Here is a 53042-nt window from a genome sequence, read left to right as displayed (position 1 = left end):
GGGCCGGCCCCGGGGCCCGGGCGCCGGACCGCCCGAGGTCTCGGTCCCGCATCGAATGGTGCGGGAAAGGGGCTCCCCCTAGCACACGACTACGCGCGTAGATATGCTGGTCTGGTGACTATGTCCACTCTTGCAGCCAATGCCCCAGGTGCTGCGGGCAGCGGTCTCGCAGACGTCGCGGCGTCCGAGGCCTCGCTCCGCCGCTTCCTGCACGGCCTGCCCGGCGTCGACCAGGTCGGCCTCGAAGCCCGCGCCGCCACCCTCGGCACCCGTTCGATCAAGACCACGGCGAAGGCCTACGCCATCGACCTGGCGATCTCGATGATCGACCTGACCACGCTGGAGGGCGCGGACACGGTCGGCAAGGTGCGCGCCCTGTGCACCAAGGGCCGCAACCCCGACCCGACCGACCCGGCCACCCCGCGGGTCGCCGCGATCTGCGTCTACCCGGACATGGTCGCCACCGCGAAGGCCGCCCTGCTGGGCACCGACATCCAGGTCGCCTCGGTCGCCACCGCCTTCCCCGCCGGGCGCGCCGCGCTCCCGGTGAAGCTCGCCGACGTCGCCGACGCGGTGGCCGCGGGCGCCGACGAGATCGACATGGTGATCGACCGGGGGGCGTTCCTCTCCGGGCACTACCTGTCGGTCTTCCACGAGATCACCGCCGTCAAGGAGGCGTGCAAGCGCCCCGACGGCAGCGCCGCCCACCTCAAGGTGATCTTCGAGACCGGTGAGCTGCAGACGTACGACAACGTGCGCCGCGCCTCCTGGCTGGCGATGCTGGCCGGCGCCGACTTCATCAAGACCTCCACCGGCAAGGTCGCGGTCAACGCGACGCCCCCGGTGACGCTGCTGATGCTCGAAGCCGTCCGCGACTTCAGGGAGCAGACTGGAGTCCAGGTCGGCGTGAAGCCCGCCGGCGGCATCAAGACCACCAAGGACGCCATGAAGTACCTGGTCATGGTCAACGAGACCCTCGGCGACGACTGGCTGAGCCCGCACTGGTTCCGCTTCGGCGCCTCCAGCCTGCTCAACGACCTGCTGATGCAGCGCCAGAAGCTGACCACCGGCCGGTACTCCGGTCCCGACTACGTGACGGTGGACTGAGAACCATGGCCAAGAACACCAAGAAGGCGGAAGAGCCCGTGCGCAAGAGCGGCCTCTTCGAGTACGCGCCCGCCCCCGAGTCCCCCGCCGCGGCCGGTGACATCGCCACCTCGTACGGCCACTTCATCGGCGGCAGGTTCGTCGACTCCAGCGGCAGCGAGGCGCTGAAGACGGTCAACCCGGCGACCGAGCAGGTGCTCGCCGAGTTCGCCCAGGGCACCGCGGAGGACGTCGACCGGGCGGTCGCCGCCGCCCGCAAGGCGTTCACCGACTGGTCGGCGCTGCCGGGCAGCGAGCGCGCCAAGTACCTGTTCCGGATCGCCCGGATCATCCAGGAGCGCTCGCGCGAGCTGGCGGTGCTGGAGTCGATCGACAACGGCAAGCCGATCCGCGAGACCCGCGACGTCGACCTGCCGCTGGTCGCCGCGCACTTCTTCTACTACGCGGGCTGGGCCGACAAGCTCGACTTCGCCGGCTACGGCGCCAACCCGCGCCCGCTGGGCGTGGCCGGCCAGGTCATCCCGTGGAACTTCCCGCTGCTGATGCTGGCGTGGAAGATCGCGCCCGCGCTCGCCACCGGCAACACCGTGGTGCTGAAGCCCGCCGAGACCACCCCGCTGACGGCCCTGCGGTTCGCCGAGATCTGCCGCCAGGCGGGCCTGCCGGACGGCGTCGTCAACATCGTCACCGGTGACGGCCGCACCGGCGCCGCGCTGACCTCCCACCCGGACGTCAACAAGGTGGCCTTCACCGGCTCCACCCCCGTCGGCCGGGCGATCGCCAAGCAGTTGGCGGGCAGCCGCACGAAGCTCTCGCTGGAGCTGGGCGGCAAGGCCGCCAACATCGTCTTCGACGACGCACCGATCGACCAGGCCGTCGAGGGCATCGTCAACGGCATCTTCTTCAACCAGGGCCACGTCTGCTGCGCGGGCTCGCGCCTGCTGGTCCAGGAGTCCGTCCACGACGAGGTGCTGGACGCGCTGAAGCGCCGGATGGACACCCTGCGGGTCGGCGACCCGCTGGACAAGAACACCGACATCGGCGCCATCAACTCGGCGTCCCAGCTGGCCCGGATCACCGAGCTGACCGCCGCCGGCGAGGCCGAGGGCGCCGAGCGCTGGTCGCCCGCCTGCGACCTGCCCGGTACCGGCTTCTGGTTCCGGCCGACGCTGTTCACCGGCGTCAGCCAGGCCCACCGGATCGCCCGCGAGGAGATCTTCGGCCCGGTGCTCTCGGTGCTGACCTTCCGCACGCCCACCGAGGCGGTCGAGAAGGCCAACAACACGCCGTACGGCCTGTCGGCCGGCATCTGGACGGAGAAGGGCTCGCGCATCCTGTGGATGGCGAACCAGCTCAAGGCCGGTGTGGTGTGGGCCAACACCTTCAACAAGTTCGACCCGACCTCGCCGTTCGGCGGCTACAAGGAGTCGGGCTACGGCCGCGAGGGTGGCCGGCACGGTCTGGAGGCCTACCTCGATGTCTGAGTCGCTGCGTCTTGACGTCCTCAAGACCTACAAGCTGTACGTCGGCGGGAAGTTCCCGCGCTCCGAGAGCGGGCGGGTGTACGAGGTGACCGACAGCAAGGGCCAGTGGCTGGCCAACGCCCCGCTCGGCACCCGCAAGGACACCCGCGACGCCGTGCTCGCCGCCCGCGCGGCGGTCAAGGGCTGGGCCGGCACCACCGCCTACAACCGCGGGCAGGTGCTGTACCGGGTCGCCGAGATGCTGCAGGGCCGGCGTGAGCAGTTCACCGCGGAGGTGGCCTCCTCCGAGCACATCGGCGCCAAGAAGGCCGCCGCACTGGTGGACGCCGCCATCGACCGCTGGGTCTGGTACGCGGGCTGGACGGACAAGGTCGCCCAGATCGCCGGCAACGGGAACCCCGTCGCCGGACCGTACTTCAACCTGTCGGTGCCCGAACCGACCGGCGTGGTCGGCATCGTCGCCCCGCAGGCCGGCTACGGGCACTCGTTCCTCGGCCTGGTCTCGGTGATCGCACCGGTCATCGCCACCGGCAACACCGTGGTGGTGGCGGCCCCGGCCGACGCCCCGCTGCCCGCCCTGTCGCTGGGCGAGGTGCTGGCGACCTCCGACCTCCCGGGCGGCGTCGTCAACATCATCTCGGGCCGCACGGCGGACATCGCCCCGACCCTCGCCTCCCACCAGGACGTCAACGCCCTGGACCTCACCGGCGCGATCGCGGCGGACGGTCCCGGCGCGGCGGCCGCGCTGGAGGCATCCGCCGCGGATAGTCTGAAGCGAGTGGTCCGGCCGCAGGTCGACCCGTTCGCCCAGGACTGGACCACTGCGCCCGGCACCGACCGGCTACTCTCGTTCCTGGAGACCAAGACGGTCTGGCACCCGATCGGGATCTGACCGGCCCGACCGGAACAACTCCACAGACTGGCCGTCCCCAGTGCCCTACCCCCCCAGGGCCCGGACGTGCCATGACGGACCCGCGCCTCTCCCCCCCTGGCGCGGGTCCGTCGACTTTCCGGCCCGGAACCTGCCGGCCCACGGGCCCCCTGCTCAGCGCTCGTCGGCGGACCGGCGGCGGGCCGTGACGACCATGGCAGCACCGAGGCCGAGGGCAGCGGCGGCGCCGCCGACCTCCCACGGCAGGGCGGGGCCGGCGCCGGTCGCCGCGAGGGCGGAGCCGCTCGCGACCGTCGTGGCCACCGCGCTCGGGGCAGCCGTCGTCGGCGCGGCGGCAGCGGCCGCAGCGGCGACCGAGGCCGTCAGGCTCGCGGGCTGGACGCCACCGGCCGGCTGCACCTGGGCGGCTGCCTCGGCTGCCGCCTTCTCCTTGGCTGCGGACGCGGCCTCGGCGGCGGCCTTGTCCTTGGCGGCGGCCACGTACTGGCCGGTCGCCAGGAAGTCACGGATGTCCTGGATGGTGCCGTTGAACGCTGCCGCAGCGGCCTTCTTGACCTCGGGGCCGCCCCGGCTCTCGATCTGGGCGGCCCGGACGAGGTCGTCCGAGTCGCGCGCCGCGTACTGGCCGACCTCCAGGAACTTGCGGACGTCCTCGGCGGTGCCGTTGAACGCGGCCTTGCCCGCCTCCTGCACCGCAGGGCCCCCGGCCGAGATGATCTGGACGAGCCGGACCCGGTCGTCCGACTCACGGGCGACGTACTGGCCGACCTCCAGGAACTGCCGGACCTCCTCGATGGTGCCTTCCAACGCGGCCAGGCCGGCCGCCCGGACGCCGGGGCCGCCCGCCTCGACGAGCTGGGAGACGCGGAGCCGGTCGTCCGACTCACGGGCGACGTACTGGCCGACCGCCAGGAACTGCCGGACGTCCTCGATGGTGCCGTTCATGGCGGCCTGCCCGGCCTTCTGCACCGCCGGGCCGCCCTGGTGGATGATCTGGGAGACCCGGATCCGGTCGTCCGTGTCACGGGCCGAGTACTGGCCGGACTCCAGGAAGTGCCGCACGTCCTGTGCGGTGCCGGCCAGGGCCTTCCCGGCGGCCTCACGGAGGTGCGGGCCACTGGCCGGGTCGCTGAGGATCGCCTGCGCCGCGGCCCGGTCCTCCTGCTCCGTCGAGGCGGAGGCTGCCGGGGCGGGCTCGTCCTCCGGGGCCGCGTCGGGCGCCGAGACGCCCAGCGGCTGGTTGCCGTCCGTGGTTTCGGCCGCGGAGGCCGAGGAGGGGAGCAGCACGGCCGGGGCCAGAGCCACCGCGACGAGAACTGCCGAAACACGGGCCAACTTCATCCGTCGAACCTTCTTGGGGGTCTAGACAAGATCGCGAAACCCACAGGGTAGATCTTTTCAGACTGTCTGCTGACCGAATTTTCACGGTCCGCCGAGCCGAGTGGCCGAAGAAATCCCGTTCCGCCCGGTTTCGGCATCCCGGCCGGATACGTCAGACTGGTGTCTCGTGAGTGACTCCCCGCTGAACCCCGTGCCGACGGCCCCTGCCCGAGTGGTCCTGCTGTCCGGTCCGTCCGGATCGGGGAAGTCCTCGCTCGCCGAGCGCAGCGGTCTCCCCGTGCTCCAGCTCGACGACTTCTACAAGGACGGCGACGATCCCACCCTGCCGCTGCTCGCCGACGGCGCCGTCGACTGGGACTCCCCGCTCGCCTGGCACCGCGAGCAGGCCGTGGCGGCGATCCGCCGGCTCGCCGAGACCGGCCGCACCGACGTCCCCGTCTACTCCATCCCGGACAACGGCCGGGTGGGCACCCGGACGCTCGACCTGGCCGGGGCGAGCGCGTTCATCGCCGAGGGCATCTTCGCCGCCGAGATAGCCGGGCACTGCGCCGCCGAAGGCCTGCTCGGCGACGCGATCTGCCTGCGCAACCGACCGCTGACCACCGCCTGGCGGCGGCTGCGCCGGGACGTGCGCGAGGGCCGCAAGTCGCTGCCCGTCCTGCTGCGGCGCGGCTGGCGGCTGATGCGGGCGGAGCGGGGCATCGTCGCCCGCCAGGTCGGACTGGGCGCCTACGCCTGCGCCGGGCCCGAGGCCGGCCGCCGCGTGCGGCAGGTGGCCGCACCCGCCCGGCAGGAGCTCAAGGCCGCCGCGTAGCGGCACGCGGACAGCAGGAACGGCGGCCGGCCCGGTGCTTCTCCCCCGCACCGGGCCGGCCGCCGTTCCCGGCCGCGGGCTCCCCCTGCGGCCCCCGCTCCCCCGAGCAGGCGCCGCGCTCCCGCAGCCTTTCTCACCCCGTCCCCCGACGGGAGTCCTCCGTGGTCGAGCTCTGTGACCGAGCTCCGTGGTCAAGTCCTGTGACCGAGCTCCGTGGCGGGCGCCGCGGTCAGGCCACCAGCTCGCCGAAGGCGTGCGCGGTGTCGCCCGTCCGGTTCAGGTGCTCGTCGTCGCGCAGCCGGCGCAGGGCGCGCCAGATGCTGCTCTTGACGGTGCCGACGCTGATGCCGAGCACGTCGGCGATCTCCGGGTCGGTCTTGCCCTCGTAGTAGCGCAGCACCAGCATCGTCCGCTGGTTCTCCGGCAGCTTCGCCAGTGCCTGCCAGAGCACGGCGCGCAGTTCGGTGCCGCCCATGGCGTCCGCGTCGCCGACCGTCTCCGGCAGCTCCTCGGTCGGGTACTCGGCGAGCTTGCGGCGCCGCCAGGCGGAGATGTGCAGGTTGGTCATGGTGCGGCGGAGGTAGCCCCCGACCGCGGCCTTGTCGGTGATCCGGCCCCAGGCGCGGTAGGTGCTGAAGAGCGCGCTCTGCAGCAGGTCCTCGGCCTCGTAGCGGTCGCCGGTCAGGTGGTAGGCGGTCGCGTACAGGGAGGCGCGGCGCTCGCGCACGTATGCGGTGAACTCCGTGATGTGGTCCTCCGCGACGGCCGGGTGCTCCCCCTGCGCGCCTCCCTGTCCGCTCCCGTCGGTGCTCCCCGCCGCGGGGGACAGCCGCAGCAGCGTCGCACCTGCGGCCCCGCGTCCGTCCGGCTCCCCCGAGCCGACCGTCCGCAGGCCGCTCCCCGCACCCCCCGGGGCGTCCTTGCCCTCACCGCGTACGGGGAGGATCCCCCGCAGCGTGAGGGTGTTGGCGGAGTCGGCCGCGTTCCCCCGTCGGCCGATCCCGTACAGCTCCCCCGTCCTGCCGACGCCCCCCACGCGGCGCCCGACAGTGTTCCCACCGGTGCTGTGTGCGCACCCCCGTACGACCACGGCACCGGAAGCCTCGTCGGTCCTGACCTCGTACCTCGTCCGGTGGACCACCGCCTGGTGGGCCGCCGGCTGGGCCACGGCCGACGAACGCGCGTTGCGGACAGCCGGGTTGCTCCGGGTCTGAAGCGATGCGTTCATCGTGTGCCCCCTTGGTCGGTACGAGCGGTTCCTTGCGCCGCCTCCACAACCGGCCGGTGGGCCCGTCGTGTTGCGGCGACATGAGAAATCCTGCCCGCCCGTTGTGCTGACGCTGTCCGCCGACTGTCACAGGGCTGTCACAGCGGCCGGGGCCTGCCCCGCACCCCGAACCGCTCGCCCCCGATGACGCCTGAACCCGGCCCTCCGGTTGCAGTGCACCCGTCCTCGGGCCCGCCCGCGAGGCCCGGGGTGCCGCTCCCCCGTGGGCGGGCCGGACGGCGGGGGTGATTCGGGGGCCCGGGTGGGCCAGAATGAGGCCGTGCCTTTCCTCCTTCTGATCGAGGACGACGACGCCATCCGGACCGGCCTCGAACTCGCTCTCACCCGCCAGGGCCACCGCGTGGCCGCCGCCGCCTCGGGCGAGGACGGACTGAAGCTCTTCAAGGAGCAGCGTCCGGACCTGATCGTGCTGGACGTGATGCTGCCCGGCATCGACGGGTTCGAGGTGTGCCGCCGGATCCGGCGCACCGACCAGCTCCCGATCATCCTGCTGACCGCCCGCTCGGACGACATCGACGTGGTGGTGGGCCTGGAGTCCGGCGCGGACGACTACGTCGTCAAGCCGGTCCAGCCACGGGTGCTGGACGCCCGGATCCGGGCCGTGCTGCGGCGCGGCGAGCGGGAGAACTCCGACTCCTCGGCCTACGGGTCGGTGGTGATCGACCGTTCGGCGATGACCGTCACCAAGGACGGCGAGGACCTCCAGCTGACGCCCACCGAGCTCCGGCTGCTGCTGGAGCTGAGCCGCCGGCCCGGCCAGGCGCTGTCGCGCCAGCAGTTGCTGCGGCTCGTGTGGGAGCACGACTACCTGGGGGATTCGCGGTTGGTGGACGCCTGTGTGCAGCGGCTGCGGGCGAAGGTGGAGGATGTGCCCTCGGCGCCGACACTGATCCGCACGGTGCGCGGGGTGGGCTACCGGCTCGACCCGCCGGCCTGAGCGGACCGGCCGGCGTCCGCCCGCGCACCCTCCCACCCGTACACCCGTACACCCGTACACCCGTACGCGCCGTACCGACGTACCCGACGTACCCGACGTACCCGACAACGTGACAGGCAGACGTGACTGACCATCAGAGGACCCGGCGGTTCGCCTCCGGGCCGTGGCGCCGGCTGCGCTCGCTGCGGGTGCGGCTGATCGCGGTGTTCGCCGTGGTCGCGCTCACCACCGCCGTCTCGGCGTCCGGGATCGCGTACTGGCTGAACCGGGACGCGGTGCTCAAGCGCGCCCAGGACACCGCCCTCAACGACTTCCGGGGCTCGCTGACCCGCAACGTCTCCGCGCTGCCGCTCAACGCGACCTGCGAGGAACTGACCCAGCTCGCCGACCAGGTGGCCTCCTCCGGCCTCAGCTACGCCGTGGTGGTCGTCGACGACGCGCAGCCGGAGTGCACCGCCTCCTCCGACCCGGCGCTCTACACGCTCGCCCAGGTGCCCCCCGCGCTGCGGACGACGGTGAACAAGCCGCGCGAGCTGACGGCGAACAACTCCAACGCGTACCACCTGTACTGGCAGCGGCAGAACCTCGCGGGCCGGCCGTACGTGATCGGCGGCACCAAGGTCGTACCGACCGGCCCGACCGCGTACATGTTCAAGTCGCTGGAGAACGAGCGGGCCGACCTGAACACGCTCGGCTGGTCGCTGGCGATCGCCACCCTGCTCGCGCTGATCGGCTCCGCCCTGCTCGCGCAGGCCGCCTCGGCGACCGTGCTGCGCCCGGTCAAGCGGCTCGGTGAGGCCGCCCGACAGCTCGGCGAGGGGCGTCTCGACACCCGGCTGGAGGTCGAGGGGGCCGACGAACTCGCCGACCTGGCGCGTACGTTCAACCGGACCGCGCAGTCGCTGCACGAGCAGGTCGAGGAGCTGAGCGCGCGCGAGGCGCAGAGCCGGCGGTTCGTCGCCGACATGTCGCACGAGCTGCGCACGCCGCTCACCGCGATGACGGCGGTGACGGACATCCTGGAGGACGAGGCCGAGTCGCTCGACCCGATGATCGCGCCCGCCGTCCGGCTCGTGGTGAGCGAGACCAGGCGGCTGTCCGACCTGGTCGAGAACCTGATGGAGGTGACCCGGTTCGACGCGGGCACCGCCAGGCTGGTCGCCGACGAGGTGGACATCGCCGATCTGATCATGTCCTGCATCGACGGCCGGGCCTGGTACGACGCGGTCGAGCTGGACGCCCCGCGCGGGGTGCGCGCGGTGGTGGACCCGCGCCGCCTCGACGTCGTCTTCGCGAACCTGATCGGCAACGCGCTCAAGCACGGCGGCTCGCCGGTGCGGGTGAAGGTCCGCGAGCGGGGCGACACCGTGGTGGTGGAGGTGTCGGACAGCGGTCCGGGGATCCCCGAGGACGTGCTGCCGCACGTGTTCGACCGCTTCTACAAGGCGGACAAGGGCCGCGCCCGGTCCGAGGGCAGCGGTCTCGGACTGTCCATCGCGATGGCCAACGCCCAGATACACGGCGGCACCATCGAGGCCGCCAACGGCAAGCAGGGCGCGGTCTTCACCCTGACCCTGCCGCTCACCCAGCCGGCGCCCGCCGACCAGGCCGAGGACGAGGACGGAGCCGCCCGATGACCACGTACCGCACGCCGACCGGCTCCCGCCGGGCCGCGGCCGGCGCCGCCCTGCTGTCGGCCCTGGTCGCACTCCTGACGACGGGCTGCGGCATCCGCCCGACCACCCTGCCGGTGGACGCCGGCGGACCGGCCAGCCGGACGGCCTGCCCCAGCCCGGTGCAGGTGCCCGCCGCGGCCGCGACTCCCTCGGCCCCGCCGACCGCGACGAAGGCGCCCGGCGGGAAGTCCGCCGCCGCCCAGGCGCCGGCCGTGACCGCGGCGCCGAAGCCGTCCGCGCAGGCCGTCACGACGCCGGCGGCCGCCTCCCCGACCCCGACGGCGCCGCCCGACGGGCTGTTCAGCGCACTGCCCTCGCCCTCCGCCGCCGGAACGGGCCGGGCCGGCTGCCCCTGAGTGCCCGGCCGGCGCCACCGCGCCGGGGGCCCGCCCGGCCGGAGGCCGTCAGGGGCCCGCCCCGCCCGCGTACCGGTCCGGAACGGAACGGAACAGTCCGTGAACCTTCCCGTCGCGGGCTGGAACCGCAGCCGCCCGGGCCCGCGTCCTTGCCGCTGTGCAGCGAGATGGCACCGGCACACGCGCCGAGCGTGTCGCAGTGCGGACCGAGAACGAGCCGACCGGACGGTCGTCGGCTCCGCCGTCCGCCGCCGCCGGAGCCCGCCCGACGACCCCCCGCCCCCGGCTCTCCGGGCGGTTGCGGGCGACCGGAGCCGCCGCTCTGGCGGTGCACCTGGCGATGGTCGCCTGGGTGGTGCTGCGGCCGCTGCCGGTGACCTGGGTCTACGACACCAACCTGACGCCGTTCGGATCCGTGCGCCGGGCCCTCGCGCTGGGCGAGGCCTCCGGGCTGTGGCAGATCGCCTGCGAGCTGTTGCTGCTGGCTCCGGTCGGGGTGCTGCTGCCGCTGGCCGGGGGCCGGCTGCGGACACCCTGGCTGCTGTCGTTCCTCCAGGTGACAGGCGTGTCGGTGCTGCTCGCCACCGGCCTGGAGGTGCTCTCCTCCTGGGCGCCGGGCCATGTACTGGACGTGGACCACATCCTGCTGGCCGTGCTCGGCGCCTCCTGCACCCACCTGCTGGTCGTCCCGGCCGGCCGGGCGCTGCTGCGCGGCCGACCGGCCCGGGTCCGGGTGCCCGCCCCGGTGCCCGCGGCCGACCGCACTCCGGCCGACCGTGCTCCGGGCGCCGTCCGCCCGCCGTCCGCCCCGCTGCCCGGGTACGGCCGCCCGGCGCCGCGGGCGCGCTGACCGGCGCCGCCCTGCGGACAGGCTCTCTCGGGGGCGACCCTGAGACGCACCCCGAGACCGGCGTACCGCTCCCCGGTGAGATGCCGGGGGCCCGGATCGCCTTGCAGGCCGATGTCCGCGCCGCCCGCCGCCGGGAGCATGGAAGTACGCCCACCGGAGAGACCGGCACCGGGCCGCCAACGCTTCGGAGACCGCCATGAGCGCCCGCCTCGCCCGCCCCCGCCACAACCGAGTCATCGCCGGCGTCTGCGCCGGGATCGCCGAGCGTTTCGGCCTGACGCCGTGGACCGTCCGGCTGATCTTCCTGGCCTCCTGCCTGCTGCCCGGCCCGCAGTTCCTGGTCTACCTGGCACTGTGGCTGATCCTGCCGCAGGAGCCGTGAGCCTGCCCGCCACCGGTGCGGGAGAAGGCCGCCGACGCAGGAAGAACAGGGCCGCCCGCCCCCGAACCCCGGGGCGGGCGGCCCTGCGTCGTGCGGGACGGTTCCGGATCAGCCGCCCAGACCGGGCAGGCCCGCGCCGCCGAGGACGCCGGTCAGGCCACCCACGGGGGTGCTGTCCAGACCGGGGACGGACGGGACGGCGCCGCGGTCGGCCGCGCCGGTGACGGAGGCGACCTCGGCGGGCATCGCCTGGCCGGCGCTCGGGTTGAGGGTGCCGACGGCGTTGGCGACCTTGTCGCCGCCGGGCAGGCTGCTGACGGCGTTGGTGGCGGCGCCGGTGAGGGCCGGGTTGGTCAGCGCGCTGGTGGGGAGTCCGAGCCCGCCGGCCGCGGCCGGGGCGGCGGATGCGGTGCCGGCGGCGCCCGCGGCCATCGCGATGCCGAGTGCGGCTACGCCGGCAGCCTTGAGAGTGGCCTGCTTCATGAGTTGGTCCCCTTGTGTGCTCGTCGGTGGCCGGCGTGCGGGCTCGTCGGAGAGGGCCCGCCGGCACACCGTGTCAGCAATGACTGGCACACCGTAGTGACTCTGTCGCACGCGGATCAAAGCCCGTTCACTCACACGGCCCAGTTGTCTGATGAGCGGTAATTCAGTGACCGTCGAACACGAACGGGCACCGGCCCGTGAGGACCGGCGCCCGCCCGGCGGTACGTCAGAAGTGCCCCGGCGTCAGCCGCCGACGCTGAACAGCCACTCCGCCTTGAGCTCGGCGTAGCCCGGCTTGATCACGTCGTTGATCATCGCCAGCCGCTCGTCGAACGGCAGGAACGCCGACTTCATCGCGTTGACGGTGAACCACTCCAGGTCGCCCAGCGTGTACCCGAAGGCCTCCACCAGGTGCCCGAACTCCTGGCTCATGCTGGTGCCGCTCATCAGCCGGTTGTCGGTGTTGACGGTCACCCGGAACTTCAGCCGGCTGAGCAGCCCGATCGGGTGCTCGGCGTACGAGGCGGCGGCCGCCGTCTGCAGGTTGGAGGTCGGGCACATCTCCAGCGGGATGCGCTTGTCGCGCACGTACGCGGCGAGGCGGCCGAGTTCGACGCCGCCGTCCTCGTCCACCGTGATGTCGTCGATGATGCGCACGCCGTGGCCGAGCCGGTCGGCGCCACAGCACTGCAGGGCCTCCCAGATGGACGGCAGCCCGAAGGCCTCGCCGGCGTGGATGGTGAAGTGGTTGTTCTCGCCCTTGAGGTAGTCGAACGCGCCCTGGTGGCGGGTCGGCGGGTGGCCCGCCTCGGCGCCGGCGATGTCGAAGCCCACCACGCCCTGGTCGCGGAAGCGGTTGGCCAGCTCGGCGATCTCCTGCGAGCGGGCGGCGTGCCGCATGGCGGTGAGCAGCGCGGCGACGCGGATCCGGCGGCCGGCCGTACGGGCGTTGGCCTCGCCGAGCCGGAACCCCTCGTTGACGGCCTCGACGACCTCGTCCAGGGTGAGGCCGGCCTCCAGGTGCTGCTCGGGGGCGTAGCGCACCTCGGCGTACAGGACGCCGTCGGCGGCGAGGTCCTCCGCGCAGTCGGCGGCGACCCTGACCAGCGCCTCGCGGGTCTGCATCACGGCGCAGGTGTGCGCGAAGGTCTCCAGGTAGCGGACCAGCGAGCCCGAGTCGGCGGCCTCGCGGAACCAGAGACCGAGCTTGGCCGGGTCGGTGGTGGGAAGGCCGTCGTAGCCGCAGGCGGCGGCCAGTTCGACGATGGTCTCCGGGCGCAGCCCGCCGTCGAGGTGGTCGTGCAGCAGCACCTTCGGGGCGCGGGCGATCTGGTCTGCGGTGGGGATGCGGGGGCCGGTGGTGCCCGCGGCGGCGAGGGTCTGCTTCTCCATTGCGGGAGTGTAGCTCCTACGCGCGTAGATTTCCTAGCACCATCGCGACCCGGCGACGAACCGCCGGCCGGATTCCACCGAAGGGCCCTGCCCCGCCGGAAGCCCGCCCGCCCCGCCTCACCCGTGGTCCAGCAGGCGCCCCCGCCGGGACAGCACGAAGTCGCGGAACGCCGCCACCGGAGGCGTCAGCGGCCGCCCCGTCACCCACGCCAGCCCGATCGCCCGCGCCGTCCGCGGCGCCGTCACCTCCAGCTCCACCACCCCCGGCCGGGCCACCAGGGCCGGCGGCAGCAGCGCCACCCCCAGACCGGCCGCCACCAGCCCGCGCAGGGTCTCCGCCTCCTCCCCCTCGAAGGCGATCCGCGGTACGAAGCCGGCCTCCGCACAGAACCCGTCCGTGATCGACCGCAGCCCGTACCCGCGCTCCACCGCCACGAACGGCTCCTGCGCCACCTCCGCCAGCCGGATCCGCCGCCGGCCCGCCAGCCGGTGGTCCGCCGGGACGACCAGCGGCAGCCGCTGCTCGTCCAGCGGGCGGGCCGTCAGATCCGGTGCGTCCGGCATCGGCGCGACCAGGCAGAGGTCCAGCTCGCCCGCCCGCAGCCGCTCCAGCATCGCCGCCGCGTAGTCCTGCACCAACTGGAACCGCACCTGCGGACGCACCGCCCGGAACCCCCGCAGCAGCGCGGGCACCGCGTCCGACCCCATCGTGTGCAGGAACCCGAACGCCACCCGGCCGGTCGACGGATCCGCCTCCGCCCGCGCCGCCTCCGCGCCCCGCTCCAGCTCCGCCAGCGCCCGCTCCACCGAGGCCAGCAGCAGCCGGCCCGCCCTGGTCAGCCGCACGGTCCGGCCCTGACGGGCCAGCAGTTCCACCCCCAGCTCCTCCTCCAGCCGGACCACCGCCCGCGACAGCGTCGGCTGCGGCATCCCCAACAGCTGCGCCGCCTGCGTCACATGCTCCAACCGGGCCACCGCCGCGAACTGCGCCAGCCTGGGCGCGAGCTGCGCCACCGCCGCCCCGGGCCCCAGCCCGGCGAGCCGCAGCGGCAGCTCCGTCGCCCGCTCCGTGCCGTCCGTCACGCACACCCCGCCTCTCCTCGGCGGCCACCGGCCGCGCCACCTCGACTCATACCCAGACGCATCGATTCCGAGCCAATCATGCATTGGACGCATCAACGGCGCCGGTCCTACCGTCATGCCATGCCACCCGCCACTAGCGGGGCGTCCCAGGCCACCATGCCGACGGATGCCCGCATCCAGCCCTCCCCCACCACCGGAAACCCCACCACCCCGGAGACGGCGGACCGGCGCCACCGCCCCGGCGACCGCGCCTTCCGCCGCGCCAACCTCGCCCTCTTCGCGGCCGGCGTCGCCACCTTCGTCCTGCTGTACTCCACCCAGGGCCTGCTGCCGATCCTCTCGGCCGACCTCGGCCTGACACCCGGCCAGGCCAGCTGGACGGCCTCCGCCGCCACCCTCGGCCTCGCCCTGGCCCTGCTGCCCGCCAGCGCCCTCTCCGACCGGTACGGCCGCACGGCGGTGATGACCGCATCGATGCTGGCCGCCTCCGCCCTCGCCCTGGCCCTGCCCTTCGCCCCCGACCTCACCACCCTGGTCGTGCTGCGCGTCCTCCAGGGCGCCGCACTCGCCGGCCTGCCCGCCACCGCGATGGCCTACCTCGCCGAGGAGATCCACCCGAGCGCGCTCGCCTCCGCCATGGGCCTGTACGTCGCCGGCAACAGCATCGGCGGCATGGGCGGCCGGCTGCTCTCCGGCTGGGCGGCCGCCGCCTGGGGCTGGCGCTGGGGCCTGGCCGCCTCCGCCGCCCTCGCCCTGCTCGCGGCGCTGGCCTTCCGGCTGCTGATCCCCGCCGCCCGCAACTTCCGCCCGGCCCCGGTGGACGCCCGCGCGCTCGCCCGGACCGTCGGCGCCCACCTGCGCAACCCGCTGCTGGTCCGGCTGTACGCGCTGGCGCTGCTGTTCATGGCCGTCTTCGGCGCCGTCTACAACACCATCGGCTACCGGCTGATCGCGGCCCCGTTCGACCTGCCCCAGTCGGTGGCCGCCTCGATCTTCGTGGTCTACCTGGTCGGCACCGCCACCTCCGCCGCCGCCGGCCGCCTGACCGGCCGGCTCGGCCGCCGCGGCGCCCTGTACGTCGCGATCGGCGTGACCGCGGCGGGCCTGCTGCTCTCCCTCGGCGACTCACTGCTCCGCACCCTGCTCGGCCTGGTCCTGATCACCGGCGGCTTCTTCGCCGGCCACGCCACCGCCTCCTCCTCGGTCGGCCGCACCGCCACCCACGGCCGCGCCCAGGCCTCCGCGCTCTACCTGATCGCCTACTACCTGGGCAACAGCCTCGGCGGCACCGTCGGCGCCGACGCCTACCACTCCGTCGGCTGGGACGGCGCCGCCGCCGTCGGCCTCACCGCGATGACCCTGGCCGCCGGCGTCACCCTGTACGCGACCCGGCAGGCGGTACGGGCCCGGCGGGGTGTGACCGTCGATACACTCGGGGCATGAGCACCGATCCGGCTGTGTACGCCCGGTTGCGCGAGATCGCGGATCAGCTTCCGCAGGTGCCCGGGATCGGGAAGGTGGAGATCGCCGACGGCGAGATCGTCATGATGATGTCGCCGGTGAAGCGCCACGAACTGGCAGTGCTACGAATCGCCCGGCAGCTCAACGCGCAGCTTCCGCAGACCCACCCCGGGTACATCGCCCACGGCGGCGCGGACCTGGAGGACGCCGGGCTCGGCAGACTGCGGAATCCGGATCTCATGGTCTTCCCCGAGACCGCCCTGGACGACGAGAAGCCCGCCCTGCTCCCGCACGAGGTCCTGCTCGTGGTGGAGATCGTCTCCAAGTCCAACCCCGAGAACGACTACCAGCACAAGGTCCGTGACTACGCGGCCATGGGCGTCCCGCTCTACCTGCTGATCGACCCCCGCAAGGGCACCGGCATCGTGCACGACGAGCCCGGCTACACCGTCCGCAGGGAGTTCGCCTTCGGAGAGACCGTCACCGTGGGCCCGTGGAAGCTGGACACCAGCGTCCTGCGCACGTACGCCTGACCGGCCGTACGCGCGCAGGACGCGCGGTCACGCGATGCGGTCCAGCACGATCGGCTTCGGCGTGAACGGCGTGCCCGCCGGGTCGACGACGATGCCGCCGGCGAGCGCCTCGACGGCGTAGTCGTAGCGCTCGGGGGTGTCGGTGTGCAGCGTCAGCAGGGGCTGGCCGGCCACCACGGTGTCGCCGGGCTTGGCGTGCATCTCGACGCCCGCGCCGGCCTGCACCGGGTCCTCCTTGCGGGCACGGCCCGCGCCGAGGCGCCAGGCGCAGACGCCGACGGCGTACGCGTCGAGGGCGGTGAGGATGCCGGAGGCGGGGGCGGTGATGACGTGCTGCTCGCGGGCGACCGGGAGCGGGGCGTCGACGTCGCCGCCCTGGGCGCTGATCATGCGGCGCCAGTGGTCCATCGCGGAGCCGTCGCGCAGCGCGTCCGCCGGGTCCTTGCCGTGGACCCCGGCGGCGGCGAGCATCTCGCGGGCCAGCGCGAGGGTGAGTTCGACGACGTCGGCGGGGCCGCCGCCGGCCAGCACCTCGACGGACTCGCGGACCTCCAGCGCGTTGCCGGCGGTGAGGCCGAGCGGGGTGGACATGTCGGTGAGCAGGGCGACGGTGTTGACGCCCGCGGCGGTGCCGAGGCCGACCATGGTGCGGGCGAGCTCCTGGGCGTCGGCGAGGTTCTTCATGAAGGCGCCGGAGCCGACCTTGACGTCCAGGACGAGGGCGCCGGTGCCCTCGGCGATCTTCTTGGACATGATCGAGCTGGCGATCAGCGGGATCGCCTCGACGGTGCCGGTGACGTCGCGCAGCGCGTACAGCTTCTTGTCGGCGGGGGCGAGGCCGTCACCGGCCGCGCAGATCACGGCTCCGGCGGAGCGCAGCACGTGCATCATCTCGTCGTTGGAGAGCTGGGCCCGCCAGCCGGGGATGGACTCCAGCTTGTCGAGGGTGCCGCCGGTGTGGCCGAGGCCGCGGCCGGAGAGCTGCGGGACGGCGGCGCCGCAGGCGGCGACCAGCGGGGCGAGCGGCAGGGTGATCTTGTCGCCGACGCCACCGGTGGAGTGCTTGTCGGAGGTCGGCAGCGGGAGCGAGGAGAAGTCCATCCGGACGCCGGAGCGGATCATCGCGTCCGTCCAGCGGCTGATCTCGCGCAGGTTCATGCCGTTCAGCAGGATCGCCATGGCCAGGGCGGACATCTGCTCGTCGGCGACCTCGCCGCGGGTGTAGGCGTCGATCACCCAGTCGATCTGGGGGTCGGTCAGCTCTCCGCTGTCGCGCTTGGTCCTGATGACGGAGGGGGCGTCCATAGGGGTTCTCCAAGAGGGTCGGAAAAGGCGAAGAGTGCCGCGGGCCGACGGTGGTGAACAGTCGGCCCGCGACACTCTACGCGCGTAACAAACGGAACGGCCAGAGCCGCTCCGGCTCACTGCAGGCAGTCAGGACCGAACGCGTCGGGCAGGACCTCGCTCATCGGCCGCACGCCCGAGGGCAGCTCGACCAGCAGCTCGGGGCCGCCGTGCTCGAACAGCAGCTGACGGCAGCGCCCGCAGGGCATCAGCAGCCGACCGCCCCCGTCCACACAGGTGAACGCGACCAGCCGGCCGCCACCGGAGGCGTGCAGCGCGGACACCAGCCCGCACTCGGCGCAGAGGCCGAGCCCGTACGAGGCGTTCTCCACGTTGCAGCCGGTGACCGTCCGGCCGTCCTCCACCAGCGCGGCGGCGCCGACCGGGAACTTGCTGTAGGGCGCGTACGCGTGCGCCATCGCCGCGCGCGCGGCGTCGCGCAGCGCGTCCCAGTCGACCTCCTGGGCCGGCGTCACTTGCCCTGCCCCTTGCGGTAGATCTGGCCGTCGGCCTTCGGCGGCCGCAGTCGCTGCGAGGCCAGCGCGAGCACCACCAGGGTGATCACGTACGGGGTCGCCACGATCAGCGGACGCTGCACCTCGTCGGTCAGCGCGTACCAGGCCCACAGGCCGCCGGCCACCACGGCGCTGATCACCGCGGCGGTGTACTTGCGCCGGTAGAGGTGCCAGAGCGCCAGCAGGGCCATCGCGATCGCGATCACCAGGATCAGCACGTGCACCGACTCCGGGTCGCGCAGCTGGAGGCTGTCGGTGAAGCCGAACAGCCCGGCGCCGACGGCGAGGCCGCCCGGCATCCAGTTGCCGAAGATCATCGCGGCGAGGCCGATGAAGCCGCGGCCGAGCGTCTGGCCGTCCTTGTAGAAGTGCGCCGCGACCAGCGAGAGGTACGCACCGCCGAGGCCCGCGAAGGCGCCCGAGGCGATGACCGCGAGGTACTTGTACTTGTAGACGTTGACGCCGAGCGACTCGGCCGCCGTCGGGTTCTCGCCGCAGGAGCGCAGCCGCAGGCCGAAGACCGTCCGCCAGAGGACGAAGTAGCTGGCCACGATCAGCGCACCGGCCAGCACCACGACCACCGAGAGGTTGGTGACCAGGCCGCCGAGCACACCGGCCACGTCCGAGACCAGGAACCAGTGGTGGTTCTCGATGTCCTTCAGACCGGTGGAGAGCCCGGGAATCGTGATGTACGGCAGCGGATCCGCGGGCGGCGACTGGTTGGCACCGGCGCCGAACGGGATGTAGTCCTTGTAGTAGATCTTGTTGACGTACGCACAGATGCCCGGGATCAGCAGGTTGACGCCGACACCGGACACGATGTGGTCCACGCCGAAGGTCACCGTGACGACCGCGTGCAGCAGGCCGCCCAGCGCGCCGCCGAGCATGCCCGCCAGCAGGCCGAACCAGGGGTTGACCAGGTAGCCGGCCCAGGCGCCGCAGAAGGTGCCGGCGACCATCATGCCTTCGAGGCCGATGTTGACCACGCCGGCCCGCTCGGACCAGAGGCCGCCGAGGCCGGCCATGCCGATCGGCACGGCGGCGCCGAGCGCCGCGGTGATCTGGCCGGAGGAGGTCAGGCTGTGGTTGCCGGTGATCGCGCCGACCGTGGCGAACAGCAGCAGGGCGCCCGCGATGAGCAGCAGCACGACCGGCAGCGACAGCTTGCGCTTGCCGGCGGGCGCACTGCCCGGCGTCTTGGGGCGAGCAGCGGTTGCGGTGCTCATGCGGACACCTCCTTCTTGGCGGTCGACGCGGCCAGCGCGGCGAGTTCGGCGCCGACCTTCTGCTGCTGGCGCTTGAGGCCGTAGCGGCGCACCAACTCGTAGGCGACGACGACGCAGATGACGATGGTGCCCTGCATGACCTGCACGATCTCGAACGGGAAGGCCCCGTTCTGCGGCAGCGGCAACTGGGTGCCGCTGACGTCCAGGAACGCGAAGAGCAGCGCCGAGAAGACCATCCCGATCGGGCTGTTGCGGCCGAGCAGGGCGACCGCGATGCCGGTGAAGCCGAGCTGGGCCTGGAAGGTCTGGCCGTAGTAGAACGAATCCTGCAGCAGGTTGGGCATACCGATCAGGCCGGCCAGCGCACCCGACACCGCCATGCTGATCAGCACCATGCGCTTGACGTTGACGCCGGACGCGGTGGCGGCGGTCTCCGAGCGGCCGGTGGCGCGCAGGTCGAAGCCGAAGCGGGTCCGGTTCAGGGTGAACTGGAAGGCCACCCCGACGATCACCGCGATCACGATGAAGCCCCAGAGCGTGCCGCCGGCCGTCTCGACGGAGAAGAAGTGGCTGGAGGCCGAGATCGGGTTGGTCTGGATGCTGTTGGTGGTGGTGCCCTTGCGCGGCGCGAAGATGCCGGGAACCAGCAGCAGACCGACCACCGCACTGGCGATGGCGTTCAGCATGATGGTCGAGATGACCTCGCTGACGCCCCGGTAGACCTTCAGCAGACCGGCGATGCTCGCCCAGAGTCCGCCGACCAGCATCGCCGTGACGAGCAGCAGCGGGATCTGGATGAAGGCGGGCAGGTCGAGCTGGCCGCCGACGTACGCGGCGAACAGGGCCGCGATCCGGTACTGGCCCTCGACACCGATGTTGAAGAGGTTCATCCGGAAGCCGAACGCGGCTGCGGCGGCGGCCAGGTAGTAGACGGTGGCCCGGTTGAGGGTCAGCACCTGGCCGTCCGACTTGGTGCCGTAGGTCAGCATGACGTCGAAGGCGTCGAACGGGTTCTTGCCGGAGACCAGCAGGAGGATCGAACAGATCACCAGCGACAGCAGGACGGCCAGCACCGGCGCGGCGAGGCCGAGCGCGATGCGCTCGCCGTCGAAGCGCCGGGCCTTCGGCAGCCCGGCGGGGGAGGACCCGGCCGGGGCGGGCCCGGCGGGTGTGCCCGGGGCGGGATTGGGACTGGTCATGTGGGTTACTCCCCCGCCTGCGGGTCGTCGGCGGTGTCGGTGGGCGCGTCCGCCGGGCCCTCGGTGGGCGGCGCGGCGGCCTCGGTGCCCTCGGCGGCGACGGCCCGGTCCTCGGCCACGGCGTCCGGGTCGGACTCGATGTGGCCGCTGGCGGCGCCGGTCATCGCGGTGCCGAGGTCCTCGGCGGTGACGGTGGCCGGGTCGGCGTCCGCCACCAGGCGGCCGCGGTAGATCACCCGGATGGTGTCGGAGAGGCCGATCAGCTCGTCCAGGTCGGCGGAGATCAGCAGGACGGCCAGGCCGTCCCGCTGGGCGGAGCGGATCTGCTCCCAGATCTGCGCCTGCGCGCCGACGTCCACACCGCGGGTGGGGTGGGAGGCGATCAGCAGCTTCGGGTGGTGGCTCATCTCGCGGCCGATGATCAGCTTCTGCTGGTTGCCGCCGGACAGCGACGCCGCGGTGACCTCGATGCCCGGGGTCCGGACGTCGTACTCCTCGACGATCCGCCAGGTGTCCTTGCGGGCACCGGCCGAGTCGAGCAGCGGGCCCTTGGAGTTGGGCGCCTCGGTGACGTGGCCGAGGATCCGGTTCTCCCAGAGCGGGGCCTCCAGCAGCAGGCCGTGCCGGTGGCGGTCCTCGGGGATGTAGCCGATGCCGGCCTCGCGCCGGGCCCGGGTCTGGGTGCCGGTGAGGTCCTTGCCGTCGAGGGTGACGGTGCCGGCGTCCAGCGCCAGCATTCCCATCACGGCCTCGACCAGTTCGGCCTGGCCGTTGCCCTCGACCCCGGCGATGCCCAGGATCTCGCCCCTGCGGATGCGCAGCGTGATGTCGTCCAGGACGACGCGCTCGATGCCCTCGGCGTCGGCCTTGGCGATCCGCAGGCCGTCGACGCGGAGCATCTCCACGTCGGTGACGGTGGACTCGCGGCTCTCCGGGGACGGCAGCTCGGTGCCGACCATCATCTCGGCCAGCTGCCGGGCCGTCACCGTCCTCGGGTCCGCGTCGCCGACGGTGGTGCCGCGGCGGATGACGCTGATCGCGTCGGCCACCGAGAGCACCTCGTGCAGCTTGTGCGAGATGAAGATGACGGTGACGCCCTCGGCCTTGAGCTCGCGCAGGTTCGCGAAGAGCGCGTCGACCTCCTGGGGCACCAGGACGGCGGTGGGCTCGTCCAGGATCAGGATCCGGGCGCCGCGGTAGAGCACCTTGAGGATCTCGACCCGCTGGCGGTCGGCGACGCCGAGGTCCTCGACCAGGGCGTCGGGGCGGACCCCGAGGCCGTACTGGTCGGAGATCTCGCGGATCTTCGCCTTGGCCTTCCCTCCTATGCCGTGCAGCTTCTCGCCGCCGAGGACGACGTTCTCCCAGACGGTGAGGTTGTCGGCCAGCATGAAGTGCTGGTGGACCATGCCGATGCCGCGTGCGATGGCGTCGCCGGGGGTGCTGAACTCGACGAGCTCGCCGTCGACGGCGATGGTGCCCTCGTCGGGGCGCTGCATCCCGTAGAGGATCTTCATCAGGGTGGACTTGCCGGCGCCGTTCTCGCCCATCAGGGCGTGCACGGTGCCGCGTCGCACGGTGATGTCGATGTCGTGGTTGGCCACGACGCCGGGGAAGCGCTTGGTGATGCCGCGCAGTTCGACGGCCGGTGTCGCCGTCCCCGCGCTGGGGGTGCCGCCCTGGCTCAGGGCGGGGTCGGAAGCGGTGATGGCGATCTCCTGGTGGTCTGGAGGCGCGTCATTGCGCTGGAGGGCCAAGTCGGTGGGGGGACGGAAGGGGCCCGGGGGTACGCGCTGAGCGCACCCGGCCGGGCCCCTCCCTGATGCTGCGTCGATCATCCCGCTGCCCGGCAGGCGGCAGCGGTAACGACGTCCTGTTCCGCGCGCCTTACGGGGCGGTCGGGACGGTGGTCGCGCCGCTGGTGATCGCGGTGGTGGCCGCGTCCAGCTTCGCCTTGATGTCGTCGATGTGGCCGCCGGTGGTGGCCAGCGAGACGCCCTCGGCCTTGAGGTCGAAGTTCTTGACGCCGGTGAGCGGCGAGCCGTCCTTGATCGACTTGATGTAGGTGTACACCGAGGTGTCCACGTTCTTCACCATGGAGGTGAGGATGGCGGCCTTGTACTTCGCCAGGGCCGGCTGGCTGGCCTGGTCGGAGTCGACGCCGATCGCCCAGGTACCGGCCTTGTTGGCGACGGCCTCGATCGAGCCGCTGCCGGAGGAGCCGGCCGCCGCGTAGATGACGTCGGCGCCCTTGTCGAGCTGGCCCTGCGCGGCCTCCTTGCCCTTGTCGGGCGAGGAGAAGCCGGTGAAGTCCGGCGGCGTGGTCAGGTACGTGGTCTCGACCGCGATCGCCGGGTCGACCGACTTCACGCCCGCCTTGTAGCCGGCCTCGAACTTCTTGATCAGCTCGGACTGCACACCGCCGATGAAGCCGACGTGCTTGGTCTTGCTCTTGTTGGCGGCGGCGACGCCGGCCAGGTAGGAGCCCTCCTGCTCGGAGAACGTCAGCGAGGTGACGTTCGCCGGCTGGGTGGAGGAGGCCGAGTCGATGATCGCGAACTTGACGTTCGGGTTCTCCTTGGCGACCTTCTCGACCGCGTCCTGGTAGACGAAGCCCACCGCGATGATCGGGTTGTAGCCGCCGGTGACCAGGCTCTTCAGCCGGGTCTCCTTGTCGGACTCGGCCTCACCGGTCTTGGCGTCGGCCTCGGTGACCTGGACGCCCAGGTCGGCCTTGGCCTTGTCGAGGCCGCGCGCGGCGGAGTCGTTGAACGACTGGTCACCCCGGCCGCCGATGTCGTAGGCCATGCCGACCTTGATGCCGGACGCGCCGGCGGTGCCGGATGCTCCGGCGGAGGTGTCGTCGGTGCTCTTTGCGCCGCAAGCGGCGAGCGAGGCAATGCCCAGGGAACCCGAGAGCACAACCGCGGCGAGCTTAGTAGAACGGCGCAAGGGAGTATCTCCTTCTCACACGCACCCGTTGAGCGTGGTCGGACGCCACCGTAACGCGCGTAGAACACGGTTGTGTTACGGCTTGATTCGGCATCCGGGTTGTTATCAAACCGTGCCACCAGGGGTGCGGGACCAATGTTCGCCTCCCAGTGTCAGGGGACCGGAGCGGACATCAAAGCGAAAGCGGTCGGCAACCTGACAAACTCGGCCGAACCCGGGCAAGGACGGACGCCCGGCCTCCCGCTCAACCCGCTGCCGGGGCACGGAAAACGGGCGCCGCCCCGGGTGGCGGGCCCCGGCTTCGGAGCCCGCCAGCCGGGGCGGCGTGTGATCAAGAGCACCGGGCCGGCGCGGACGCACCCGGGCGGCCAGGCCGCGGTCAGACCGTGCTGTGCTCCAGCGCCAGGGCGGCGAACAGCTCCACGCCGATCCCGATCGCCCGCTCGTCGACGTCGAACCGGCCCTGGTGCAGGTCCCGCACCACCGGATCACCCGGCGTCCGGACGCCGAGCCGGGCCAGCGCACCGGGCGCGTGCTCCAGGTACCAGGAGAAGTCCTCCCCGCCGAGGCTCTGCTCGGTGTCCTCCACCACCTGGCCGGCCGCCCCGAAGCGGGCGGTCATCGCCGCCTCCAGCTGCGCGATCGAACCGGCCTCGTTCACCACCGGCGGCACCCCCCGGTGGTAGTCGAGCGTCCACTTGGCGCGGTGCGTCTCGGCCATCTTGGCGATCAGCTCGTGCAGCAGGTCCGGCGCCTCGCGCCAGCCCGCCAGCTCCAGGCAGCGGACGGTGCCCTCCAGCTCGGCGTGCTGCGGGATGACGTTCGCCGCCGATCCGGAGGCGATCCGGCCCCAGACCAGGCTGACGCCCCAGCGCGGGTCCATCCGGCGGGCGAACACGGCCGGCAGGTCCACGGCCATCCGCGCGACGGCGGTGACCAGGTCGGTGGTCAGGTGCGGCCGGGCGGTGTGCCCGCCGGGGCCGTCCAGGTGGAGCACCAGCCGGTCGCAGGCGGAGGTGATCGCGCCGACCTTGAGGCCGATCCGGCCGACGTCGACCCTCGGGTCGCAGTGCACCGCGAAGATCCGGCCGACGCCGTCCATGCCGCCGGCCTTGATGACGTCCAGCGCACCGCCGGGCATCACCTCCTCGGCGGGCTGGAAGACCAGCCGGACGGGCCGGCGCAGCTCGCCGGTCCGGGCCGCGGCGGCCAGCACCAGGGCGGTGCCCAGCACGATCGAGGTGTGCACGTCGTGCCCGCAGGCGTGCGCCCGGCCCGGCACGGTGGAGCGGTACGGCGCCTCGCTCTTGGCGTCCTCGATCGGCAGCGCGTCGATGTCGGCACGGAAGGCCAGCAGCGGAGTGCCGGCCGGAGTGCCGGGGGGCACGATGTCGACCGTCATCCCGGTACCGCCGGGCAGCAGGCGCGGGGCGAGGCCCGCGGCCACCAGCCGGTCGTGCAGCAGCCCCGTGGTGCGGAACTCCTGCCGGCCCAGCTCGGGGTGCCGGTGGAGGTCGCGGCGGAACGCGATCAGCTCAGCCTCGAAGGCCCGTACCCGGGTGCGCAGGTCGGCGGCGGGGCGGGGGGCGGCGAGGAGGGCCTGTTCGGCGGGCCGGGGATCGTTCACCTCAACAAGGGTAGGCCCGTGCGGGGGATTTCGCCCGGCTTCCCCGGAAGAAGTCCCCGGATGGGCGCATAGCGGCGGCACGGATGGGTATGACATCTCGTTCGCTTCGCCTTCCCGTGCGATACCTGCCCTGTGCAACGAACACCCGCCCGGTGGGTCACGGCGCTCCCCACCTTTCCGTGCCCACGTCACGGCGAGGTGTAGCGCCGGTTTCACGCACGCGAAATGACGCCCGGTCAGACGTGCGGATGCCGGGGCCGGGCCGGTGGGAGCAGGCTCACAACGGCCGGCCGCGCAGGCCTTGAGACAATCGGAGAAACATCCGAACTTCCGGAGCCTTACCGAAGGAGCGGCTTTGACCGAGCAGAAAGTGGCCGTCGTCACCGGTGCCAGCAGCGGGATCGGTGCGGCGACCGCGCGCCGACTGGCCGCCGAGGGCTTCGACGTGGTGCTGGCCGCCCGCCGTACCGACCGGATCGAGGCGCTCGCCAAGGAGATCGCTGCGAGCGGTGGCACGGCGCGCGCGCTCACCCTGGACGTGACCGACCGGGCCGCGGTGGACGCCTTCGCGGCCGCCGTCGGCCGGGTGGACGTACTGGTCAACGACGCCGGCGGGGCGATCGGCGCGGAGTCGGTCGAGACCGGCGACCCGGCCGACTGGCTGGCGATGTACCAGGTCAACGTGCTCGGCGTGCTGCACGTCACGCAGGCGCTGCTGCCGGCCCTGCGGGCCACCGGGGACGGCACGGTGCTGCTGGTCTCCTCGACGGCGGCGCTGACCGCCTACGAGGGCGGCGGCGGCTACGTGGCCGCCAAGCACGCGGCGCACACCATCGCGGCGACGCTGCGGCTGGAGCTGTGCGGGGAGCCGGTCCGGGTGATCGAGATCGCGCCGGGCATGGTGAAGTCCGAGGGCTTCGCGGTGACCCGCTACCGCGGCGACGAGGAGAAGGCCGCCGCCGTCTACGCGGGCGTCGCGGAGCCGCTCACCTCGGACGACGTCGCCGACACCATCGCCTGGGCGGTGACCCGCCCTTCGCACGTCAACATCGACCTGCTGGTGGTCCGTCCGCGGGCCCAGGCGGCCAACCACAAGGTGCATCGCGCCTGATCCAGCGGGGGCGGTCCGAGGGGCGGAATAACAGATTCATCACACGATCAACACCTGGTACACAAGTGCGATGATCACTCCTCGGGCCGCCCGGCTTCGCCTGCTCGTGCCTGCTCTCACGGCCGGCGCCCTGCTGCTGACCGGCTGCACCGGCCACACCGACCCCGACGCCGTCGACCCCGCCCTGCAGGCCGCCGACGGCGCCCCGGCCACGGCGGCCCCGGCACAGGCCGCCACCTCGGCCGCCGCCCAGGCCGCCGCCGGCAAGCCCGCCGGCGCGGACGACCCCGCACTCAAGTCCTTCTACGCCCAGCAGATCACCTGGGCGGCCTGCCCCGACCCGCAGAACGAGAACCTCGACACCACCGGCCTGGAGTGCGGCAAGCTGCACGTCCCGCTCGACTACGCCAACCCGGGCACCGCCGCACTCGACATCGCCCTGGTCCGGCTGCCCGCCGCCAAGCCCGACCAGAAGGTGGGCTCGCTGGTCGTGAACCCCGGCGGCCCCGGCGGATCCGGCCTGGAGTTCGTCGAGGGCTCCCGCAAGGACTTCGCCGGCGCCCTGCACAACCGCTTCGACGTGGTCGGCTTCGATCCGCGCGGCACCGGCCAGAGCTCCCCCGTCTCCTGCCTGACCGACGCGCAGCGCGACGCGCTCGACCAGATCGACTCGCCGGACGACGCCAAGGCCCGCCGGGCGCAGAGCGACCAGCGCAACCAGGAGTACGCCGCCGCCTGCCAGGCCAACTCCGGCAAGCTGCTCCCGTTCGTCGGCACCCGCAACACCGCGCGCGACGTCGACGTGCTCCGCCAGGCCCTGGGCGAGCGGAAGCTGAACTACCTCGGCATCTCCTACGGCACCTACCTCGGCGCGCTCTACGCGGAGGAGTTCCCGAAGAACACCGGCCACCTGGTGCTCGACGGCGCCGTCGACCCCGCCGCCGACCCGCTGGACGAGAGCATCGGCCAGCTGGCCGGCTTCGAGAAGTCGCTGCGGGCCTTCGCCGCCGACTGCGTCCGCAACCACGCCGCCGACTGCCCCCTGGGCACCGACCCCGACACCGCCGCCCAGAAGGCGTCCGACTACCTGGACACCCTGCACGACCACCCGCTGGCCACCGCGGACGGCCGGAAGGTCAACCGCGACCTGGCCCAGCTCGGCACCATCGCCTTCCTCTACGGCGACGAGAAGACCACCTGGCCGATGCTGCGGCTCGCCTTCGTCGCCGCCATGAAGGCGAAGAAGGGCGACGTGTTCCTGGCCGGGGCCGACACCTACAACGGCCGCGACGAGAAGGGGCACTACAGCCCGCAGGAGGACGCCCACACCGCGATCTCCTGCGCCGACGGGGCGGCCCCCGCACCCTCCCCCGAGCGGATCCAGCAGGTGCTGGCGAAGCTGAAGGAGCAGGCCCCGCTGTTCTCCAAGGACACCGCGGCCGAGGACTTCGCCGTCGCGTCCTGCGCGGCCTGGCCGTTCCGCACCACCGAGGCCCCGCACACCGTCCGGGCCGAGGGCAGTGCCCCGATCCTGGTCGTCGGCACCACCGGCGACCCGGCCACCCCGTACGCCGCCGCCGAGAGCCTGGCCAAGGGTTTCGCCAGTGCGACGCTGCTCACCCGGGAGGGCGAGGGCCACGGCGCGTTCGGTGCGGGGAACGCCTGCATCGACCTCGCACTGGAGGTCTACCTGATCGACGGGACGCTGCCGGCCGCCGGGACCCGCTGCGCCAAGTAGCACGTCAGGAGGCGTACGGTGCTGACAGGAGGCTGTCAACGTCACAACTTGATAGCTCGATCAGGTGAATTCTGCGCGCGCCCTCCCCAACTGATGACTGCTCAACTACCGTGGTGCCGCTGCCAGGCCGACCCTCGCACCTGCCCGGATCGGCTGATACTTCACCCGTGCCCCGTACGGACGGCCCGCACAGTCGGCACAGCCTCGCGCATCCAACAGAGCATCGTTTTCCCGGCAGGCTTGCCCGCACCCACCCTCGCCCGGCGCGCACCCCTCAGCCCTCCCTCCGCGCCGCCCCTTCCCGCCCTCACGAGGAGGACCCGCTGGCCAGCGACATCCCGTCACAGCGGCTCGACCCCAAGTCGGAGCCGACACTCCTCGGGCTGCACCGCTTCAACGAGGCCGATCCCGGCGCTGCCGAGGAGGCCCTCCTGGCCTGCTGCGGCAGCCGCCGGTGGGCCCTGCGTCTCACCGCCCACCGGCCGTACCCCGACATAGACTCCCTCCTCGCCGCCGCAAGCGAGGCCTCCTACGACCTGCGTCCGGCCGATCTGGCCGAGGCGCTGGCGGACGAGAGCTGGATGCCGCAGCCGCTCCTCGGCATGCGCGCACCCGGCAGTCAGGCCGCGCACACCGCCCTGCGGGCGGCCCATGCGGCGTACGAGGCCCGGTTCGGGCACGTGTTCGTCGTCTGCCTGGAGGGCATCGCCCCCGAGGAGATGCTGGACACCGTGCTCTGCTCGGTCCGCACCAGACTGGCCAACGACCCGGACGAGGAGCGTCTGGTCGCGGCCGAGGAGCTGCGCCGGATCGCGCTGACCCGGCTGGAGCACCTGGTCGCCACCCACACCGAAGCCGGGGCGCGCTGAGGCGCACCCGCTACGGCCGCGCGGCCCGCTGGGCGGCGCGGAGCTTGGCCACCTGCTGCCGGACGACCCGTTCGTCCGGCTCGGTGGCCGGCTCCGCGCCGACGCCGACGGTGCTGAACACCGCGAGCACCGAGCCGACCCGGGCGAGCAGCGCCCGCTGGGTGAGGGTCACCCCGCCGGATTCATTCGTCAGGGTGAACCCGGTCACCGCGTCCGCTCCCCCGGTGGTGGGCGTGTCGGCGCGGCTCAACCGGTGCCTGGCCGGGACCCCTTTACGGGCCGCCGGCACTCCGCGCACCCCCGCGGTGGTCGAGGTGAAGCTGCCGCACTGCGCGAGCACCTGCTCCACCCGGGCCTGCAACTCCCCGGCCCGGCCGGGCCGGTAGCCCAGCAGCCCGGCGTACACGCCGCCCTTCGGGTCGGCCGCCCTCGCCACGCTCAGGTCGGTCTCGGCGGCCGGCCCGCCGCCCTGGCCGGCCGGGGCCGCCGGGGTGACGGCGTCCAGGACGGGCTGGCAGGCCGGCACGTCGGTGACCTCCCGGCCGTCGGCCGGACCGGTCTCGCCGTGACCGGGGGTCATCACCGTCACGATGTAGCCCGGCCCCAGGTCCCCGTCGGTGAGGGCGGCGGCCCGCAGCTCGGCCGCGGTCAGCTCCCGCCCGGCGCCGGCCAGGTCGGCGGAGGGTGAGCCCACCGTGGTGCAGCCGGTGGCGAGCAGCAGGAGACCGGCCAGTGCCAGGACGGGACGGGGGGCCGGCGGGAGGACCGGACGCGGAGCGGGACGGAGCGGCACGGGGGCCTCGGCAGTCGTCGGCGGGAATTCGGCGGGAACTCGGGGGAGCGGCCGCCACCGTAGCGCAGTCAGTCGGTCACTCATGGTGACAACGGGGTGCCGGATTAGGCCGCACGTGCCTGTTTGATCACACCTCGGGCCCCCGGAGGCGGTTACCGACAGCGCGTCGATAGGATGCTGGCGGCCGGAGGACCGTACCGGCCGGGCTGACCGACACCGAAGCCGGCCGAGCCCCCAATCGCTTCCGGAGGGTTTTTCCGTGCCGGCTGGAACGCTGTACCGCGGCCGGGAAGGCATGTGGAGCTGGGTGGCTCATCGAGTCACCGGCGTCCTCATCTTTTTCTTCCTGTTCGCCCACGTCCTCGACACCGCTCTCGTGCGCGTGTCACCCGAGGCATACGACACCGTCATTCAGACGTACAAGACGCCGCTCGTGAACCTGCTGGAGTACGGCCTGGTGGCCGCCATCCTGTTTCACGCGCTGAACGGCCTGCGGGTCGTCGCCGTGGACTTCTGGTCGAAGGGCCCGAAGTACCAGAAGCAGATGCTCTGGAGCGTCGTGGGTGTCTGGGTCGTCCTGATGGCCGGCGCCTTCTACCCGATCCTTCAGCACACGCTGACCAACTGGTTCGGGAAGTGACCGGCATGCCTACGGACTACACCTACACCGACGCCGTGGTGGTTCCCTCCGCCCAGGCCCACACCGGCCGGGGTCTCGGTACCGGGAACCCGGCCGACGCCTTCGTCGTCGAGCCGCCCCGGACCCGGACGAAGAAGACCCCGCGCCGGACCCGGACCAACTTCGAGATGCTCGCCTGGCTGTTCATGCGCCTGTCGGGTGTCGTGCTGGTCGTGCTGATCCTCGGCCACCTGCTGATCATGCTGGTGCTCGACGGCGGCGTCTCCAAGATCGGCTTCGCCTTCGTGGCGGGCCGCTGGGCCTCGCCGTTCTGGCAGGGCTGGGACCTGCTGATGCTGTGGCTGGCCATGCTGCACGGCTCCAACGGCATGCGCACGGTCATCAACGACTACGCCGAGAAGGACTCCACCCGGCTCTGGCTGAAGACGCTGATGGGTGTTGCCACGGTCTTCACCGTGCTGCTCGGGACGCTGGTGATCTTCACCTTCGACCCCAACATCTAACTCAGCATCTAATCGGCAGAGGCCAGAGGCGAGCTAACACCCCCATGCAGATTCACCAGTACGACACAGTCATCGTCGGCGCGGGCGGCGCCGGCATGCGCGCGGCCATCGAGTCGACCCAGCGCAGCCGTACCGCCGTGCTGACCAAGCTCTACCCCACCCGGTCCCACACCGGCGCGGCCCAGGGCGGCATGTGCGCCGCCCTCGCCAACGTCGAGGAGGACAACTGGGAGTGGCACACCTTCGACACGGTCAAGGGCGGTGACTACCTGGTCGACCAGGACGCCGCCGAGATCATGTGCAAGGAGGCCATCGACGCCGTCCTCGACCTGGAGAAGATGGGCCTGCCCTTCTCCCGCACCGAGGCCGGCCGGATCGACCAGCGCCGCTTCGGCGGACACACCCGCAACCACGGCGAGGCGGCCGTGCGCCGCTCCTGCTACGCGGCGGACCGCACCGGTCACATGATCCTCCAGACGCTGTTCCAGAACTGCGTCAAGCACGGCGTCGAGTTCTTCAACGAGTTCTACGTCCTGGACCTGCTGATCAACGAGGGCCGGACCGCGGGCGTCGTCGCCTACGAGCTGGCCACCGGCGAGATCCACGTCTTCCAGGCGAAGTCGGTCGTCTTCGCCTCGGGCGGCACCGGCAAGTTCTTCAAGGTCACCTCGAACGCCCACACCCTCACCGGTGACGGCCAGGCCCTGGTGTACCGCCGCGGCCTGCCGCTGGAGGACATGGAGTTCTTCCAGTTCCACCCGACGGGCATCTGGCGCATGGGCATCCTCCTCACCGAGGGCGCGCGTGGCGAGGGCGGCATCCTGCGCAACAAGGACGGCGAGCGCTTCATGGAGCGCTACGCCCCCGTCATGAAGGACCTCGCGTCCCGTGACGTGTGCTCGCGTGCCATCTACACCGAGATCCGCGAGGGTCGCGGCTGCGGTCCGGACGGCGACCACGTCTACCTGGACCTGACGCACCTCCCGCCGGAGCAGCTGGACGCCAAGCTCCCGGACATCACCGAGTTCGCGCGCACCTACCTCGGCATCGAGCCCTACACGGACCCGATCCCGATCCAGCCCACCGCGCACTACGCGATGGGCGGCATCCCGACGAACGTCGAGGGTGAGGTCCTGCGCAACAACACGGACGTCGTCCCGGGCCTGTACGCGGCCGGCGAGGTCGCCTGCGTGTCCGTGCACGGCGCCAACCGGCTCGGCACCAACTCGCTGCTGGACATCAACGTGTTCGGCAAGCGGGCGGGCATCGCCGCGGCGAACTACTCGTCCACGGTCGGCTACACCGACCTGCCGGAGAACCCGGCCGAGAAGGTCCAGGCGCTCGTCGACGGCCTCCGGGAGTCGACCGGCACCGAGTCCGTCGCGCAGATCCGCAAGGAGCTGCAGGAGACCATGGACACCAACGCCATGGTCTACCGCACCGGCGCGACCCTGAAGCAGGCCGTCGAGGACATCGCCGGGCTGCGTGAGCGGTACAAGCACGTCGCGATCCAGGACAAGGGGTTCCGCTACAACACGGACCTCCTGGAGGCCGTCGAGCTGGGCAACCTGCTCGACCTGGCCGAGGTGCTGGCGGTCTCCGCGCTGGCCCGCGAGGAGTCGCGCGGCGGCCACTACCGCGAGGACTTCCCGACCCGTGACGACGTGAAGTTCATGCAGCACACCATGGCGTACCAGGAGGTCGCCGAGGACGGCACCACCTCGATCCGCCTGGACTACAAGCCGGTCGTCACCACCCGCTACCAGCCGATGGAGCGTAAGTACTGATGAGCACTCCGACTGTGGAGCAGCACTCGGCCGCTCTGGACGCGGCCGAGGCCGGTGGCGTCAAGCTGATCACCGTGACCCTGCGCATCCGCCGGTTCAACCCGGAGGAGCACCCGGATCCGGTGTGGGTGGACTACCAGCTCACCCTGGACCCGAAGGAGCGCGTCCTGGACGCGCTGAACAAGGTCAAGTGGGAGCAGGACGGCACCCTGACGTACCGCCGTTCCTGTGCGCACGGGATCTGCGGCTCGGACGCGATGCGGATCAACGGCCGCAACCGGCTGGCCTGCAAGACCCTGATCAAGGACGTCAACCCCGAGAAGCCGATCACCATCGAGGCCATCAAGGGCCTCACGGTCCTCAAGGACCTGATCGTCGACATGGACCCGTTCTTCCAGGCGTACAAGGACGTCATGCCGTTCCTGATCACCGGCGGGAACGAGCCGACGCGCGAGCGCCTGCAGTCCGCCGAGGACCGCGAGCGCTTCGACGACACCACCAAGTGCATCCTGTGCGCCGCGTGCACGTCGTCCTGCCCGGTGTTCTGGAACGACGGCCAGTACTTCGGCCCGGCCGCGATCGTCAACGCGCACCGCTTCATCTTCGACTCGCGCGACGAGGGTGCGGAGCAGCGGCTGGAGATCCTGAACGACCGTGAGGGCGTGTGGCGCTGCCGCACCACCTTCAACTGCTCGGAGGCCTGCCCGCGTGGCATCGAGGTCACCAAGGCGATCCAGGAAGTGAAGCGGGCCCTGGTGACCCGCCGCTTCTAGGAGCACCCGCACAGCTGAGGGCCCGTCCGGATCCGTCCGGACGGGCCCTCAGCTGTCGTGCGTCAGCGCAGGGCGCCGAGGTCCTTCGGGGCGGTGTGGCCGCTGAAGGTCACCAGGTGCCGGCCGGCCGTGACGGCCCACAGGTCCGGTGCGCCGTCGCCGTCGCCGTCACCGGAGCTGCCGAGCACCGGGTAGGCGCCGACGGTGAAGCCGTCCGCGACCACGCCGGCGGCCGGGTCGGCCAGGGCGCCGAAGTCGAGGGTGCCGTCCGCCTTCTTCGGGATCGGGTAGGCGTGCAGCTGCCCGGTGGCCCGCTCGCGGGCCCAGAGCGCCAGGTTGCCGCCGGCGTCGGCGCCGGGCGCGATCAGGTCGTAGCCCGTCCAGGTGCCGGTGGTGGTGAGCAGTTGGACGGCCGAGTAGGAGAAGCTGCCCGGGTAGTACGCCAGGAGGTTGCCGTGCTCCACCGAGACCAGCACCGGCATGTTCCGGTCCGGCGCGTAGGCGTTGCCGAGCGCGACCAGCTGCTCGGCGGCCGACCAGTCCTCGGCGTAGCCGGCGGGGCAGTCGACCGGTGCCGCGCCGAGGTCGTAGCAGCTCGTCGCATCCGGGTGGTCGGCGAGGACCGGGTACTGGGAGCCGAAGTCGCCCGAGGCGAAGTTCCGGTAGGCGTAGAGCGTGCCGGGGTTGCCCGGGGCCCGGACGAGGAGGTCGTCGACCGGTGCGTGCGAGGCGGTCGAACCGCGGTGCAGCACCTCCGTCCCCGTCCACGTGCGTGACCCCCCGGGGGCGAGCGCGGCCGGGACGACGGACGAGGGCGCGGTGCCGGTCGCGGCGGCACTGATGATCTGGAGGTTGCCGGCCGCGTCCGGCAGCAGGATGTCCGGCACGGCGTCGCCGTCGACATCGCCGTCGGCACTCGGCTTGGGCCGGTTGTCCCACGGCGCGTAGAAGGAGTACGAGACGGGCTGCGAGACGTTGCCGGCGTTGTCCACCGCCTGGACGGCGAGCACGTTGCTCCCCCAGTCGGCCGGCTTCACCTGGACGGCCGCGCCGCCGTCGGCGGCCGCCGCCACCGTGCCGGGGTCGCCGCAGTGCTTGCCGACGCTCAGCCCGGCCGGGGCCAGGGCGTACTGGTAGCACGCCACGCCGGAGGCCTGGCCGCCGGCCGGGGCCGGGTCGGTGCCGGTGATGGTGAAGGTGCCGGTCTCGCCGGCGTACTTCAGCGGCTGGGCGCCGGAGCCGCTCGCCGGGAAGTCGGTGGAGGCCACGGTGAGGCCGGGCGCCCGCAGGTCGAGCCGGAAGTGGCAGTCGGCGGTCGGCTTCGAGTGGCGCTCGCCCTGGAAGGCCTTGGCGTGCCAGGCGTAGGAGCGGCCGTCGGCCAGCCCGGTGGCCTGGATGCTCACCCGGCCGGGCGCGCCTGCCGGGGTGTCCCCGCGGAAGACCCGCTCCGGCTCGGCGCCCGAGACGTCCTTGACCACGAAGCGCGTGCTGATCGCCGTCGTGTTGTCGGTGCCCGCCTGGACGACGGCGGTCAGCGTCGGACCGCCGGTGCTGAGGCCGAGCCAGCCGGGGGTCGTGGTCGGGTCGCAGGCGTCGGTGGAGACGCCGGTCGAGGCGAAGCCCGGTGCGGGCGCGGCCTTCGGGTCCGTGACAGTGGGCTTGTCTGCGGCGGCCGCTGCCGCGCCGGGCGCGGCGATCACGCCGGCCGCGAGGACGATCACGGCCGCGGAGGCGAGCCGGCGGAACTGACGGTTCGTTGCCATTGAGCGGTTTCCACTCCCGATTCTTCGCACGTTCGTTCGTTGTCTGCGTACGAGCGAGGATCCTGTCAGGGCGGAACGGACCGGAGCAACGGATATAGCGTCAGCCCGGCAACTGCTGCTTGCGGCCCGCCCGCAGGCCGCGGACACCGACCAGGCCGACCAGCACGCCGAGGACGAAGGACGTCACCGCGAGGGTGAGGTGGATCCAGAAGAAGGCGGTCGGCTGCGCGTGGTCGCCGTCGGTGAAGGCCTGACCGCCGGAGTCCTTCCACAGGTTCTTCACGAAGGTCACCCAGATGATCATCGACCAGACGCCGAAGGCGGTCAGGAACCAGGACGTACGGCGGCTGAGCTTCATGGTTGCGGTCCTCTGGGGCTGTGGACAGGGCCGGGAACGGGCCCGTCCCCAGTATGCGCAGTCGGCCGGACGGCCCTGCCGGGACCCCTCCTGCGGGCGACATCGACCCTGGCGCGGACCGCCGGATCCGAATACGGGTACGGTCTGCGGGTGCAAACACGCCGTCAATTCGCACAGCGGCTGGCCGCCCTCGGCGCCGCCGCCTCGCTCTGCGCGGCTCCGGCCGCCGTCGCCGCCCCGGCCGAGGACCCGCCGCCGCCACCTCCGGCGATCGGCGGCGAGCGGCTCGGCCTGGCGGGCGTCCAGGTCTCGCCGCAGTCCGGCGCCCCCGCGCTGCCCGGGGATCTCACCGGGAAGTCGTGGATAGTCGCCGACGCCACCTCGGGTGAGGTGCTGGCGGCGAACAACCCGCACCTGGGACTGCCGCCGGCGAGCACCATGAAGATCCTCTTCGCGGACACCGTGCTGCCGAAGTTCGACCGGGAGACGGTGCACAAGGTCACCGCGAACGAGCTGACCGGCCTCGGGCAGGGCAGCAGCCTGGTGGGCATCAAGGAGGACCTGGACTACCGGGTCGAGGACCTCTGGCGCGGGGTCTTCCTCAGCTCCGGGAACGACGCCGTGCACGTCCTCGCGCACATGAACGGCGGGGTCGAGCAGACCGTCGCCCAGATGCAGGCCCGCGCGGACGCGTTGCAGGCCCACGACACCCACGTCATCTCCCCGGACGGCTACGACCAGGACGGGCAGGTGTCCTCGGCGTACGACCTGACGCTGTTCGCCCGGGCCGGCCTGCGCAACCCGGACTTCCGGGCCTACTGCGCGACCCGCGACGCGCAGTTCCCCGGCGCGGTCGACAAGAAGACCGGGCAGCGCGGGAGCTTCGGGATCGCCAACACCGACCGGCTGCTCGGCAAGTACCAGGGCCTGATCGGCGTGAAGAACGGTTTCACCACCAACGCCGGCTCCACCTTCGTCGGTGCGGCCGAACGGAACGGCCGCACCCTGCTGGTCACGGTGATGCACCCCACCACCTACCAGAAGGTGTACGACGAGACGGCCGCGCTCCTCGACTGGGGCTTCGCCGCCGCCGGCAAGGTCACCCCGGTCGGGCAGCTGGTGGACGAGCGGGCCTCCGGGCCCGACCCCGCGCCGGTGCCCGCGCCGACCGACCGCGCCGCCACGGGCACCGGACAGGCGGGCGGGACGAGCGGCGACCACGTGGACGATCCCGACCGCAGGGCCGCGCCGCCGGCGGCGTCCGCCCCGGCCGGGGTCAGCGACGGGCCCGCACTGGCCCTGTGCGCGGCTCTGGCGGGCGCGGTGGTGTTCCTGCTGGTCCGCCGCCGCCGGGCGGTCGTCGCGGCCGCCGCACGGGAGCGTGCGGAGCGGCCCGGACAGCCCTGACCGGGCCCGCCTGCGGGCGGCCTCAGGGGGCCTTGCGCTCCCGGGCGGCCTGCAGGCGCCTGCGCACCGCCCTGGTGGCCATCGGGGGCAGGAGGTCGATGGCTATCCGGCGGCCCTTGGACCGGGGCGCCGGGGCCGTCCTCGCCCGCGGGGCGGCCGCCCGTTCGGACGCTGCCCCGGCCGGCGCCACGGCGGCTGCCCCGGGCGGCGGATCGGCCGGACTGCGTCCGTCCCCGAAGAAGCGGACCACCTCGAAGCCGGCGATGGTGTCGCGGGCCAGGCTCCAGCCCTCCTGCTCCCAGTCGTGCCGGAGCAGCATCTCCTGCACGGCCACCGGATCGCCCCAGGTGCCGTAGAACTTCTCCGGGCTGAGAGCGACCGGGCGCAGCCCGTGCGCGAAGACGGCCTCCCAGACCGCCGCGGCCGTACCGGGGGTGTGCACCGAGCGGTAGTCGTCGAAGACCACCACCCCGCCCTTGCCGAGCGCCGCCCGGGCGACCTGCACGTCACCGGCGACGTGCTCGTACAGGTGGGAGGCGTCGATGTGGACGAAACGGCAGCTCTCCGCAGCCACCCGGCCGTCCGCCAGCGCCGAGGTCGGCGCCTGGACGATCTCCGGGAGCGCGGGGTGGAACGCCAGGTAGTTGGCCTCGAAGGCCTGCCGGGTGAGCGTCTTGCGGTACGAGGAGGCCATCTCGTCGGCGTTCGCCGCGTCGGGGGCGTCCGAGTCGAATAGGTCGCAGATCGTGAAGGTCTCGGAGGGCTGCAGGTGCCGGCCTATCAGGATGGCGCTGCGCCCCAGATAGGTGCCGAGCTCCAGCAGGTCACCGGCCGTCCCGGCGGCGGTCTGCCCTTCCAGCAACCGGGTGAAGAGCAACTGGTCGACCGGCCAGAACCAACCGGGGACGTCGTCCAGGCGCCGTGGAGCAGGTCGTCCGGCAGCGGTGGCGTGGATTTCGGCGCTCGTCACGGGCATCTCCAGGTGTCTGCGGCGCGCGGTGGGGTACCGCCGCGGCCGACTGACGCTGAGGCTGATAGTGAACTGTGAGACTAGTCACTTGTCCGACGCCGTGCGAGAGGTAGGACCGAGCCCGGGATCCTCCTCGTCGGCCGCCTCCAGGGCGCGGCGGGCCTGCTCCCGGGCCCGCTCGCGGGCGGCCCGCGGGTCGGCCAGCGCCGTCCAGGAGACGCAGTACATCAGGAGCCGGCAGACGAAGTTGATCCAGAGCAGCAGGGCCACCGGGACTCCGAAGGCCCCGTACAGGCTGCGGCCCGCGACCGAGCCGAGGTAGGAGGCGAGCAGCAGCTTCAGCAGCTCGAAACCGACCGCGCCGATCAGCGCGCCCTCCAGCAGGCTGCGCCGGCGCTGGTCGGTGATCCGGGGGAACGGTGCCAGCAGGTAGGCGAAGAGCACCATGTCCGAGGCGATCGCGATCAGCAGGCCGACGGCGGTGAGCAGGTAGCCGCCGGGGCCGCTGCGGTCGAGTCCGAGCTGGTCGGCGAGCCGTCCGGCGAGGGTGGTGCCGGCGGCGGAGGCGGCCAGCGAGAACAGGCTGACCAGGCCGAGACCGAACAGCACCAGGCAGTCCCAGCCCTTGCGCAGCAGCGGATTGGCGGTCTCCTCGGGCAGCAGCCAGACGTCCCGGATCGCGCCGCGCATGGTGTCGACCCAGCCGAGTCCGGAGAGCAGCAGCAGGATCCCGCTGATCGCCCCGACCGTGCCGGCGTTCGCGACCAGTGAGTTCAGGTCCAGCGAGTCGGACAGGCCGGGCAGCTGGTCCTCGATGCGCTGCTGGAGGTCCTGGACCCGGCCGGGGGTGAGTGCCGCGACCGCGATCGCCAGGGCCACCGTGAGCAGCGGGAAGAGCGCGAGGAACCCGAAGAAGGTGATCGCGCCGGCCAGGCGGTTGCCCTTGGTGGCGGTGAAGTGCTCGTAGACCCGGTACGGACGGCTGCGCAGCACCCGGGCGGCGAGCGGGCCGACCACCGGGAGGCGGGTGAGGAATTCCACAGCGGGCCCCTGCCCTCGGGTCGGGCCGGCCTGCCCGCAGGCCCGGGGCGGCCGGGATCCGGCGGTTCGTCCCGTTATACCGGCCGCGGTGCCCGGAGCGGCTGAGGCGCCCCGGCCCCGGCCGCCGGTCTCAGCCGCCCGTCTCAGCCGCGGGCGACCAGCCTGCGAGTGCGGGCCAGCGCCCGGACGGCCTGGTACGAGGTGTAGCGGCCCTGGCTGAGCAGTTCGGTGCGCAGGCCGGCCGCGCCGGCGGGGGGCCGGTAGCCGGCCGGCCGCAGCCGGGCGCAGTGCTCGGCCGCGCGGCGGAAGAACTCCCGGCGGTCGCGGGGCGGGATCCGGCCGGGCCGGCTGACCACGGTGTTGAGGTGGTGCAGCATCCGCCCGTAGACGACCGGCCGCCAGTGCACCAGGTCGGGGCGGCGGTCGAGGAAGGCGAAGACGAGGTCGTACTGGTCGAACACGTCGAAGTGCTTGCGGCTCGCGGTGGCGAGGATGTTCCCGCCCTCCTGGCGCTGGCGGTAGTGCACGCCGACCCGGTCGAGCAGGGTGATCCGGCCGGCCGCCAGGAGCGCCGGGTACGTCCAGGGGGTGTCCTCGTAGTAGCCGGCCGGGAAGGTCAGGCCCTGCTCGGCGACGAAGTCCCGGCGGTAGGCCTTGTTCCACACCACCTGGAGCAGTTCGAGCAGGTCGGGCCGCTCGTCGAGGGTGAAGACGTCGGAGCCGGGGCGGCCGAACACGGCGGCCGAGGCGGCCCGGACGACCCGGCCGTCGGCGTACGTGCGGGCGTAGTCGTGGACCAGGATGTCCGGGTCGGCGCAGTCGCGCAGCCGGTCGTGGACGGCCTGGAGCAGCCCGGGGGTGTAGGTGTCGTCGCTGTCCAGGAAGAGCACGTAGTCGCCGGTGGCGTGCTCCAGCCCGGCGTTGCGGGCCCGGCCGAGGCCGACGTTCTCCGGCAGGTGCAGGACGCGCACGCGCTCGTCGCGCCGGGCCGCCGCGTCCAGGATCGCACCGCAGCCGTCCGGGGAGCGGTCGTCCACCGCGATCAGTTCGAAGTCCGCGAAGGACTGCCCGAGCACCGATTCGAGGCACTCGGGGAGGTACTCCTCCACCCGGTGGACGGGGACGATCACGCTGAAGCGGGGCATCGGGCCATCATTCCAGGCCGGACGGGCGGTCCGCGGGCGGGGCGCGGAGTCGGGCCCGGGAGGCGGCAGGCCCGGCGGGTAGGATCCAGGCACGTGTGCGGCCGGACGATGTGACCGGCACCGCAGATCAAGACCGGTCGCGTTCGCTCCCCCAATTGAAAGGCCCGCGTAGCCGATGGCTCCCCGCCTCTCCATCGTCGTCCCGATCTACAACGTCGAGCGCTACCTCGTGGAATGTCTGGACTCGATCGCCGCCCAGACCTTCGAGGACTTCGAGGTCGTCATGGTCGACGACGGCTCCAAGGACGGCAGCGCGGCCCTTGCCAAGGCCTACGCGGCCAAGGACTCCCGGTTCCGGCTGGTGCAGCAGGTGAACAAGGGCCTCGGCGCGGCCCGCAACACCGGCATCCGGAACGTGACCGAGGGCTCCGAGTTCCTCTGCTTCGTCGACAGCGACGACTCGATGCCGCCCAGCGCGTACGAGCTGATGATCAGCACGCTCGACGAGACCGGCTCCGACTTCGTCACCGGCAACGTGCTGCGCTTCCGGGCCGTCGGGTACTACCAGTCCAACGGGCACGTCCGGCCGTTCAAGGAGACCCGCCTCAAGACCCACATCACCGAGATCCCGGCGCTGGTCACCGACCGCACCGCGTGGAACAAGGTGTACCGGCGCTCGTTCTTCGACGAGGTCGGCCTGCTCTACCCCGAGGGCATCCTGTACGAGGACGCCCCGGTCAGCGTGCCGCACCACTACTACGCCCGCAGCGTGGACGTGCTCACCGAGCCGATCTACCACTGGCGCGAGCGCGAGGTCGGCGAGATGTCGATCACCCAGATGCGCACCAACCCCAAGGGGCTCATCGACCGCGTCAAGTCGGTCGAGCTGGTCCGCGCCTGGCTGAAGAAGCAGCCCGAGCCGCGCTTCGCCGAGTACCTGCGCTCCTACGACGAGAACACCCTCGTCGAGGAGATCCCGATGTTCTTCTGGTCGGTGGTGGACGGCGACCAGGAGTACCGCGACGCCTACCGCGACAGCGTCGGCCGGCTGCTGCGGGCGATCGGCCCGGAGCAGGTCCGCAAGCTGCGGGCCCCGCTGCGGCTGAAGTACCACCTGACCCTGCAGGGCCGGATCGACGAGTTCGTCGAGCAGATGGAGTACGAGGGCAAGAGCAACGGCGCGGCCCCCGCCCGCGGCCTGCTGCGCCCGTACGCCGACTACCCGTTCCTGCGCGGCGGGCGCAAGAGCGTGCCCGCCGACGTGCTGCGGCTCGAGAGCTCCGTGGTCATGCGCAGCCGGCTCTACGGGTCGGCCTGGGTGGACGGCAAGCTCGAACTGACCGGGCACGCCTTCCCCGAGCACCTGGGCGCCGAGAACCGGCACGACATGGTCAAGGTGCTCGTCCTGCGCGAGGCCAAGGGCCGCCGGGTGCTCGCCGTGCAGACCAGGGCCCAGTACAGCCCGGAGGCCACCTCCAGCAGCCCGCACGACCTGTACAGCTGCGACTGGGCAGGCTTCACCGCCTCCATCGACCCGAAGCGGCTCAAGCACCGCGGCCGGTGGAAGGACGGCAACTGGCGGGTGCTGGTCGCCGGCGCCGGCAAGGGCGGCGTCTTCAAGGGCCGGATCTCGGCCGGCTGGAGCGACAGCGCCGCCTACCTGCCCGCGCACTGGGTCGAGCAGGACGTCCGGGTGGTGCCGTGGGTCAAGGACAACTTCGTCTACCTGCGGGTGGAGAACGTCCGCGCCCGGGTGACCGCGCTGGCCGCCACCGGCGGGCAGGTCGAGGTCACCGGCACCGTGCGCACCGGCCCGGACCTCGCGGGCGCGCAGCTGCGGCTGCTCCACGTGGAGTCGGACCGCGCGCTCACGTTCCCGCTGGAGCTCGGCGTGCCGGCCGGCCAGACCCAGCCGTTCACCGCCGTCTTCCGCACCGCCGAGCTGACCGAGGTCCGCGAGGCCTGGGCGGCCCTCGACCCGGTCGCCGAGGACCGGGCCCGCGACCGCTGGGACACCGAGCTCCTGCTCGTCGACGGCAGCACCGTCCCGGTGGTCCTCGACGACCGGATGCCGCCGGCGCCGCTCAACCTGGCGCTGAACCCCGCCGCGGCCCCGGGTGAGCGGCGCGCGCTGTACTCCAAGCCCTCCCCCACCGGGTTCCTGCAGTTCGCCGACCAGGTACTGCAGCCGGTGGTCGAGAGCATCACCGCCCGCGGCGAGGACGGCTACCTGCTCAGCGGCAGTTTCCCGCTGCCGGGGACGCACCGCTACGAGGTGGGGATCCGCCACTCCTGGCGCGACGAGGAGCACAGTTACCCGGTCGAGATCGCCGACGGCCGGTTCCGCGCCGCGCTGCCGTGCGTGCCGACCGCCTCGTTCACCGGCCGGGTGCCGCTGCCGCAGGGCACCTGGGAGGTCTTCTTCCGGCCGGCCGGAAGCGCCCCGGAGACCGAGTGGCCGCTCGCCCTGGTGACCCCCGACTGCTTCTCGGTCCTTCCGTTGGAGGTCGATTCGCGCGGCAAGCGGATCGCGCTGGAGCGCCGCCACTACGACGGGCTCGCGATGGAGTCGCACTCCGCGCTGCTCCCGGAGGAGCGCAGCGGCTACCGGCAGCGCCAGATGCGCACCACCGACTACCCGGCCGCCCAGCGGCGCACCATCCGCGACACCGTGCTCTACCACGTCCCGGCGGGTGGGCACTACGCGGACTCGCCCCGGGCCGTCCACGAGGAGCTGGTGCGCCGCGGGCTGCCGCTGGAGCACCTCTGGGGCGTCGAGGACCTGCAGTCCGAGCTGCCGCAGACGGCGACCGCCCTGCGGCAGTGGAGCCCCGAGTGGTTCGAGGCGCTGGCCACCGCGAAGTACATCGTGACCAGCGGGCACCTGCCCGACTTCTACACCCGCCGCCCCGGCCAGGTGCTGCTGCAGACCTGGAGCGGCACGCCGCTGAAGCAGATCGGCCACGACTTCGCGAAGATCTGGTTCATCGACAACAACTACCTGAAGCAGCTCGACCGGGAGGTCGAGCACTGGAGCCTGCTGGTCTCGGGCAACCGCTTCTCGACGCCGGTGCTGCGGCGGGCGTTCGGGTTCCAGGGCGAGATCCTGGAGACCGGCTCCCCGCGCAACGACATCCTGCACGCGCCCGACCGGGAGAAGGCCGCGGACCAGATCCGCGAGCGGCTGGGCCTGCCGCAGGGCAAGAAGGTCGTGCTGTACGCGCCGACCTTCCGTGAGGACCGGCGCCGCCCGAACGGCGGCTACCAGCTCGACATCCGGCTCGACCTCGCCGCGGCGCAGGCCGCGCTCGGCGACGACCAGGTCCTGCTGGTCCGCGGCCACCACCAGATGCAGGGGCAGATCCCCGGCGCCGGCAACGGCTACGTCTGGGACGTCGGCAGCTACCCCGACATGGCCGACCTGCTGCTGATCGCGGACGTGCTGGTCACCGACTACTCGTCGGCGCTGTTCGACTTCGCCGGCACCGGCAAGCCGATCCTGTTCTTCACCTACGACCTGGAGCACTACCGCGACAACCTGCGCGGCTTCAGCCTGGACCTGGAGGCCGAGGCCCCCGGTCCGCTGCTGGCCACCTCCGAGGAGCTGGTCTCCGCACTGGGCAGGCTGGACGAGGTCACCGCCGAGCACGCGGAGCGGTACCGCGCCTTCCGGGAGGCGTACTGCGAGCTGGACGACGGCGGCGCCGCCGCCCGCGTCGTGGACGGGCTGCTCCGCCAGCGGTAGACAAGGAGCACAGGGACGACGAGCACAGGCACCCGGCGCGAGCGGATCGCGCCGGGTGCCTTCGCACATCCGGGCCTTTACCGGACCCCTACAGGCTCTTGTCCCGCGCATTGCCTTCCGGATCACTTATCGAACAAGTGTTTCGTAAACGAATCTCCCAGGATGTTCACGGGGACAATCAGTTGACCTGGGGCGCCCGCGCAAGGTGGGATGGCCGTTCGGCCCGTCATTCCGCACACCTCACCGGCATCTCCGGATCCCCGACAGGTCACCGACGGGCCCTCGGCCACCGCCATGGCCGGGTCTGCCGCCACGAAGGACCTCTCCCATGCCTGTCACCACCCGCCGTCTGCTCCCGCGCTCGCTCACCGTCGCGGCGCCGCAGGAAACCCACGGCGACGAGCCCGAGTTCGGCCTGCTGCGGGCCCGCTGGGTGCAGCGCGGGCTGGAGCTCACCGGCTACGCCCGGCCCGCCGACCTGGACACCTCGTACCGGGGCAGCGCCTGGACCTGGCTGACCCTGCAGTCGGAGCACGGGGAGCACCGGCTGACCCTCCGGACCAGGCCCCGGTATCTCCCCGAGGTCACCGACGACAGCGCACAGCCCCTGCACAACCACGACTGGTCGGGGTTCACGGCCGTCGTCGAGCCGCGGCGCCTGAAGTCCGCCGGCGGCTGGACGGAGGGCGACTGGCAGGTCGGGGCCACCCTGTTCACCCGCCCGCGCCCCACCCGGGTGCGCCGCCAGGAGGGCACGCTCGCCCCGCACTGGTGCGGCTCCGGCGAGTACCCTCCGGCCCGCTGGGCCGACGGCGAGGTGCGAATCCAGCCCTACTTCCGCGACGGGGCCCTGCGGCTGCGGGTCGAGCGCCCGCGCGTCCGGCTCACCTCGGCCGGGCCGGCCGACGGCGGCCTGGAGCTGCGTGGGAGCGCCCGGGGCGGGGCGGCGGGCGGCGTGCTGCGACTGCGGCACCGGGAGTCGGACGCCGTCCTCGACCTGCCCGTGCGGGGCGCCGACGGCGACGGCTTCGCTGTGCGGCTGCCGTTCGCACCGTTCACGGCGGACGGCCGGGGCGCGGGCGACCTCGAACACTGGGACGTCGAGCTGGCCGGCCCCGACGGCGCCGCCGAGGCGCCCGTGCTGGACGAGCGCGGCGGACCGGTCAGCGGCCAGCACGCGCTGCCGGCCCCCGACCGGGTGCTGTACCTCAAGCACCTCGCCGACGGCCGGCTCCAGCTGTGCGTCCGCCCCGGGGCCGCTCTGGTCGACCGGATCACCGCCCGGGGCGACGGCTTCGAGCTGTCCGGCAGCTGTCCGCGCCCGGGGAACGGCCCGCTGGAACTCGTCCTGCGGCACGGCAACGGCACCGGGGAGGTCCGCCACCCCGTCGGCCTCGGCGAGGGCGACCGGTTCCTGGTCGAGCTGCCCGCCACCGTCACCGGCCCGGGCGGCAGCCCGCTGCCGCTGCGCAAGGGCATCTGGGAGCCCGTCCTGCGCCCGGCCGGCGGCGCCGGCCCCGAACGCCCGCTGATCGCCGCACCCGCCGCGCTGCCCGCCCTGCCGGCCGCCGCCGAGGCCGGCGGCAAGCAGGTGCTCGTCCAGCGCCGCTGGCACGACACCCTGCTGCTGGACTCCACCCCGGTCCTGAGCGCCGCCGAGCGCAGCGCGTACACCCAGGAGCGGCTGCGCGGCGAGGCCTACCCCGCCGCCCGCCGGAAGCCGGTGCGCGACACCGTGCTCTACGACGTCTTCGGCGGGCGCGGCTACGCCGACTCCCCGCGTGCCGTGCACGCCGAGCTCGTCCGCCGCGACGCGCCGCTGGAGCACCTCTGGACGGTCGACGACGCCCAGGCCGAGCTGCCCGCCGGCGTGCGGGCGGTGCGGATCTGGAGCCCGGAGTGGTACGAGGCGATGGCGACCAGCCGCTACCTGGTCGGCAACACCCACTTCCCCGACTTCCTGGAGCGCCGCCCCGGCCAGGTCGTCGTGCAGACCTGGCACGGCTCACTGCTCAAGCGGATCGCCCACGACGTGGAGAACCCCTGGCTCGCCGACAACGGCTACCTGGAGCAGCTCGACCGGGAGTCCCCGCACTGGAGCCTGCTGCTGTCCCCCAGCGCGTTCGCCACCCCGGTGCTGCGCCGGGCCTTCCGGTTCGACGGCGAGATCCTGGAGGCCGGCTATCCCCGCAACGACGTGCTCGCGGCGCCGGACGCCGCGGCGGCCGCCGCCGTCCGGCGCCGGCTCGGCATCCCCGACGGCAAGCGGGTGCTGCTCTACGCCCCCACCTGGCGCGAGGACCAGCAGCGCGACAACGGGGACGGCTTCCACCTGGGCCTGCGCCTGGACCTGGACGCCGCCCGCGCCGCGCTGGGCGGGGACCACGTCCTGCTGGTCCGCCCGCACGCGCACGTGCGGGAGCCGCTGCCGGGAGCCGGCGACGGCTTCCTGTACGAGGTCGGCGACTACCCGGACGTCCAGGACCTGCTGCTGATCGCCGACGCACTGGTCACCGACTACTCGTCGATCATGTTCGACTTCGCGATCACCGGCCGGCCGCTGCTGTTCTTCACGTACGACCTGGAGCACTACCGCGACACCCTGCGCGGCTTCTACTTCGACTTCGAGGCCGAGGCGCCCGGCCCGCTGATCCCCACCTCGGCCGGGCTGCTGACGGCTCTCAGGGAACTCGCGGACTCCGGTCGCCTGCCGGGCGACCACGCCGCCCGCTACGAGCGGTTCCGCGCCGTCCACTGCCACCTCGACGACGGCGCCGCCGCCCGCCGGGTGGCCGACCGCATGCTGGCCCTGGGCTGACGGCGCGCCACCCGCGCCCGACCGCCCCCGCTGTCCGAACCGTGCCCGGAGTACCACGTGTCCACTGTCACCACCCTTGCGCCGCGACCGCGTGCGGGAGGTCTCCGCGCACCCGCGGCCGCATTCCTCGGGCGACCGCCCCGCCGGCTGCTGAGCGCCCTCGCCGAGGCAGCCGTCTCCTGCGCCGCGGCCCTGCTGTTCGCCTACTGGGCCGTCACCGTCCACGTGAATCCGACCACCCGGGTCGGCCAGGTCAGCGGGCTGGCGACGCTTCAGTTCCGGCTGACGGCAGTCGGCCTGCCGCTGCTCGCCGCCGTCACCGCGACCGCCTTCCACGGCCGCGGCCGGCTGCACCGGCGGGTGGTCCGGGTGGCCTGCGCGGTGATCGCCGGACTGGCGAGCGGCTTCCTGGCGGCCGGGATCCTGGTCGCGCTGAGCGGCACCCCGTGGCCGCTGGCCGGGCAGGGCGACGACAACGGCCACCTGGCCGACTGGGCCGCCATCATCATCAGGACCGGCCACCTCACCGACATCTACCCGCCGCTGCTGCCGCACCTGCAGGCCTGGTGGGCGGTGCACTTCACCGGCGGCGAGCCCTCGCTGGCGATGAAGCAGCTCCAGACGCTGATGATCGCGTTGAGCGGCCCGGCGGGCTACCTGTCCTGGCGGCTGTTCCTGCGTCCGCTCCCGGCGCTCGGCGTCGGCCTGCTGTCGACGCTGCCGGTCGTCCTGCTCTACAAGCCGTACAGCACGCTGACGCTGATCATCCTGGTGCCGCTGCTCGGCAAGTTCGTCCAGGTGCTGCGCCGGGCGCCGCGCCGGCCGCTGCGGCAGTCGGTCACGCTGGGCGCGGTGCTGGGCGCGGCGCTGGCCCTGCTGTTCCTGCTGTACGCGGGGTGGCACGTCTGGTCCGCGCCCGGGTTGCTGGTGGCGGTGCTGGTGTTCCTCCCCTGGCGCTCCGGCCGGCCCGCGCTGGCCCGGGCCGGCGCGTTCCTCGGGGCGGCCGGGCTGGCGTTCGCCGTCCTGGCCGGCAAGTACACGCTCGTCCTGCTCGGTGCGACCGGGACGAAGGACCGCTGGTGCTCCCCGATGGTGCTGGTCGACCCCGGCTACATCGCCATGTCGCCGTACCCGTACCGGGGCGCCGGCGAGATGGGTGCCTGGCCGCCGCCCGGGGAGTTCGGCGGGGTCGGCTGGTTCTCCGTGCTGCTGCTGCTCGGCATGGGCGTGGCGCTCGCTCTCGGGCTGCACCGCTCGCCGGTGGTGGTCACCGCGGCGTGCTTCCTCAGCGCCTGGGCGATCCGGTTCTGGATCTCCTCGAACATGGAGCGGGACCAGGCCGTGCAGCTGTACGTCCGGACGTTCCACCAGCTCCAGTACTGCGGGCTGGTGCTGCTCGGCTGGGCCGCCGTACTGGCCGGCCGCTGGCTGCACCGCCGGCTGGGGGCCCTGCCCGAGCCGGCCGCCCGCCCCGGCCGGCCGCTGCACCGCTCGCGGATCGCCGCCGTCGGCGTCCTCACCGCGGGCCTGCTCTTCGGCGGCATGGCCGCCTCGGCCACCGTGGACGCCTACATGCCGCAGGACCCGAAGTACGGCTGGCTCAGCGGCCAGGCCTGGTACGCCCACCAGATCCGCAAGCCGGACGGCGCCTGCCCGAAGTACGCCCAGGACGGCAAGTGCGCCGACCCCCGGCCATACGCCACCCACCAGGCCGCCCCCGCGGCCGACACCGGCACGATGGGGACCTGCGACTACCCCTGGAAGCGCGACTGAGCGGACGCCGCCGCCGGCAGCCCTGTCAGTGCGGCCCGAACGCGTACGCGCGCCAGGGCCGCCAGACCGCGTCGGCGTCGAAGCGGGAGAGGCTGAACCCGGTGACGGGGAAGGCCGCCAGGAACGGCCTGGCCTTCTCGTACGCCTGGTCGAGGACGTCCTCGGGCAGGCCGTGGGCCACCGTCACGTGCGGGTGGTAGGGGAAGGCCAGCTCCCGGGCGAGCGGCCCGGCGCGGACGGCGGCCTCCAGCAGCCGGCACTCGTGCGCGCCCTCCTCGACCCGGACGAAGACCACCGGGGAGACCGGACGGAAGGTGCCGCTGCCCTTGAGCAGCATCCGGAACGGCCGGTGCGTGCCGGCCACCTCGGCCAGGTGCTTCTCGACCTCGGGCAGCCGGGCGGCCGGCACCTCGGTCGGCGGCAGCAGCGTCACATGCGTCGGTATGGACCGCGCCTGCGGGTCGCCGTGACCCGCCCGCGCGTCCTGGATCTCGGACCCGAACGGCTCGGGGACGCTCACGGACACACCGATGGTGACGACCTCGGGGAGGCCGCCACCAGCGGGGAGGGTCGTCTGCGGCATCAGCGCTCGGCGGGCTTCGGGGCGGCGGGCCTCGGGCTCGCCGGCTTCAGGAACCCGATCCGGTCGTACACCGCTTCGAGGGTCTCGGAGGCCACCGCACGGGCCTTCTCCGCGCCGACCGCGAGCACCCGGTCCAGCTCGGCCGGGTCCTCCAGGAAGCCCTGGGTGCGCTTCTGGAAGGGCGTCACCCACTCGGTGAACAGCTCGGCCAGCTCGGTCTTCAGGGCGCCGTACATCCTGCCCTCGAAGTGCTCGACCAGCTGGTCGATGCTCTGCCCGCTGAGCGCGGAGTGGATCCGCAGCAGGTTGGAGACGCCGGCCTTGCCCTCCTCGTCGTAGGAGACGACGGTGCCGGTGTCGGTGACGGCGCTCCTGAACTTCTTGGCGCTGGCCTTCGGCTCGTCCAGCAGGTTGACCAGGCCCTTGGCCGAGGAGGCCGACTTGCTCATCTTCGCCGTCGGGTCCTGGAGGTCCAGGATCTTCGCCGTCTCCTTGAGGATGTACGGCTTGGGCATGGTGAAGGTCGGCGCGTAGCGGGTGTTGAAGCGCTCCGCGAGGTCGCGGGTGAGCTCCAGGTGCTGGCGCTGGTCCTCGCCGACCGGCACCGCGTCGGCCTGGTACAGCAGGATGTCGGCGATCTGCAGGATCGGGTAGGTGAACAGGCCCACCGAGGTGCGGTCGTTGCCCTGCTTCGCGGACTTGTCCTTGAACTGGGTCATCCGGGCGGCCTCGCCGAAGCCGGTGAGGCAGTTCATCACCCAGCCGAGCTGCGCGTGCTCGGGCACGTGGGACTGCACGAACAGGGTGCAGCGCTCCGGGTCCAGCCCGGCGCCGAGCAGCTGGGCGGCGGAGATCCGGGTGTTCTCGCGGAGGGTCGCCGGATCCTGCTCGACGGTGATCGCGTGCAGGTCGACCACCATGTAGAAGGCGTCGTTGGCCTCCTGGAGGTCGACCCACTGGCGCACCGCGCCCAGGTAGTTGCCCAGGTGGAACGAGCCGGAGGTGGGCTGGATGCCGGAGAGAACCCGAGGGCGGTCCTTGACCGGACCGCTGACCGCTGCGTTGACCATGCGGGCCATTGTTCCAGCTTCACCGACCGCTCAGGAAACGTCTTCGGCGGAGGGTTGCGACAGTGTGACGGCACTCACCCTGAGCCGGGCGATCCGGCGGCCCTCCAGTTTGGCCACCGTCAGCAGCACGCCGTCCGCCATCCGCACCTGGTCGCCGTCCAGCGGCAGCCGGCCGAGCTCCGCCACCACGTAGCCGGCCACCGTCTCGTACGGGCCCTCCGGAACGGTGACGCCGGTCTCCTCGGTGAAGTCGCCGAGGTTGAGCAGCCCGTCCAGCTCCATGCCGCCGCCGGCCAGCCGGCGGGTGGTGGTCGGCTCCTGCGAGTCGTACTCGTCCCGGATCTCGCCGATCACCTCCTCGACCAGGTCCTCCAGGCTGACGATCCCGGCCGTGCCGCCGTACTCGTCGACCACGATCGCCAGGTGGTGCCCCTCCCGGCGCATCTCCCCCATCGCCTCCAGCACCCGCTTGGTGGCCGGCAGCAGCTTCACCGGGCGGGCCAGGTCGCGCACCCGCACGGCCTGCTCGCCGCGCGCGCCGTACAGGTCGCGCACGTGCACGAAGCCGACCACCGCGTCGTAGCTGCCCTCGACCACCGGGTAGCGCGAGTGCGGCGAGGAGCTGGTCTCCTCACGGACCTCGGCGAGCATCCGGTCCGCGTCCAGGAAGGTCACCTCGGTGCGCGGCACCATCACCTCGCGCAGCTGCCGCTCCCCCGCCGCGAAGACGTCCGCGATCAGCGCGCGCTCGTCGCTGCCCAGCTCGGTGTTGGCCGCGACCAGGCCGCGCAGCTCCTCCGAACTCATGCTCCCCCGGCCCGCCTTCGGATCGCCCCCGAACAGCCGGACCATCAGGTTGGTGGAGTGGCCGAGCAGCCAGATCGCCGGGCGCAGCGCCACCGACATCACGTCGACCACGGGCGCGGCGAGCACGGCGATCGAGTCGGCCCGCTGGAGGCCGATCCGCTTGGGCGTCAACTCGCCGAGGACGAGCGAGACGTAACTGATCACGAGGGTCAGCACGACCAAGGCGACGGCGTCGGCGGGGCCCGGCGACAGCCCCAGCCCGACGAAGAGCGGGGCGACCTTGCCGGAGAGCGTGTCGGCGCCGAACGCGGCGGACAGGAAGCCCATGCAGGTCACCCCGACCTGGACGGCGGCCAGGAAGCGGTTGGGATCGGCGGCGAGGTGGGCGGCCCGGGAGGCCCGGCGGGTGCCCTTCGCCTCCAGGGCCCTGATCTGGCCCTCCCGCAGTGAGATCAGCGAGATCTCCGCGACGTTGAACAGCCCGCCCAGCATGATGAAGACGAGGACGAGCGCGGCGTCCCCGAGGGTTTCGTTCACAGCGGGTCAGTCTAGGGAGTCCCGGCCACCGGCAGCCGCACGGCGGCCCCCGGTCCGTGGCGGAGCCCGCCGAACCGCCGGAGCCGGAGCACAGCAGAAGTGAGAGGATTCGTGCGCCCGGTGATCTGCGCCGGCACCCGATGATCTGGGGCAACCCAGCCGATCCATCCCCAGGGCGATCCATGACCGCAGCGACTTCCGCCACCACCACCGACGTCCCTGACCGGCCGCGGTCCAGGGCCCTCCACCGACGCTCGCTCCCGAACGGCTTCCTCACGGCCCGGTACCTGCGGCCGCTGCGCAGCGTGTGGTTCTGGCCGGTCCTGGCGACCCTGGCCGCCGGACTGTACCGGATCGGCGGCCCGGTGCTGTGGCACGACGAACTCGCCACGCTGACCGTGGTGCACCGGACCAGGTCGGAAATCCTGGCGATGCTGCAGAACGTCGACGCCGTCCACGGCGCGTACTACCTGTTCCTGCACTACTGGATCAACGTGTTCGGTGACTCCCCGGCGATGCTGCGGCTCCCCACCGTGCTCGCCATGGCCGGTGCGGCCGCCTGCGTGGCCCTCTCCGGGCGCCGGATGTTCACCCCCCGCGCCGGCGTGACCGGTGGCTTGGTGTTCGCGCTGATCCCGAACGTCACGCGGTACGGCCAGGAGGCCCGGTCGTACGCGTTCGTCGTGCTGGGAGCCGCGCTGGCCATCCTGCTGCTGCTCCGCGCCCTGGAGCGGCCCACCGTGCTCCGCTGGCTGGGCTACGGGATGTGCGTCACGGCTGTCGCCTACATCCACCTGGTGGCACTGGTCTTCCTCGGCGCGCACGCCTTCGGGACGGTGCTGGCCTGGTGGCGCCGGCGGGACTGGCGGCTGCCGGTCGGGTTCGCCCTCGCGGCCGCGGCCGGCGTGGCGGCCGCGTACCCCTTGATCAAGCTGGGCCAGGCGCAGTCCGGGCGGCAGATCGGCTGGATCGTCCGGCCCACCGTCCAGGATCTCTCCGGCATCTGGCCGCAGATCTTCGGCAGCACGCTGCTGGCCGGCGCGGTCGTCCTGGCGGCGGCTCTGGCCTGGGGGTCGGGCCGGACCTGGGCCGCGGCCTTCGGCACCACGGCGGCGGCCCTGCCGGTGCTCGCGATCTGGGTGATCTCCCGGAACGCCCAGGTCTCCTACTTCATGCCGAAGTACCTGTTCTTCGTGCTGCCCGCGTGGGCCGTCATGGCCGGCGCCGGCATCGCCCTGCTGCGGCTGCGCGGCATCGCCGCCGGTCTGCTCGCGCTGGCCGTGATGGTCCTGCCCGACCAGTCCGTGATGCACCGCGAGCTGTCGCACGCCGACTACACCTACCCCACCGCCGTCACCTGGTTCACCCCGCTCGACTACCGGGCCGCGGCGAAGATCGTCGCCGACGGCTACCTCCCCGGCGACGGCGCCGCGTACGGCCAGCAGCAGTACGCGCTCTGGTGGGGGGTCGACACGGGCATCGAGTACTACCTGCCGGACAGCATCCGGCTGCGCGACGTGCTGATGGGGAAGACCGGCGCCGAGCGGAGCGACCTGTGGCCGACCAGCTGCGGCCAGCCCGCCTCGTGCCTGGGCGACGAGCCGAGGATCTGGTTGGTCTCCAAGGACGACGGCGGCGACCCCCTGAGCACGGTGACCCCCGAGGCCGCGGCCGCCCTGGCCGCCCGGTACACGGTGAGCTCCGTCCGGCAGGTCAGCGGGATCAGCGTGGCCCTGCTCGTACGGCGCTGACACAGGACGGCGGGCGCGCGGCCCCCGCGCGCGGGGGGGGGGGGGCGGGGGGCCGCCGGGCGCGGGGGGGGGCGGCGCGGGCGCCCCCCCGGGGCCGGGGGAGTGGGTTGGGGCGGGC

General features: G+C 72.7%; 44 protein-coding genes. 23 read left to right on the top strand and 21 right to left on the bottom strand.

Annotated elements, in window-relative coordinates:
• Positions 1–120 precede the first annotated feature (120 nt).
• The 3 genes from deoC to ACFUK0_RS20025 are packed head-to-tail and all read left to right on the top strand — an operon-like array spanning position 121 to position 3483.
• Positions 121–1107 (top strand): deoxyribose-phosphate aldolase, encoded by a 987-nt coding sequence (gene deoC, locus ACFUK0_RS20035; protein WP_380251978.1) that lies wholly within the window; start codon positions 121–123, stop codon positions 1105–1107.
• A 5-nt stretch (positions 1108–1112) separates the two neighbouring features.
• Positions 1113–2591 carry an aldehyde dehydrogenase family protein gene (locus ACFUK0_RS20030; protein WP_380251976.1) on the top strand — a complete coding sequence of 493 codons (1479 nt, stop codon included), beginning with the start codon at positions 1113–1115 and terminating at the stop codon, positions 2589–2591.
• Positions 2584–3483, top strand: a complete 900-nt coding sequence (locus tag ACFUK0_RS20025) for an aldehyde dehydrogenase family protein (RefSeq protein ID WP_380251974.1) — start codon at positions 2584–2586, stop codon at positions 3481–3483. The genes ACFUK0_RS20030 and ACFUK0_RS20025 overlap by 8 nt, the downstream gene beginning before the upstream one ends.
• Before the next feature lie 153 nt (positions 3484–3636).
• Here the strand turns inward: ACFUK0_RS20025 and ACFUK0_RS20020 are convergent, their stop codons facing one another.
• Complete coding sequence (locus tag ACFUK0_RS20020; protein ID WP_380251972.1) at positions 3637–4824, bottom strand: ALF repeat-containing protein; 1188 nt, start codon at positions 4822–4824, stop codon at positions 3637–3639.
• A 166-nt stretch (positions 4825–4990) separates the two neighbouring features.
• On the opposite strand from ACFUK0_RS20020, the gene ACFUK0_RS20015 reads away from it, so the two are divergent.
• Positions 4991–5638 (top strand): ATP-binding protein, encoded by a 648-nt coding sequence (locus tag ACFUK0_RS20015; RefSeq protein WP_380251970.1) that lies wholly within the window; start codon positions 4991–4993, stop codon positions 5636–5638.
• A gap of 229 nt (positions 5639–5867) precedes the next feature.
• Here the strand turns inward: ACFUK0_RS20015 and ACFUK0_RS20010 are convergent, their stop codons facing one another.
• A complete protein-coding gene (locus tag ACFUK0_RS20010; RefSeq protein ID WP_380251968.1) occupies positions 5868–6674 on the bottom strand; it encodes a SigE family RNA polymerase sigma factor in 807 nt (268 codons plus the stop codon).
• 511 nt (positions 6675–7185) lie between these two features.
• On the opposite strand from ACFUK0_RS20010, the gene ACFUK0_RS20005 reads away from it, so the two are divergent.
• The 5 genes from ACFUK0_RS20005 to ACFUK0_RS19985 all read left to right on the top strand — a co-directional run bounded on the left by ACFUK0_RS20005 (position 7186) and on the right by ACFUK0_RS19985 (position 11127).
• Complete coding sequence (locus tag ACFUK0_RS20005) at positions 7186–7863, top strand: response regulator transcription factor (protein WP_057231105.1); 678 nt, start codon at positions 7186–7188, stop codon at positions 7861–7863.
• A 122-nt stretch (positions 7864–7985) separates the two neighbouring features.
• Positions 7986–9500 (top strand): ATP-binding protein, encoded by a 1515-nt coding sequence (locus tag ACFUK0_RS20000; RefSeq protein ID WP_380251966.1) that lies wholly within the window; start codon positions 7986–7988, stop codon positions 9498–9500.
• Positions 9497–9895: a hypothetical protein gene (locus tag ACFUK0_RS19995; RefSeq protein WP_380251964.1), complete on the top strand. Its 399-nt coding sequence runs from the start codon at positions 9497–9499 to the stop codon at positions 9893–9895. Before ACFUK0_RS20000 ends, ACFUK0_RS19995 begins: the two co-directional genes overlap by 4 nt.
• Positions 9896–10094: 199 nt before the next feature.
• On the top strand, positions 10095–10745 hold the full coding sequence (locus tag ACFUK0_RS19990) for a VanZ family protein (protein ID WP_380251962.1): 651 nt from the start codon (positions 10095–10097) through the stop codon (positions 10743–10745).
• 196 nt (positions 10746–10941) lie between these two features.
• Complete coding sequence (locus ACFUK0_RS19985) at positions 10942–11127, top strand: PspC domain-containing protein (RefSeq protein WP_380251960.1); 186 nt, start codon at positions 10942–10944, stop codon at positions 11125–11127.
• Positions 11128–11235: 108 nt separating this feature from the next.
• Here ACFUK0_RS19985 and ACFUK0_RS19980 read toward each other — a convergent pair whose 3' ends face one another.
• From ACFUK0_RS19980 to ACFUK0_RS19970, 3 genes are all read right to left on the bottom strand, one after another.
• Positions 11236–11610: an ATP-binding protein gene (locus ACFUK0_RS19980; protein WP_380251958.1), complete on the bottom strand. Its 375-nt coding sequence runs from the start codon at positions 11608–11610 to the stop codon at positions 11236–11238.
• Positions 11611–11853: 243 nt separating this feature from the next.
• The gene (locus tag ACFUK0_RS19975; protein ID WP_380251956.1) at positions 11854–13002 is read right to left on the bottom strand and encodes an adenosine deaminase; all 1149 of its coding nucleotides are present in this window, start codon (positions 13000–13002) and stop codon (positions 11854–11856) included.
• A 117-nt stretch (positions 13003–13119) separates the two neighbouring features.
• A complete protein-coding gene (locus ACFUK0_RS19970; RefSeq protein WP_380251982.1) occupies positions 13120–14055 on the bottom strand; it encodes a LysR substrate-binding domain-containing protein in 936 nt (311 codons plus the stop codon).
• A 150-nt stretch (positions 14056–14205) separates the two neighbouring features.
• On the opposite strand from ACFUK0_RS19970, the gene ACFUK0_RS19965 reads away from it, so the two are divergent.
• Both ACFUK0_RS19965 and ACFUK0_RS19960 read left to right on the top strand, forming a co-directional pair.
• Entirely contained in the window at positions 14206–15528 is a 1323-nt protein-coding gene (locus ACFUK0_RS19965) for an MFS transporter (protein ID WP_380251954.1), read from the top strand.
• Positions 15525–16079, top strand: a complete 555-nt coding sequence (locus tag ACFUK0_RS19960; protein WP_380251952.1) for a Uma2 family endonuclease — start codon at positions 15525–15527, stop codon at positions 16077–16079. The genes ACFUK0_RS19965 and ACFUK0_RS19960 overlap by 4 nt, the downstream gene beginning before the upstream one ends.
• A 27-nt stretch (positions 16080–16106) precedes the next feature.
• Here ACFUK0_RS19960 and ACFUK0_RS19955 read toward each other — a convergent pair whose 3' ends face one another.
• From ACFUK0_RS19955 to ACFUK0_RS19925, 7 genes are all read right to left on the bottom strand, one after another.
• Positions 16107–17384, bottom strand: a complete 1278-nt coding sequence (locus tag ACFUK0_RS19955; protein ID WP_380251950.1) for a thymidine phosphorylase — start codon at positions 17382–17384, stop codon at positions 16107–16109.
• 116 nt (positions 17385–17500) lie between these two features.
• Positions 17501–17899 (bottom strand): cytidine deaminase, encoded by a 399-nt coding sequence (locus ACFUK0_RS19950; protein WP_380251948.1) that lies wholly within the window; start codon positions 17897–17899, stop codon positions 17501–17503.
• Complete coding sequence (locus ACFUK0_RS19945) at positions 17896–19164, bottom strand: ABC transporter permease (RefSeq protein ID WP_380251946.1); 1269 nt, start codon at positions 19162–19164, stop codon at positions 17896–17898. The genes ACFUK0_RS19950 and ACFUK0_RS19945 overlap by 4 nt, the downstream gene beginning before the upstream one ends.
• Positions 19161–20363: an ABC transporter permease gene (locus ACFUK0_RS19940; RefSeq protein ID WP_380251944.1), complete on the bottom strand. Its 1203-nt coding sequence runs from the start codon at positions 20361–20363 to the stop codon at positions 19161–19163. Before ACFUK0_RS19940 ends, ACFUK0_RS19945 begins: the two co-directional genes overlap by 4 nt.
• Before the next feature lie 5 nt (positions 20364–20368).
• On the bottom strand, positions 20369–21913 hold the full coding sequence (locus ACFUK0_RS19935) for an ABC transporter ATP-binding protein (RefSeq protein WP_380251980.1): 1545 nt from the start codon (positions 21911–21913) through the stop codon (positions 20369–20371).
• A 337-nt stretch (positions 21914–22250) separates the two neighbouring features.
• Positions 22251–23315 carry a BMP family protein gene (locus ACFUK0_RS19930; RefSeq protein ID WP_380251942.1) on the bottom strand — a complete coding sequence of 355 codons (1065 nt, stop codon included), beginning with the start codon at positions 23313–23315 and terminating at the stop codon, positions 22251–22253.
• Between the two features lie 379 nt (positions 23316–23694).
• Positions 23695–24942 carry an amidohydrolase gene (locus ACFUK0_RS19925; protein ID WP_380251940.1) on the bottom strand — a complete coding sequence of 416 codons (1248 nt, stop codon included), beginning with the start codon at positions 24940–24942 and terminating at the stop codon, positions 23695–23697.
• A gap of 355 nt (positions 24943–25297) precedes the next feature.
• Between ACFUK0_RS19925 and ACFUK0_RS19920 the strand changes: the two genes are divergently transcribed.
• The 3 genes from ACFUK0_RS19920 to ACFUK0_RS19910 all read left to right on the top strand — a co-directional run bounded on the left by ACFUK0_RS19920 (position 25298) and on the right by ACFUK0_RS19910 (position 28660).
• Positions 25298–26053 carry an SDR family NAD(P)-dependent oxidoreductase gene (locus ACFUK0_RS19920; RefSeq protein WP_380251938.1) on the top strand — a complete coding sequence of 252 codons (756 nt, stop codon included), beginning with the start codon at positions 25298–25300 and terminating at the stop codon, positions 26051–26053.
• 70 nt (positions 26054–26123) lie between these two features.
• Complete coding sequence (locus ACFUK0_RS19915; RefSeq protein ID WP_380251936.1) at positions 26124–27791, top strand: alpha/beta hydrolase; 1668 nt, start codon at positions 26124–26126, stop codon at positions 27789–27791.
• Positions 27792–27958: 167 nt separating this feature from the next.
• Positions 27959–28660 (top strand): 2-oxo-4-hydroxy-4-carboxy-5-ureidoimidazoline decarboxylase, encoded by a 702-nt coding sequence (locus ACFUK0_RS19910; RefSeq protein ID WP_380251934.1) that lies wholly within the window; start codon positions 27959–27961, stop codon positions 28658–28660.
• Between the two features lie 10 nt (positions 28661–28670).
• Here the strand turns inward: ACFUK0_RS19910 and ACFUK0_RS19905 are convergent, their stop codons facing one another.
• Positions 28671–29453 carry a hypothetical protein gene (locus ACFUK0_RS19905; RefSeq protein WP_380251932.1) on the bottom strand — a complete coding sequence of 261 codons (783 nt, stop codon included), beginning with the start codon at positions 29451–29453 and terminating at the stop codon, positions 28671–28673.
• A 259-nt stretch (positions 29454–29712) separates the two neighbouring features.
• On the opposite strand from ACFUK0_RS19905, the gene sdhC reads away from it, so the two are divergent.
• The 4 genes from sdhC to ACFUK0_RS19885 are packed head-to-tail and all read left to right on the top strand — an operon-like array spanning position 29713 to position 33156.
• Complete coding sequence (gene sdhC / locus ACFUK0_RS19900; protein ID WP_380251930.1) at positions 29713–30093, top strand: succinate dehydrogenase, cytochrome b556 subunit; 381 nt, start codon at positions 29713–29715, stop codon at positions 30091–30093.
• A 5-nt stretch (positions 30094–30098) separates the two neighbouring features.
• Positions 30099–30596, top strand: coding sequence for a succinate dehydrogenase, hydrophobic membrane anchor protein (sdhD, locus tag ACFUK0_RS19895; protein ID WP_380251928.1), 498 nt, complete (start codon positions 30099–30101; stop codon positions 30594–30596).
• Positions 30597–30640: 44 nt separating this feature from the next.
• Complete coding sequence (sdhA, locus tag ACFUK0_RS19890; RefSeq protein ID WP_380251926.1) at positions 30641–32383, top strand: succinate dehydrogenase flavoprotein subunit; 1743 nt, start codon at positions 30641–30643, stop codon at positions 32381–32383.
• Positions 32383–33156: a succinate dehydrogenase iron-sulfur subunit gene (locus tag ACFUK0_RS19885; RefSeq protein WP_380251924.1), complete on the top strand. Its 774-nt coding sequence runs from the start codon at positions 32383–32385 to the stop codon at positions 33154–33156. The genes sdhA and ACFUK0_RS19885 overlap by 1 nt, the downstream gene beginning before the upstream one ends.
• A gap of 62 nt (positions 33157–33218) precedes the next feature.
• Here ACFUK0_RS19885 and ACFUK0_RS19880 read toward each other — a convergent pair whose 3' ends face one another.
• The gene (locus ACFUK0_RS19880) at positions 33219–34919 is read right to left on the bottom strand and encodes a hypothetical protein (protein ID WP_380251922.1); all 1701 of its coding nucleotides are present in this window, start codon (positions 34917–34919) and stop codon (positions 33219–33221) included.
• A gap of 100 nt (positions 34920–35019) precedes the next feature.
• Positions 35020–35277, bottom strand: coding sequence for an SCO4848 family membrane protein (locus tag ACFUK0_RS19875; protein ID WP_380251920.1), 258 nt, complete (start codon positions 35275–35277; stop codon positions 35020–35022).
• A 150-nt stretch (positions 35278–35427) separates the two neighbouring features.
• On the opposite strand from ACFUK0_RS19875, the gene ACFUK0_RS19870 reads away from it, so the two are divergent.
• On the top strand, positions 35428–36684 hold the full coding sequence (locus tag ACFUK0_RS19870) for a D-alanyl-D-alanine carboxypeptidase family protein (RefSeq protein WP_380251918.1): 1257 nt from the start codon (positions 35428–35430) through the stop codon (positions 36682–36684).
• 22 nt (positions 36685–36706) lie between these two features.
• Here the strand turns inward: ACFUK0_RS19870 and ACFUK0_RS19865 are convergent, their stop codons facing one another.
• The 3 genes from ACFUK0_RS19865 to ACFUK0_RS19855 form a co-directional block, all read right to left on the bottom strand.
• The gene (locus ACFUK0_RS19865) at positions 36707–37654 is read right to left on the bottom strand and encodes a class I SAM-dependent methyltransferase (protein WP_380251916.1); all 948 of its coding nucleotides are present in this window, start codon (positions 37652–37654) and stop codon (positions 36707–36709) included.
• Between the two features lie 84 nt (positions 37655–37738).
• Positions 37739–38695, bottom strand: a complete 957-nt coding sequence (locus ACFUK0_RS19860) for a YihY/virulence factor BrkB family protein (RefSeq protein ID WP_380251914.1) — start codon at positions 38693–38695, stop codon at positions 37739–37741.
• Positions 38696–38838: 143 nt separating this feature from the next.
• The gene (locus tag ACFUK0_RS19855) at positions 38839–39840 is read right to left on the bottom strand and encodes a glycosyltransferase family 2 protein (RefSeq protein ID WP_380251912.1); all 1002 of its coding nucleotides are present in this window, start codon (positions 39838–39840) and stop codon (positions 38839–38841) included.
• Between the two features lie 175 nt (positions 39841–40015).
• Between ACFUK0_RS19855 and ACFUK0_RS19850 the strand changes: the two genes are divergently transcribed.
• From ACFUK0_RS19850 to ACFUK0_RS19840, 3 genes are all read left to right on the top strand, one after another.
• A complete protein-coding gene (locus ACFUK0_RS19850; RefSeq protein WP_380251910.1) occupies positions 40016–43585 on the top strand; it encodes a CDP-glycerol glycerophosphotransferase family protein in 3570 nt (1189 codons plus the stop codon).
• Positions 43586–43913: 328 nt separating this feature from the next.
• Positions 43914–46403: a CDP-glycerol glycerophosphotransferase family protein gene (locus ACFUK0_RS19845; RefSeq protein ID WP_380251908.1), complete on the top strand. Its 2490-nt coding sequence runs from the start codon at positions 43914–43916 to the stop codon at positions 46401–46403.
• A gap of 57 nt (positions 46404–46460) precedes the next feature.
• On the top strand, positions 46461–48176 hold the full coding sequence (locus tag ACFUK0_RS19840) for a hypothetical protein (protein WP_380251906.1): 1716 nt from the start codon (positions 46461–46463) through the stop codon (positions 48174–48176).
• 25 nt (positions 48177–48201) lie between these two features.
• On the opposite strand, the gene ACFUK0_RS19835 is transcribed toward ACFUK0_RS19840, so the two are convergent.
• Genes ACFUK0_RS19835 through ACFUK0_RS19825 form a run of 3 tightly spaced genes read right to left on the bottom strand, consistent with a single transcriptional unit; the run spans position 48202 to position 51173 of the window.
• Positions 48202–48759, bottom strand: coding sequence for a 2'-5' RNA ligase family protein (locus ACFUK0_RS19835; protein ID WP_380251904.1), 558 nt, complete (start codon positions 48757–48759; stop codon positions 48202–48204).
• Positions 48759–49829, bottom strand: coding sequence for a tryptophan--tRNA ligase (gene trpS / locus ACFUK0_RS19830; protein WP_380251902.1), 1071 nt, complete (start codon positions 49827–49829; stop codon positions 48759–48761). The genes ACFUK0_RS19835 and trpS overlap by 1 nt, the downstream gene beginning before the upstream one ends.
• 30 nt (positions 49830–49859) lie before the next feature.
• A complete protein-coding gene (locus ACFUK0_RS19825; RefSeq protein ID WP_380251900.1) occupies positions 49860–51173 on the bottom strand; it encodes a hemolysin family protein in 1314 nt (437 codons plus the stop codon).
• A 182-nt stretch (positions 51174–51355) separates the two neighbouring features.
• On the opposite strand from ACFUK0_RS19825, the gene ACFUK0_RS19820 reads away from it, so the two are divergent.
• Positions 51356–52924, top strand: a complete 1569-nt coding sequence (locus ACFUK0_RS19820; RefSeq protein ID WP_380251898.1) for a glycosyltransferase family 39 protein — start codon at positions 51356–51358, stop codon at positions 52922–52924.
• The last annotated feature ends 118 nt before the right edge of the window (positions 52925–53042 follow it).

Origin of the sequence: Kitasatospora sp. NPDC057223 (genome assembly GCF_042669755.1) — a bacterium.
In the GTDB taxonomy this organism is placed as follows: Bacteria; Actinomycetota; Actinomycetes; order Streptomycetales; family Streptomycetaceae; genus Kitasatospora.
Note: the sequence above shows the minus strand (reverse complement) of the source record. Positions and strands in the feature narration are given on the sequence as shown.

What these genes read in the sequence shown, in the direction of transcription:
- sdhA (WP_380251926.1), top strand. Translation starts at nt 30,641, where the DNA reads ATGCAGATTCACCAGTACGACACAGTCATCGTCGGCGCGGGCGGCGCC.
- ACFUK0_RS19835 (WP_380251904.1), bottom strand. Translation starts at nt 48,759, where the DNA reads ATGCCGCAGACGACCCTCCCCGCTGGTGGCGGCCTCCCCGAGGTCGTC.
- ACFUK0_RS19975 (WP_380251956.1), bottom strand. Translation starts at nt 13,002, where the DNA reads ATGGAGAAGCAGACCCTCGCCGCCGCGGGCACCACCGGCCCCCGCATC.
- ACFUK0_RS19850 (WP_380251910.1), top strand. Translation starts at nt 40,016, where the DNA reads ATGGCTCCCCGCCTCTCCATCGTCGTCCCGATCTACAACGTCGAGCGC.
- ACFUK0_RS19960 (WP_380251952.1), top strand. Translation starts at nt 15,525, where the DNA reads ATGAGCACCGATCCGGCTGTGTACGCCCGGTTGCGCGAGATCGCGGAT.
- ACFUK0_RS19880 (WP_380251922.1), bottom strand. Translation starts at nt 34,919, where the DNA reads ATGGCAACGAACCGTCAGTTCCGCCGGCTCGCCTCCGCGGCCGTGATC.
- ACFUK0_RS19945 (WP_380251946.1), bottom strand. Translation starts at nt 19,164, where the DNA reads ATGAGCACCGCAACCGCTGCTCGCCCCAAGACGCCGGGCAGTGCGCCC.
- ACFUK0_RS19820 (WP_380251898.1), top strand. Translation starts at nt 51,356, where the DNA reads ATGACCGCAGCGACTTCCGCCACCACCACCGACGTCCCTGACCGGCCG.
- ACFUK0_RS19980 (WP_380251958.1), bottom strand. Translation starts at nt 11,610, where the DNA reads ATGAAGCAGGCCACTCTCAAGGCTGCCGGCGTAGCCGCACTCGGCATC.
- ACFUK0_RS20030 (WP_380251976.1), top strand. Translation starts at nt 1,113, where the DNA reads ATGGCCAAGAACACCAAGAAGGCGGAAGAGCCCGTGCGCAAGAGCGGC.
- ACFUK0_RS19955 (WP_380251950.1), bottom strand. Translation starts at nt 17,384, where the DNA reads ATGGACGCCCCCTCCGTCATCAGGACCAAGCGCGACAGCGGAGAGCTG.
- ACFUK0_RS19915 (WP_380251936.1), top strand. Translation starts at nt 26,124, where the DNA reads ATGATCACTCCTCGGGCCGCCCGGCTTCGCCTGCTCGTGCCTGCTCTC.
- ACFUK0_RS19965 (WP_380251954.1), top strand. Translation starts at nt 14,206, where the DNA reads ATGCCACCCGCCACTAGCGGGGCGTCCCAGGCCACCATGCCGACGGAT.
- ACFUK0_RS19855 (WP_380251912.1), bottom strand. Translation starts at nt 39,840, where the DNA reads ATGCCCCGCTTCAGCGTGATCGTCCCCGTCCACCGGGTGGAGGAGTAC.
- ACFUK0_RS19885 (WP_380251924.1), top strand. Translation starts at nt 32,383, where the DNA reads ATGAGCACTCCGACTGTGGAGCAGCACTCGGCCGCTCTGGACGCGGCC.
- sdhD (WP_380251928.1), top strand. Translation starts at nt 30,099, where the DNA reads ATGCCTACGGACTACACCTACACCGACGCCGTGGTGGTTCCCTCCGCC.
- ACFUK0_RS19845 (WP_380251908.1), top strand. Translation starts at nt 43,914, where the DNA reads ATGCCTGTCACCACCCGCCGTCTGCTCCCGCGCTCGCTCACCGTCGCG.
- ACFUK0_RS19995 (WP_380251964.1), top strand. Translation starts at nt 9,497, where the DNA reads ATGACCACGTACCGCACGCCGACCGGCTCCCGCCGGGCCGCGGCCGGC.
- deoC (WP_380251978.1), top strand. Translation starts at nt 121, where the DNA reads ATGTCCACTCTTGCAGCCAATGCCCCAGGTGCTGCGGGCAGCGGTCTC.
- trpS (WP_380251902.1), bottom strand. Translation starts at nt 49,829, where the DNA reads ATGGTCAACGCAGCGGTCAGCGGTCCGGTCAAGGACCGCCCTCGGGTT.
- ACFUK0_RS20020 (WP_380251972.1), bottom strand. Translation starts at nt 4,824, where the DNA reads ATGAAGTTGGCCCGTGTTTCGGCAGTTCTCGTCGCGGTGGCTCTGGCC.
- ACFUK0_RS19935 (WP_380251980.1), bottom strand. Translation starts at nt 21,913, where the DNA reads ATGGGCGAGAACGGCGCCGGCAAGTCCACCCTGATGAAGATCCTCTAC.
- ACFUK0_RS19940 (WP_380251944.1), bottom strand. Translation starts at nt 20,363, where the DNA reads ATGACCAGTCCCAATCCCGCCCCGGGCACACCCGCCGGGCCCGCCCCG.
- ACFUK0_RS20025 (WP_380251974.1), top strand. Translation starts at nt 2,584, where the DNA reads ATGTCTGAGTCGCTGCGTCTTGACGTCCTCAAGACCTACAAGCTGTAC.
- ACFUK0_RS19985 (WP_380251960.1), top strand. Translation starts at nt 10,942, where the DNA reads ATGAGCGCCCGCCTCGCCCGCCCCCGCCACAACCGAGTCATCGCCGGC.
- ACFUK0_RS19875 (WP_380251920.1), bottom strand. Translation starts at nt 35,277, where the DNA reads ATGAAGCTCAGCCGCCGTACGTCCTGGTTCCTGACCGCCTTCGGCGTC.